This is a genomic window from Pseudoduganella guangdongensis (assembly GCF_009857475.1).
In the GTDB taxonomy this organism is placed as follows: Bacteria; Pseudomonadota; Gammaproteobacteria; order Burkholderiales; family Burkholderiaceae_D; genus Rugamonas; species Rugamonas guangdongensis.
In genome coordinates, this window is record NZ_WWCJ01000006.1 from 55,821 (window position 1) to 112,982 (window position 57,162).

Below are 57,162 nucleotides of genomic sequence, written 5' to 3' on the forward strand. Positions count from 1 at the left end.
CCGACCGCCACCGAGGTGCCCGTGCCCGCCAGTCCAAGGTTATACGCGCTGCCGCCGAACTGCGGGCTGGCCGGGTCGAAGCCCACTTCCACCCGCGAATTCCCGACCAGGAACTGGTTGGCCTGCACGCGCTGCGCGCGGGCCAGCTTGATCTCATTGCGGAAGTAGTACGGAACCGGCTTTTTGGCGTTGAGGCCGGGCGCGTTCACGATGCCGAACAAGTCGTAAGGATCGGCCAGCACGACCAGGGCCGTCACCAGGCCGACACCCGCCAGCATGGTCTGCGCCAGTGTGCGCAAGTAGCTGCGATGCGAAATAGTAGCCATGATCAGAACTGGAAGTAGAGGAATTCGCTAGGGCGCGCCAGCGCCAGCAAGCACAGGACGGCGAGCAGGCCGCTTGCCAGCGCGCTGCCTTGCGACGGCAACCAGGACAGACGCGCCGGCGCGGCGCTGCCATCGTGATCGAGGGCCGGCGCAAAGCGGTGCATGATCTGCTGCGTGTTCGGCATCAGGAAGGCCACCAGCGCCGCCAGCGTCACCCAGCCCCAGGTCTCCACGAACTGCGAGCCGCCGCCCAGCGACCAGGTCACGCCCAGCTGCTGCAGCGTGGCCTGCAAGCCGCCCAGGCGCACGCCGATCGCATCCGGCAGCGACACCCCGTTCTGGCCCAGCATACCGGCCACGATGCGCAGCGCCGACGGCAGGTCGGCCGCGCGGAAGAAGACCCAGGCAAAGACCACGGCGACAAAGGTCAGCGCCCACGCCGCCAGGCACCCGATCCGGCTGCCGCCCCGCCACCCCAGGCGCGCCCGCGCCGCCTGCCACAGGTGCGCCAGCACCAGGTACAGGCCATGCAAAGTGCCCCACACGACAAAGTTCCAGCTCGCCCCATGCCACAAGCCGCCCAGCACCATGGTCAGCATCAGGTTGATCTTGGCGCGCAGCTTGCCGCGCCGGTTGCCGCCCAGCGGGATGTACAGGTAATCGCGCAGGAAGCGCGACAACGTCATATGCCAGCGCCGCCAGAACTCCACGATGTTCAGCGCCTTATACGGCGAGTTGAAGTTCAGCGGCAGGTTCACGCCGAACATGCGCGACAAGCCGATCGCCATATCCGAGTAGCCGGAAAAGTCGAAATACAGCTGGAAGGTATAGGCCAGCACCCCGCCCCACGCCGCCAGCAAGGTCGGCTCGCCCGGCGCATTGAACAGCACATTGGCGTAGGGAGCGAGCGAATCGGCCAGCAGGATCTTCTTGGCCAGGCCGATGATGAAGATGGTCGCCCCCACCGAGAAATTCTCCGCGCGCGGCACCGCGTTCCGCGGATCGGCGAACTGCGGCATCATCTCCTTATGGTGCAGCACCGGCCCCGCCACCAGGTGCGGGAAGTAGGTCACGAACAGCAGGTAATGGACAAAGCGCCCCTCCTGCACAAAGCCGCGCGCCGTATCGACCAGGAAGGCGATCTGGGTAAAGGTAAAGAAGGAAATTCCGATCGGCAGCACCACCTGCAGCATGACGGACTGCTCGCCGGTCAGGCTGGTGTAGAAGAAATTAGCGTACTTGTAGTAGCCCAGCAGCAGCAGGTTGGCCGCAATCGCGCCGCCCAGCCACCAGTGGCGCGCCCGCCCCTGCGCAGCCCGGATCGCCTGCGCGCAGCCGTAGTTGGCCGTGATGGACGCCAGCAGCAGCGGCACATAGCGCAGGTCCCACCAGCCGTAGAAAAACAGCGACGCCAGCGCCAGCCAGGCGATGCCCCAGGCCGGCTCGCGCCGCGCCAGCCAGAAGTAGCCAAGCAGGGTGACTGGCAGGAACGCCAGCAGAAAACTGAAAGAGTTGAACAACATATTCAGGAGAAGCCGAGCGGGAAACGCCCGATTCTAACCCGATTATGTTGGAACAATGTTAACGATTTCGCACACTACCGCCGAGACCGGGGGCTGTTTTCAGTATTCGATGGCGACTTCCTGGGCGCCCAGGCCTTGTTCGAGGGCAAGCTTTAGCTCGTCGGAAGGGGCAACGCGCCAGTTGTCGCCCAGTTGCAGCACGCAGTCGATGCCTTGCGGCTGCACCCGCAGCGAGACCGGCAGGCCGTATTCGTCGCGGTGCGGGCCGAGCACTTCGGCCAGCTTGGCGGACGGCACGGCCTTGGGCAGCGCCATGCCGATCTGGCGTCCGAACTGGATGCGCGCGGCGGTGATGTTGTACACCTTTTCGGCGGAGATGCGCAGGCCGCCCGAGAAGCGGTCTTCAGACACCTTGCCGGTCACGCACAGGAATTCGTCTTCCTTGAACATATGCTTGTTCGGTTCGAAGACTTCGTTGTAGACGGTGACCTCCACCACGGCGGTCTTGTCGTCCAGCGTGACGATCAGCAGTTTGCCGCGCTGGGTCATCTGGGTGCGGATGCCGGACACCACGCCGCACATCATGCGCGGTTCGCGCGACGGTTCGAGCTCGGACAGCTTGGTGCGGGCGAAGCGGCGCGCTTCGACGGCATAGGAGTCGAACATATGGCCGGACAGGTAGTAGCCCAGCGCGATCTTCTCTTCCGCCAGCTTTTCGCGGTCGGTCCACGGCAGCGCGCTCACGTAGTCGGGCGGCGCCACCAGGTCGGAATCGTCGCCGCCGAACAGGCTGACCTGGTTGGCGGATTTGGCTTCCTGGTCGGCGTACTCCATGGCGAAGCTGACGGAGGCGAACAGCACCGCGCGGTCCACGCCAAATTCGTCGAACGCGCCGGCACGGATCAAGGCTTCGATGGTGCGACGGTTCATCTGCTTCTTGTCCACGCGCCGGCAGAAGTCGAACAGGCTGGTGAACGGGCCGCCTGCGGTGCGCGCGGCGATGATCGCTTCGATCGCATTCTGGCCGGCGCCTTTCACGCCGCCCAGGCCGTAGCGGATCCTGGTGGCTTTCTTGCCAGGCTCGCCGTCCGGGCGGAAGTGGTAGGCGGATTTATTAACGTCCGGCGGCAGGATGGTCAGGCCGCAGACGTCGATCGAGTCCTCCACCAGGATCTTCACCTTCTCCGTGTCGTCCATGGCCAGCGACATGTTGGCTGCCATGAACGCTGCGGTGTGGTGGTGCTTGAGATAGGCGGTGTGGTACGACAGCAGCGCATACGCGGCCGCGTGCGATTTATTGAAGCCGTAGCCCGCGAACTTCTCCATCAAGTCGAAGATCTCGTCGGCTTTTTCCACCGTCAGGCCGCCCTCTTGCGCGCCCTTGCGGAAGATCTCGCGGTGCTCCGCCATCTCCTCGGCTTTTTTCTTACCCATCGCACGGCGCAGCATGTCCGCGCCGCCCAGCGAGTAGCCGCCGATGATCTGCGCCATCTGCATAACCTGTTCCTGGTAAACCATGATGCCGTAGGTTTCGGACAGGATGCCCTCGGTGCGCGGATCGGGGTAGTCGAACTTTTCGCCGTGCTTACGTTTGCAGAAGTCCGGGATCAGGTCCATCGGGCCCGGACGGTACAGCGCCACCAGCGCGATAATGTCTTCGAAGCGGTCGGGACGCGCGTCTTTCAGCATGCCCTGCATGCCGCGCGATTCAAGCTGGAACACGGCGACGGTCTTCGCCTTGGTCAGCAGCTCGTAGGTCGGGCGGTCGTTCAGCGGCAGCTTGGCCAGGTCGAAGTCGCCCAGCGAGGGATCAAGGTCCTTGATGTAGTTGACCGCGCGGTCCAGGATGGTAAGCGTGGTCAGACCCAAGAAGTCGAACTTCACCAGGCCGATGGCCTCCACGTCGTCCTTGTCGAACTGCGACACCACGCCCGAATCGCCGGACTGGGTGTACAGCGGGCAGAAGTCGGTCAGCTTGCCGGGCGCGATCAGCACGCCGCCGGCGTGCATGCCGATGTTACGGGTGATGCCTTCCACCTGCTGCGCCAGGTCGAGCAGCTGGCGCACTTCCTCTTCGTTTTCCTGGCGCTCTTTCAGCAGCGGTTCTTCTTCAATCGCCTCCGCGATCGAGACCGGCTTGCCCGGCTTGAACGGGATCAGCTTGGACACGCCGTCGCAGAACATATAACCGAAGTCCATCACGCGGCCCACGTCGCGGATCGCGCCTTTCGCCGCCATGGTACCGAAGGTGGCGATCTGCGACACCGCCTCGCGCCCGTACAGGTCCTTTACGTGCTGGATCACCAGCTCGCGCTTCTCCTGGCAGAAGTCAATATCGAAGTCGGGCATCGATACGCGTTCAGGGTTCAGGAAACGCTCAAACAGCAGGTTGTATTTCAGCGGGTCCAGATCGGTAATCTTCAGCGCATACGCCACCAGCGAGCCCGCGCCGGAACCACGGCCCGGCCCAATCGGCACGCCGTTGTTCTTGCCCCACTGGATAAACTCCGCAACGATCAGGAAGTAGCCCGGGAACTTCATCTTGATGATGGTGTCGTTCTCGAACTTCAGGCGCGCCTCGTAGCGCGGGCGTTCCTTCTCGCGCTTCTCCGGATCGGGGAACAGCTGGATCAAACGCTCTTCCAGGCCCTTGGTGGTTTCCGCGACCAGGAACTCGTCGATGGTCATGCCCGGCGTCGGGAAGTTCGGCAGCTGCGGCTTGCCCAGCACCAGCGACAGGTTGCAGCGCTTGGCGATTTCCACCGAGTTTTGCAGCGCGGCCGGCAGGTCGTGGAACAGCTCCGCCATCTCGGCCTGCGTCAGGAAGCGCATTTGCTCGTTGAAGCGCTTGACGCGCTTGGCGTTGGCCAGCATCTCGCCTTCCGCGATACAGACGCGCGCCTCGTGCGCGATGTACTCTTCCTTCGACAGGAACTGCACCGGATGCGTCGCCACCACCGGCAGGCCAAGCTTGGCCGCCAGCGCCACCGACTGGCGCACCTGTACTTCCTGGTTGGCCTGGCCGGCGCGCTGGATCTCGACGTAGAAATGCCCGTTCGGGAAAATCTCGGCCCACTTGCGCGCATTGGCCTCGGCCAAATCCAGGTTGCCGTTCTCGATCGCCTGGCCGATGTCGCCGAAATGGGCGCCAGACAGGGCGATCAGGCAGTTGCGCGGGTCTTCGCCCGGCAGCAGCGGGTATTCCTTGTTCGGCAGGTCGCGCAGCCACTCGGTGCGGATCTCGGCGCGGCCCTTCCACTGGTTGTTCAGCCACGCTTCCGACAGCAGCTCGCACAGCTGCAGGTAGCCCATGCGGTTTTTCGCATACAGCATGATGCGGTGCGGCTTGTCGCGGTTTTCGTCGTTGGTGATCCAGGCGTCGACGCCGACGATTGGCTTGATGCCCTTGCCGCGCGCCGCCTTGTAGAAGCGCACCATGGCGAACATATTGGCCAGGTCGGTGATGGCGATCGCGCCCTGCCCGTCCTTGACCGCCTTCTTGATCATGTCGTCATAGCGCACCAGGCCGTCGACAATCGAATATTCCGTGTGTACGCGCAGGTGCACGAATTGCGGTCCCACGGGCGCTGCGGCTGGCGCGGCGTCTACTGGCTGGTCGATTGTTTCAATGCTCATGTGGCGGGCGGTCTTCTAGTCGGATATCCCGCTATTTTACCGCCTGAGCTCAGGCAACTGCTATTCGAATACCTTCCCACCGACAGCCCGCATCGCAGCGGCCATTTGGCGGTCAAAAGTTGCCAAAATTGCTCCCGTGCGCAAAGCCAAGTCCAGGTAGCTCGCATCGTAGACGGTGAGTCCGCACAAACGTGCTCGATGCAATACTTGCCGCCTTTGCAATACAGGTGAAACAGCCTCGATCCCCAGCGGCAAGGCATCCACCGCCTGTAAAAACTCTTCGGCCTGGGCCAGTGTCAACACTCCCCGCCGCTCAGCCACTAACAAACCGTTGGCAACCTCCAGATGCAAGAACGCCGGGGCCATAAGTTCGAAATCGGCCAAGTGATCGCGCAGGCGCGCTGCACAAGCCTTCTCAATGCTATCTTGTCGAGCAAATTGCCAAGCCAGGATCATGGAAGCATCCAGCACCAACTTCATGTCCGGCCTTCGCGAATCCAGTCCCGGATTTCGTCATCGCCAACCCCTTTGATCAATTCAATTTTGCGCAACGCATCGATAGTGGCTTGGATGTCCTGGCGCGCCTTGGCTTCGGACGGGATAAGGTCCGCTACCGGCTTACCGCGCACAGAAATGGTGAATCGCTGCCCCTCCCCAACCTCGCGCAGCAACTCGGAAAGACGGGCTTTTGCGTCGAAAGCGCCTACTTCACGGTACATTTTTGGCCTCCCAAACTAGTTCAATGCCTAGTTCAGTATAGGTCGGCTCACGACGTGATCAAGCCTGCGCCGCGCAGGAACAGGTCGAGGCCGGTTTCGAATGTGCGCTCGAAATGCTCGGGGGAAAAGTATTCGCCGGCGGCGGCCAGCTCGGGAAAGTCGCGCGCCAGCTCGGCATCACCCACCGGGTGCAGGGAGGACGGCCCCTTGGCATAGCCGGCGATTTCATCCAGCGCCGCCCCCACCAGGAAGTACGCCATGGCGCGGAAAGTGCGCGCCGCCGCCTCGCGCCCGAGTCCAGCCGCCAGCAGCGCCAGCAAAATCTCGTTCAGGAAACGCACACATACCGCCGAGTTAAGACGGTGCACCGACAGCACCGGCAAGAAATGCGGATGCCGCAAATTCATCGCCCGCCAGCCGCGCGCCAGTCCGCGCAGGCGCGCCACCGGCTCCAACGCGTGCGGCGGCACGGCGACACTCGCCACCAGGCGGTCGACCAGCGCATCCAGCAGGTGATCCTTGTTGGGGAAATGGTGGTAGATGCTCATCGCCTCGCAGCCCAGCTTCTCGCCGAGCTTGCGCATGCTGAAGGCGGCCAGCCCGATCTCACCGATCAGCTCCAGCGCGGCCAGTTCGATGCGCTCCGGGGTCAGCGCTGTGCGTTTTGTTGTGTTTCCACTCATGTGTTGATATTCTAACACCCACAACCTTACAGTGTAAGTCCATAGGAGACGTCCCCATGCTCATCCCTGAAACCTATCTGCCCACCCTCTGGGCGCTGGCTGCCGCCGGCGCCCTCGTACTGTTCCAGCTGATCGTGGCCGACGTTGCCGCCATCCGCGCCGGCCACCAAGCCGGCACACCCGTTCCGCCCGATTCCAGCAAATTCATCTTCCGCGCCGCGCGCGCCCACGCCAACACCAACGAAAGCATTGCCGCCTTCCTGCTGTTCGCCGTGGCCGGCATCATGTCCGGTGCCGCTGCCGGCTGGCTCAATGCCCTGGCCTGGGCCTATATCGCCTGCCGCGTGGCGCATATGCTCAGCTACTACGCCAACCGGAAATTGGCACGCTCCACGGCATTCGGCCTCAGCCTGGTGGCCTTGCTGGCCATGCTGGCGACCGTGCTGCAGGCTTGGATGAAGTAGACACAGATGGTTGCAAATTACGCGGGGAATCCGCAGATGCCGGTTTAGAATGGGCTACACATATCTTCGGAGATTGCCATGAAAATCATCGCTGCTGCCCTGCTGATGTCCGCCGCGCTCACCGCCCAGGCGAATGAGCCCGAGCAGCTGGCCAAGTCGAAAAGCTGCTTCGCCTGCCACGCCATGGCCAAGAAGCTGGTCGGCCCATCCTTCAAAGATGTCGCCGCCAAGTACAAGAGCGATAAGGGAGCCGAAGACAAGCTGGTGCTGAAGATCCTGCAAGGCGGGTCCGGCGTCTGGGGCGCGGTACCGATGCCGCCCAACCAGGTAACCGACGCCGAGGCTCACCAGCTGGTGCGATGGGTGCTGGCGCAGAAGTAAGCGCTAACGGAAGAACAACGCGTCCTGGTCTGCCTTCACGGCGGCCAGGCCGGCCAGCCCCCACCTCAGCGCCAGTTTCCCTCCACCGCCAGCGTTACCCCCGAGTGCAACTGGTAAGTACCCGCTTCCGCCAGTCTCAGCTCCACCGGCGAGCCGAGCGGGATAGGCGCCTTGAAACGCGCCGAAATCGCGCTCAGGCGGACACCCTCCGCCTGCTCCAGCACCGCGCACGCCCTTGCCACCGAATGCATGCCGTGGATTATCGGCGCGTTCATCCCCAGCAAGCGCGCCGACCATGGCCACAGGTGGATCGGATTCCAGTCCCCCGACACCGCCGCGTATTCGCGCCCGGCCGATGCCGAAAGTAACCACTCACCGATCCGCTGCCCCGCGCTGCCAGCCACCGCCCTGCTGCGCTGCGCAGCAGGCGCCTTCCGCTTGCCGCGTACCGCCAGGTAGCGGCTGCGGCACTCGAAAATCTCCCGCCCCTGCTGCGAACCGATCGTCAGCAACTCACAATAGCGCGCCCCGTTCTCCGCCGGAGGCTCCAGCACCACCCGCGTGGACAACTCCATTGGCTGCTTCAGGCCCGGCTGCTGCAGTTCGCGAATGTCGTTCTCCACATGCACCATGCCCGCCAGGCGGAACGGAAACTCCGGCCCCAGCATCGTCGCCAAATGCGCCCGCTGGGTCGGCAAGTAATAGAAGGTAATCGGCAGCGCATCCGGCGCAAAGCCAAGCAAGGCGTTGTAACGCTTGAGCGTATCGACATCGATTTGCTCGAGCGAAAAGGTAGAGGAAATTTCGACCGGCATTGTGCTCGATCTCGCCGACTTGAAGAGCGCGCGCAGCAAAGTCGCCGGCCCGGCAGGAGGAAGGGTTGGAAGAGTTGTCATGGCACCATTTTGCCTGATGCCATCTGGCAGCGCTCAATTGAAAAAGGACGCAACCATAGCGGTGATCAGAATACCAACAATTAACCTGAACCAAATCCGCATTTCCCGCCGCCATTCTTCAAATTTCTCATCATTCTCCTTGCGCCACGCCTCAAGCTTTGAATCCAACTTCCCGCTCAAGCTCTCCAGCTTCGAATCGTTCTCATTGCGCCAGGTTTCGAGCTTTGAATCATTCTGACCGCGCCAGGTTTCGAGCTTGGAATCGTTGTCCTTGCGCCAGGTTTCGAGCTTTCGATCATTCTCAGCCCGCCACACCTCCAGTCTGGCTTCAATACTCTTTCGAAACGCCTCGTTTGCCCGGAAATGCGCCTCGTTTTGGGCGGCGAGTTTTTCAGTCAACTCAGCCCTCACGACTGTGAGAATTTGCCCAGGCAGCGCATCGATGCGCTCGTTTTGCGCAGCAAAGCCATGCTCAACTGTCTGCCTGAGCAATTTAAGCTCAACCGAAAGGTCTTGCACACGCACCTCCAACTTGGTAATCCTCGACTCATGATCTGGAGGGCTTTGATCATCGTCATGGCTTGGAAGTTCCATAAGGCCTCACAAAAAGAGTGCGATCCCTATTGTTCCCCTACGGATAAAGCGCGTCTTGACCCAAGTCAATCAGCTCCTCTTAGGCATCCGCTCATATATGTCCGCCTGTAGACGAAGGACCGTCATTTCAGCCAAATGGTTGGAATGGTTCACATGCATGCGCAACACATGCAGAATTTCCCGCAACTGCTCCTCCAGGCGCATTAAACGCTGCTCATCAATCGAGTCCATGATCATTCCTCCACTGGTTAAGGGAATGATTAGAAAACGAAGAACCGGCAAAGTTCCGCCGAACTGCCCAATATTTGAGCAGAAGACCGAGAGCAGCTATAATGTCGGCTGTTTGGAATAAACCTCATACCAACCCCATGCAAGCATCCATCGAAAACGCGCCTGCTATGCCCGGCGCGGCACCAGCCGTTTACGTCAATATCGCGGCCTACAAGTTCATCACCATGGAGAACCTGGAAGACCTGCGCCCGCAGTACCAGGACATCTGCGCCCGCCTGGGCCTGAAAGGCACCATCCTGCTGACCCCGGAAGGCATCAATATGTTCCTGTCCGGCACCCGCGCCAATATCGACGAATACCTGGCCTGGGTGCGCAGCGACGCCCGCCTGGCCGATCTGGAAGTGAAGGAAAGCCTGTCGGCCGAGCAATCGCACCGCCGCATGCTGGTGCGCATCAAAAAAGAAATCATCACCATGCGCATGCCGCTGATCAAGCCTGAAGAAGGCCGCGCACCGCATGTGGAAGCCAAGACCCTGAAGCGTTGGCTGGACCAGGGACACGACGACAACGGCAAGCCGGTAGTCATGGTGGAAACCCGCAACGACTACGAAGTCGACGTCGGCACCTTCAACAACACCGTCGACTACCGCCTGAAGAAGTTCACCGAATTCCCTGAACTGATCGAAAAGCACAAAGCCGATTTCGACGGCAAGACCGTGGTCACCTTCTGCACCGGCGGCATCCGCTGCGAGAAAGCCGCGATCCACATGCAGAACATTGGCTACGACAATGTGTACCAGCTGGAAGGCGGCATCCTGAAGTACTTCGAAGAAGTCGGCGGCGCCCACTACACCGGCGACTGTTTCGTGTTCGACTACCGCACCGCGCTCAACCCGCAGCTGGAACCGACCGAAACCACCCAATGCTTCGCCTGCCGCGCCGTGGTCACCCCACGCCAGCAGATGGCGCCCGAGTACGTCGCCGGCAAGTCCTGCCCAGCCTGCTTCGGCAAGCACTAATCTTCGTCAAGGGGCCGGCCTACGGCCGAGCCCGTGTCAACCTTGGGGTCAGACCCTTTGGTTGCCAATTAATGCAGTGAGGAATGGTCGGCGGATGGCGTGACGGTCTCGCCCGTCAGCCAGGCGGGCCATTGCGGCAGCCGCCAGTTCGCGGCACGGTCGGCCTGGTAGAGGATGTGCAACCACTGGCGTAAGTTATCGCTGGCCAGCGGCAGGCTGAAGGACTTATCGGCGTCATTGCGGAAGGTCAGCAACACGCCAACCTCGGTCTGTCCGATATCGATGGAACTGGCCAGCAGTACCTCATCATCTTGCGCCGCCACCACGGGCGCCGATTCACCCAAGGCGCTACGCGCCGACTGCTGCGCAAACTCCTGCATGGTGTCGCGCAGCTCGGGGGCGGTGGAGGCGAATTGCCCGTCCAGCCGGTCCAGCAAATGCGGCAGCAAAAAACCCAGCAAGCGCCGCGTCACCCAGATCACCACCTGCTGTCCGTCCTGCCGCGCTCCGGCAATGCGAAGGCGATCCTCTTCCGGGCTGAAGACGGTGGTGACGCGTTCCAGGATGTGGGTCATGGCCGGGCTGCCTAAGCGTGATTACTCGGCTTTGGCCTTAGGCTTGCGCGGCGCGCGCGGCTTCTTTGGCTTCTCTTCGCTGGCGGCAGCGGCTTCGCCTGCTTTGCCTTTCACCGCGTCGATCAGCGCGGCCGAATAGGCATTGCGCGCGGTCTGGGTGAAGGCCATCTGCTGCTGCAGGCGCGCCAGTTCAGCATCCACGGCCTGGATGTTCAGGGCCTGCTGCTTGGCAGCGTCGGACAGTTTTGCGGAAGCGTAGGAAGTGCCATTGATAGTAATGTACTGCGGGAGACTCACGTTATTTCCTTTATATGGTTTATGCCGTAAATCGGCCAGAGGGCCATGATTGTAGCCCAAACGGACGGCATCACAAATGCGGGGCGTCCGCTATGCATGCCAAGCCACGGCTGATCCCAGCGCCATATCAGTCGAGCGTCCTTAGCTACTGCACAGGAGGAATGTCCGCTTTTCTTCCTGCCGGATCGCCGGGCCGCCCCGAAGTGGACATTCGGCGGCGTACGGCGTTCTGAGCAGGCAGTTCAAAGTAGCGGTACACAAAGTAGGCGGCGACCATCGTCGTTGCGACGAACAGCAGGAAAAACTTGTTGCTGTGGACCGGGATCGGGCGTTGCTGCCAGGCGCACCATATGGCGACGCCCAGCTGGATCGGGAAGTGCACCAGGTAACTGGAATAGGTCATATTCCCCGCCGCTTCGCCCCACACGTGCAATCGCTGCGGCAGATGCACCTCGCGTGCGGCCAGGAACAGCACAAACGGCAAGTAGCCCAGCAGGAATGCGGCAACAAACCAGTCATGCCGCGCCAGGCCAGTATATGCCAGCGCCGGTCCGGCCAGGACGATCGCAAACGCCAACCAGTTGGCCGCGCGCAGCCACTTCGTCCGCTCCAATGTTTGCGCCGCCGCCGCAGCCAGGCCGCCCACATAGAAGTAGGCCAGGCAATCGATGATCGGCGAAGGAATCTTCATCCACTTGGCGGCAACACATGCCAGCAGCACCGCAATATTCAGCAGCATCGATTTGCCGATAAAGCGCAGGCCGAGGAAGAACACCAGGTACACCAGCACTTCCACCGAAATCGACCAGATCGGGCCATTAAAGCTGTAGCCTTGCTGGAATCCCCAGTGGCTGGCCATGAACAGCTGCAGCAGCAAATGCTGCAGGTCGTTGTGCTGGTAGACGAAGTAGTAGCCCTGCTGGGCAAAGTAGACCATCTGCAGCACGCCAACCAGCACCAGCGTGGCAGCATGCAGTGGGTACAGCCGGGAAAAGCGCAGGATAAAGAACTTCTTCGCGCCGACCAGGCCGTCGGCCAGGGCGCTGCGGTACTTCCAGAAAAAGATGTAGCCGCTGATGCACCAGAACACCTGCACGCCGTAATTGCCGTAGTCGTAGAACAGGCTGAACAGCGAGTAGAACGGTTGCTGCTCGCGCACGAAACCGGTCGCTTTATCCGCCACGAAGAAGAAGTGCTGGTAATGCCAGAACAACACCGAGATGGCGGAGATAAAGCGAACGATTTCGAGGCCAAGCAGCTTGTTGGCCTGGCCTTGCGGCGCGCGGACTTCCTTACTCAAAGTAGGCGGCGAACATGCGTACGTCGTCGGCGGTCAGCGTGCCGGCGACGGCGCGCAGGCGCAGCGCGGCCAGCATGTAGGCGTAGCGTGCCTGCGCCAGGTCGCGCTGCACGGTGTACACCTGGCGTTGCGCAGTCAGCAGGTCCAGGTTGATGCGCACACCGCCTTTAATGCTCTGCTCGGTCGCCGTCACCAGCAACTTGGCCGAGTCCACGGCTTTCATCAGCGCGTCGATACGGGGACCGCTGCTGGCGACCTGGTTGTAGTTGCGGCGCAATTCCACCAGCAGTTTGTCCTGCGCCACTTCCAGGTCGGCGCGGGCTTTCTCGCGGTTGGCGGCTGCCTGGCGGGTCGCCGCATTGACGGCGCCGCCCGCGAACAGCGGCACGCTCACCTGCAGGCCAATGCTGCGAATGGTGTTCTGTTCCCCCAGGGTGGTCGTGGTTTCGGAACCGCTCTTGCCGTAGGTGCCCACCACGTCAACGCGCGGCGTGTGGCCGGAGCGTTGCTTGTTGATTTCCCACCGCGCCACTTCGATACCCTGCTCCAACGCACGCAGCTCATGGTTGTTTTCCATGGCAGTCTTGCGCCAGTCGTCGAAACTGCGCTGGCTTGGGGCGTCGATGCGGAAACCTGGACGCAGCGGGTCCACACTATCCACATCGGCGCCGATCACGCCGGCTAGGGTGTCTTTGGCCGACTGCACCGCATCCTGCGCTTCCAGCAGCTGGGCTTCCGACAAGTCCAGGCGCGACTGGGTTTCCAGTGCGTCGGTGCGGGTGCCCTCGCCTTTTTTGAAGAGCAGCTCGTTGACCTTCATTTGCTCACGCAGCACTTCCAGCTCGGCCTTCGCTAGGGCAAGCTGGTCTTGCTTGAACAGGACATCCAGATAAGCATTCGCCACACGCAGGATCACTTCCTGCGACTGGTTGTCGAAATTCGCTTCCGCCTGGGCGCTTTGCGCCACGCCCTGCTTATAGCGCGACAGCGCTTCCAGGTTGAAGATACTCTGGCGCGCTTGCACGGTATTGCTGCGAGCCGTGTAATCGCGCGGCGTATCCTTGCCCATGAACTCAATGGTGGTGCGGTTCCTGGTCGTATTCAAGTTGCCTGACAACGAAGGCAGCAGGCCTGCACGGCCCAGGATGCGATTTTCCTTGCCGCTTTCCGCCGTGTAGTAGGCAGCGCGGTAAGCCGGGTCGTTTTTCAGCGCCATCTCATACGCCTGCAGCAAGCCCAAAGCCGATGCGGACGCGGAGTACAGGAAAATGGCGGCACCCGCTGCCAGCGGCAGCAAGCGCAGTTTCGATGCAGGTCGTTTCACGCTTATTCCTCCGACAGCGCCATATGGGCACGGTCAATCAGCGGCTTCATCAGGTAGTTCATGAAGGTGCGTTCGCCCGTCTTCACAAACAGGTCAGCCGGCATACCCGAACGAATATCCAACTTCAGCGCGGCGATCATCTTTGCGCCTTCCGGGGTAACGCGGGCGCGCACTTTGTAGTACGGCATGCCACTTCGTTCATCAACCGCACGGTCTGCCGCCACAGTCACAACTTCGCCCGGGATATGCGGGGTCTGATTGGTGTTAAAGGCCGAGAAGATCAGCTCCACCGGCAGGCCTGGATGAACCTTGTCCACCAGGTTGACTGGCAATTGGCCTTCTACGATCAAGGCGTCGCTGGATGGAACGATTTCCATCAGGTGAGCGCCAGGCGCCACAATGCCACCTTGGGTAAAGACGCTGCTGCCTACCACGATGCCGTCAACCGGCGCCTTAATTTCGGCATTCTTCACCATCAAGGTTTGGGCGCGAATCCGGCCTTCCAGCGCCTCTGCTTCCTTACGTACGTCGGACAACTGGCTGCGTGCATCACGCTGGAATTCCTGCGTGCGCAGAGTGCGGCGCAGTTTCAGTTCAGCGATCTGGCGACGGGAGCGGGCAATGTTACCTACATCTTCCGAAATGGCGCCATTCACCTGAGCATAAGTGCGCTCCAGTTCCAGCAGGCGCGAACGCGGGATGTAACCTTCCTTGGCAAGATCACGGCTATTATCAAGTTGCTCTTTCAGATAGCCCAGCTGATCCCTCTTGCTTTGACGGGACTCGTCCAAGCCCTTAACCTGCGACTCCAGGCCTTCAATCGATTCACTGACAGCTGCCAGCTCGCTTTGCAAAGTCATCTGACGCGAGGTGAACAGCTGGTTGTGCAAACTGATCTGCTCCGCTACACGAGGGTCGTTCTTGTACGGTTCAAGCGCCTTAGGGAAAGGAACGCTTGATGCGCCGGACAGCTCCGCCATCAGGCGTGCTTCCACCACACGAGCAGTGAAATACTGGGTCAGCGAAATATTCAGTTCGGCGCCCACTTGCACGTCATTCATGCGGACGAGCACCTGGCCAGCCTTAACCTGGTCGCCATCGCGAACCAGGATTTCCTGCACGGTGCCGCCAGTCAAGTGCTGCACCGATTTGCGATTGCTTTCTTTGGCGACGAAACCAGACATCGGCACACCCTTGTCCAACGGCGCAAAGATCGCCCAGATCAGGAATGCCACAACGCCGCCCAAGACCACCATCCAGCCGACTTTGGCAAAGCTCGCCGCATCAGTCTTAACCTCTAGCGGCGTCACATCATGCGCGATCACTTCGGTCGGCGCGTCCTTCGGCTTGTTGATAATGTTCGCCATTACTTACTCCTGTTCCGCCGGCGCAGCGCCGGTATTGCCTTGCTGGGCCGCTTGCTGGGCCGCTACGGTCGCCGTAGCGGCGGCTTGTTCGGCAGCAGCCTGTTGCGCAGCTTGCTGTTGGGCCTGCTGTTGTTGGGCCTGTTGTTGCGCCTGTTGCTGCGCGATTGCCTGCTGGTGCATCGCAGCGGCCTTCTGGTTCTGCTCTTGCAAAGCCTGCAGAACTTGCTGCGTCGGGCCAAACATACCTACCGTCCCATCGCGCAACAAGAGCAATTTATTGGTCACCCCGATAGCGCTGGTGCGGTGAGTAATCAAAATGATGGTCTTACCTTGCGCGCGCAGGGAATGCACAGCTTGCACCAGCGCGGCTTCGCCCACATCGTCCAGGTTCGAATTTGGTTCATCCAGCACCAGCAAGGCTGGGTTGCCGTACATGGCACGTGCCAGACCCAGGCGCTGCTTCTGACCGCCGGACAAGCCAGCGCCACCATCACCCAGCGGCGTGTCGTAACCTTTAGGGAAGTGCAGGATCATGTCATGCACGCCAGCACGCTTGGCCGCCTCAACCACCTTCTCGGAATCGACTTCACCGAAGCGGGCGATGTTCTCAGCGACAGTGCCTGCGAACAGCTCAATATCTTGCGGCAAATAGCCAAGGTTTGGACCCAGTTCGGCTTTGTTCCAAGTATAGATATCAGCGCCATCCAGGCGCACCTTGCCCATCATCGCTGGCCATACGCCCACCAGCAGACGCGCCAGGGTGGACTTACCGGAACCGCTAGGGCCAATCACGCCCAGTACATCACCAGGATTCAGGCCAAAGCTCACGCCACGCAGCACGGGGTTAGGCATAGGGCCTGGCGGACCGGCGGTTACGCCTTCAACAGTCACCTGACCCAGCGGCTTCGGCAACTCCATACCAGCCGGGCGTACTGGATTTTTTTCGAGCAGACCAACCAGACGCTCGTACGCACTACGGGTGCTGCTCCAGCTCTTCCAGACACCAATCACCTGTTGCACTGGCGCCAGCGCGCGGCCAACCAGGATCGAGGCAGCAATCATCATCCCGGGGCTGATCTTGTTCTCCAGCACCAGCAACGCGCCAAAGCCCAGCACCAAAGAGCTCAGCGACATCTGCACGAACTTGGTCAGGGCACTGATAATACCCGCCTTCTCGCTAGCCTCGCCTTGTACATGCAGGAATTTGCTATGTAGTTTGAACCAACGGCCCATCAAGTTGGGCAGCATGCCCATCGATTCGATGACTTCTGCATTGCGAAGATTGTTCGTTGCCAGCGTGTTGGCGCTGATCGCCATGGTATTGGCTTCAGCCAGCGGCTTCTTGGTCACGCGCTCATTGACGATGGCCAGGATCACCAGCAGGGCCGTGCCGCACAGCGAGAACACACCCAGGGTCGGCTCAAAGACAAAAATAACGATCAGGTAAACCGGGAACCATGGCGCATCAAAGAAAGCGAACAGGCCCTGACCAGTCAGGAACTGGCGCACGGTAATCAGGTCGGTCAGCGACTGACCGGCATTCCCACCAGCGGCCTTCAGGTTTTGCTCAAAGGCGGCCGTATAAATACGCTTGTTCAACTCCATATCGAAGCGGGCGCCAACGCGCACCAAGACAAAGCTTCGCACCAGCTCAAGCAGGCCCATAAAGAGGAAACCGCCCAGCAGCATCAACGTCAGCATCAGCAGCGTCATCTCGCTGCGACTTGCCAGCACGCGGTCGTACACCTGCAGCATGTACAGGGATGGCAGCAACGCCATCAGGTTGATGATCGCGCTGAAGGTTCCAACGGTATAGAACGTGCGCTTGAAACCGAGCAGGACCTGCTCGATCTCGTTTCTGGCTTGAAGTAGTGTTTTCATCGATTTGATATACAAATTGCAACGGCGCCGACCCGGGGCGCAATTGCGCCAATGCCGAAGGAGCAGACATTATCGCTCAAGTCGCTCAAAATATGTGATGCAGATCACATATTTTTACGTTTAGTCCCGATATTCCCTTAAAACGACCGCATCCGCGCAGGGTACCAGCAAGACTATCCCCGCGCCGCCGAATTCCCCCAATAGTCGAACGCTAGCCACGAGGAGTTGCAGCTACAATCTATTGTCAAATTCCCAAACCAACATATGGAGACTGAAATGCCTGATTGGAGTTCTGGTTATGTTGCGGATATTGGTTACACCTATGGTGCATACACCGAGCTGAACCCATTACGGGTGAAGCTGGCTTTCCTGAATGCGGGCTTGGTCTTCCCTGAAAGTGGAACAGCGTGCGAACTGGGTTTTGGGCAGGGCCTGAGCACTAACATCCACGCGGCGGCATCGGTCACGGAGTGGAGCGGCACGGACTTCAATCCGGCACATGCCGGCGCGGCACAGGAATTGGCTTCAGCTTCGGGCGTAAATGCCAGGCTCTACGACCAAGCGTTCGCCGAGTTTTGTACGCGCGACGACCTGCCTGAGTTCGATTTCATTGGCCTGCATGGCATTTGGAGCTGGGTCTCTGACGAAGATCGAACAACAATCGTTGATTTCGTCCGTCGCAAGCTCAAGGTAGGCGGCGTCCTATACGTGAGCTATAACGTCCTTCAAGGGTGGGCTAGCATGGTCCCGGTCCGGGAAGTTATGACTGAGTTTTCGCAGGTGATGGCAGCAACCGGTCAGCACACCTTATCCAAGGTGGATGGCGCCGTCGCCTTCATGCAGAGCTTGATTGAGCAATCCCCCGCGTTTGCAGCGGCAAACCCCACGATCAAAAATCGCCTGGAGCAAATTAAGGGAGTGAACCGTAATTACGTCGCCCACGAATACTTCAACCGCAACTGGACTCCAATGCCCTTCTCCGCGATGGCCAAGTGGCTTGAGCCAGCAAAACTCGACTTCGCTTGTTCTGCTCATTACCTGGACCATCTGGACTTCGTTCACTTTAATGAAGAGCAAAGAAAGATCCTGAATGACATTGACAACCCTAGCTTCCGCCAAACTGTGCGGGACTTTATGATCAATCAGCAGTTCCGCAAAGACTATTGGGTGCGTGGCGCGCGCAAGCTTCGCCCAGTGCAAGCACAAGAGCTCATGCTGGCGCAACGAGTTGTTATGACTATGCGCGCAGAAGATGTAAAACTCGAACAGACTGTCTCAAGCAAAACGATTACGCTGAACCGCGAGGTATATCAGCCGATAGTCGACCTGATGGCTAACTATAAAGTCAGGACTGTTGGGCAGATTGTCGAGCATTGCAGTTCAAACACCAGCACTGCTTCACAGATCTGCCAAGCAGTGTTCATCCTGGCGAGCATAAACGTGCTTGAAGCGGCTCAGGACGAGCAGTCAGTTGAGAAGGCCAAGGCTCAGACAGAAAAATTGAACCGCCAAATTTGTACGATGGCAAGAGATTCCGCAGACATCGCCAACCTAGCATCACCGGTGACGGGAGGTCAAGTTACTGTCGACCGCTTCCAGCAGCTTTTCTTGTTGGGCCGTGCACAAGGTGGGAAGAACGCTAAAGACTGGGCTGCATTTGCCAATCGATGCTTGAAGGATAATAACCAGCGTGTCAACGTGGACGGCAAACCTGCGGAGAACGAGCAGCAACAACTGGCTGAACTGGAACGCGTCGCAGCAATATTCGAGCGCGACCGGCTGCCATTATTGGCCGCATTAATGGCAGTGTTCTAACGTCACGCTTCGAATACTACCGCCGAGCCTATCCTGGCTCACAGTCTTCAAGCAAAACAAATGCAGTAGTAACCGGAAAGTCAACTCCAACATTACCCAAATCCCTAATGAACAATAAAAAAGCCCGCCCCTTTGCAGGAGGCGGGCTTTTAAGTTCACCCCTCGATGTTCTGAGGGGGAGACTTTGATATTACAGGGACACGGTAGCGAAGGTGCTGTTCCACGAAGCGTTGGACAGATCAACGCCGGTCAGACGAACAACGATGTCTTCGCCGTTGACGAACGCGTCGTTCGAATCGGAACCGCTGTCGATAACGACATACGAGTTACCGTTCAGAACGAACCACACTGCATTGCCCAGACCGCTGTTGTCGATCTGTTCCATCGCCGCTTGCACGTAGTTGGAGAAGGTCGCGGTTTCTGGGTTCAGGCTAGCGGTCAGCTTAGCGAAGCTCTGAACGTCAGCTTTTGCAGCGCCTACGGTATCCCAGTATTGCAGTTGCAGCAGATCGCCTGCCTGGAAGTCGGTGATGGTCGAGTAGGTGTTAGCCTCTTTGGAACCAGTCACAGCCGACGATGCGGTAGCGATGAAGGTGTCGCTACCGGCACCGCCAGTCAGGGTCGCGCCATTGGAACCAACGGCCAGCTTGTCGTTACCTGCACCGCCTACCAGTACGTCTGCCTTAGCAGTCACACCAGTCGATGCGGTCAGAACGTCGTTTTTCGAACCGCCGGTGATGGTCATAGCAACTTGACCAGAAGCAGTTGCGGTCAGCACGCCAGTCGAAGCCGAAGCATCGATGGTTGCCAGCACATTGCTGCCGGTCAGGGCAGTCAGAGTCACGCCGGCGTTACCGGTAACAACCAGCTTGGTGGCCGCGTCAGCGGTCAGGGTCAGGCTGTTTGCGTGAGCGGTGGTGTTCAGGTCGGTCGAATCGATGTTGATGGTTTCAACACCGGCGACGGTCACAACGCCACCATTCACTGCTGCCAGGCTGGAGAACTTGATGTTTGCTACATCAGCTGCGCCGGTTGCCGCATCCTTAACACCGATGGTGAAGCCGGTGGTTGGAGCGGTGGTGATAACTACGGTACCGTTGCTAGCCAGGTTGTTCAGGGTCAGAGTGCCCGACGAACCAGTGGTGGTGACGTAGTTGGTGAAGCCCAGGTTTTCCAGGTTAATGGTCGTGCTAGCAACAGCATCGTTCAGCACCAGACGCTCGAAGCCGTCCAGCTTGCCAGCGAAGTTGGTGTTGCCGTCCAGTGCATCAGCGCTTGCCACGTCGATCGACAGGGAGTCAGTACCTGCGCCGCCCTTCAGGGTTGCGGTAGGAACGACAACGGTAGCACCAACCAGGGTCAGGGTGTCGTCGCCGGCGCCCAGATCGATGGTTTTGGTCACGGCAGTAGCGCCGTTGCTGATGGTGACGATATCGGTAGCTGCACCGCCGGTGTAGCTGGTGACGGTAGCATCAGCAACGGTGAAGGTAGCAGTACCAGCGGTCATGCCGGTGGTGGTGATTGCAGTAGCTGCAGTCAGGCCACCCGCTGCGGTGGTACCAGCAACTTTACCGGTGCCGCTTACGTTCACGGTGGTAGCGGAAGCCGACTTCAGGGTTGCAGTGCCGGTGCCAGACACATTGGCGTTCAGGGTGGTAGTGCCAGCAGCAACGTCAACGGTACCGGTCACGTTGACCAGTTTCAGGCCCAGGGTAGCAGCTGCGCTAGCGACAGCGAAACCAGCACCGTTGGACAGGGTGACATTGTTCAGAGCGGTGTTGGTACCACCAGTGATGCCACCGCTGGTCGCGCCGTAACCGTCAACAGAAACGGTGGTCAGAGCTGCACCGCCGGCGATGGAAACGTCACCAGCAACAACCACTGCTGCACCGCCAGTGAAGGTTGCGTCGTGAGCTTTACCATCGGTCAGTTGGGTGATGGTTGGAGCAGTACCGGTACCGCCGGCGGTCAGGGCGCCAACAACGGTATTCGCAGTGTAGGTGAACACAACGGTGTCGCCAACGGCTGCGCCAGTGGTCCAGCCGTTGATCGAGCCGGAGTAGGTTGCCTTGCCGTGGGCAGCGGCGGACTGGGTGTCACCGTCAGCAACAGTACCGATAGCGTCGGTTGGCTTCAGAGCAGCCGAAGCCAGGTTAGCAAATGCGCCTGCAACTTCAGCTGCGGTCATGTTAGCAACAGCGGTCAGGGTCAGGCCACCCAGGATCACGGTTTGACCGGCGGTCAGAGCAGCGAACTTAACGCTGTTGGTTTCGGTCACACCGCCGGTGGTCGCGGTCGCAGCATTGCCAGCGGAAGCGGCATCTTGCTTAACGGTTACGGTGGTGGTCTTGGTGCCAGCAGTGATGGCGATGTTGCCTTGGGTGATGGTCGACGGGGTATCGTCAGCAGCTGCATCGGCAGCGCTGCTGGTCGCCACTTGGGTCACGGCGATGGTGGTGCCGCCTTTTACGGAGATGTCGCCCAGGGTGTTGCCAGCTGCATCATCGTAAGCCGAACCAGTGGAGGTTACTTTGATCGCGCCGGTAGGAGCTGGGTTGGTGCCATCTTGACCAACATCGATAGCGGAGCCGGTTGCAACGTCAGAAGCAACAATGGTCACGTCGGTACCGCCGTCAACGACGATATCGCCGTTGCCAACTTTGGTATCGGTCACGGTGATGGTGCCAGCTGCAGCAGCGCCAGTGCCGTTTGCACCGATGATGATGTCTTGGTCAGCGGTCGCGTCGGTTACTTTGACGTTGGCGCCACCGTTAATGGTGATGCCTTCGGTCGCGCCACTTACGGTGACGTTGGTCGAGGTGGCAGCATCCAGAGTCACAGCTTTGGACTGGGACACGGTCAGGTTGGTCACACCCGAAATGCCAGCAGCAGTTGGCAGGTCCAGGGTTACGTCGTCTGCAGCACGAACGTTGACGTTTTCAACGCCGGTCATTTGCAGAGCGCCTGGGAAGGTGAAGCCAGCATCTTCAACCAGCAGGTTCAGGGTGTCGTTACCAGCGTTGCCTTTGATGACGTCCAGGCCGTTCAGGGTCTGGTTGCCAGCGGTGCTGCTCAGAACAGCGTTGATGATGTCGTTGCCAACGGAACCGTTCACGGTGTTAGCGTCGGCGGTCAGGTTGGTGGTAACAACTGGGATGCTGGTGATAACTACGGCATCAACAGCAGCAACAACGTCAGCTTGATAAGCAGTCACGTCGGTGGTTGCGGTCACGCCTTCCAGCAGGCCAACTGCTACGTCGATAGCGGCTTGGGTGGAGTAAGCGTTGATCTTTGCTGGGGTGTCCAGTGCTGCGGTGAAGTTGGTCGCAACTGCATTCTTCTTAGCAACCAGGGCTGCGTCGATCAGGCCTTGTGGTTCGGTGTTGTTCAGTGCACCTTCGGTGATTGCCATGGCAGCGTCAGCACGACGCAGGTTGCCGGAAGCCAGCGCATTGAACCAGAAGTCCCAGCCTGGGCCCAGTTCTGGGGTGCGGCCCAGCACGTTTTCGAACACGGCTACCAGGAACTTGGAGATGCCCAGGTTGCTGTTGTCGGTGCCGTACAGAGCGATGGCTTCTGGGGAGGTGTTGAAGCTGTTAACCAGTTTCGACAGCTCGGAGGTGCCGGCTTTGTCCGCTTGAACGACTTTGTTCAGTTCGGTGAAATCGGTCGGCGCTTTCAGTGCTTCCAGACGCTCGGTGTAGTTCTTCAGACCGAAGTAGTCGGCTGGACGACCGAAGTAGGAGATGTACAGCTGTTGTACAACTGATACGTAGTCTTGTGCTGCCATGATTGTAAATCCTTTAAAAAGTCTAAGAATGGTTTAAACCAGAGTTTCTGCGGCCCAGCTTGTCGAACAGCGCTGTCTGCAAACCAGGCCCTTTTTTGCAGAAGTCCGGAGTATATTGCCACAGCTGGGTATGCAGGATGTGACGGTCATCACACGAGTGACCATTTAGTGGCAAAAATTCCGTTTTTTTACAGAATGTTGCAAATATTCCTGCCTTGGCTCAGCAGTAACTACTACGGAACTGTGAATTTTGGTGAGAATCTTGCTCAATTTTGCGAAGAAAAAACGAAAAAAAACGCAGGCATTGTAGCCTGCGTTCTTTGTTTCACCTAATTCAGCTAATTAGTTCTTTTTCCATGTGGTAGCGCCAATCAGCGTAACCCCGGGGGTCTGCGAATTTCGGAAGACGTAACCCGCTTCTTCCACATTCGGGCCACTGATAAAGCCTTTGATCCGGGTGGCTGAAGCTGATGAGCTTTCCATTTGGCCGCGCAGGTCAATCGTGCCTTTGCCATTTACGTCGTAGCTGCGCTGGTCGGCGGTAACAACCAGGCCCGTATCAAACGTGCGGTTGACGAAGTTGATTGCCAATTTGCCGGATTCGACGTTGGCGCTCATTTCTTCGCCATTTGCGCGCAGCATGCTGGCTTCGCTATTCACCAGGCTGAAGGCTACCGTGCCCTCTTTTGGCATGACCAGGGTGGCGCCTTTCAGGCGTGCCACGGCATATTGCCCCTCGAATGCCACGACATCGGTCGTGTTCTGCCGAATCGCTTCCGGCATCACCGCCTGCCCGGCCACAGTCTGCCAGCGGCCCCAGAACACTTCCTGTGGTTTTGGCACTGGCGGATCAACAACTACAATCGGCGGCACAACAACCGGTGGTTTCGGGGTTGGGTCCGGCGTTGGGGTTGGCGTCGGGTCAACCGCTGGGCGCACATTGCTCAAGGCTTGCTCGATCTTTTGCGGGTCCAGGTTCACGGTGCCGGTGGTTACCGTGCTGGCGGTCGTCACCTTGCCAGCTGGTTCGTCCGGCCTTGGTTTTTCGGTCTGGTCTGGCGACAGCGACGGGTTGTTCAGCAGCTGAGGCGCAGCCTGGCCACGTTGCACTTGCAGCAACATGCCTGCCTGGCCGGCGAACAATTCGCGGCTGGCGCTCCCTTCGCATGGGCCTACCCCTTCGGCGGTACAGGCGCCGGCAAACGGTGCCATCACCACGCCGCCGGAGTGCACCACCACGCGCGAGGTCTGCTGGTCTGTATATACGACAAAGTCGGTACCGCGCACGCCAATGGCGGCGACCGGGGTGTTAAAGCGGAAATTCTGGCGGGCCAGTTTGACACCCTGGCCGGAAATGGCGCGCGCCACACCCTGGGTCAGTTCCAGCTTGACCTTGGTATTGGCGGGGTTGGCCGCATCCACCTTATAAGTAACAATGCGGGCCGTGCTGTTCGGGCGCAGCACCAGGAAGCCGGCGTCCACCGTCTTAATATAGATGGCACCGTCGGCGCCGGTACGGATCTCGTCGCCTTCGTTGACGGCTGCCTCCAGCTTGGCGGCCTGTTTGCCCACCTGTACCTGGCCCGTGACAAATACCACGCGCCCAGCCTCGCCGCCCCACGCGAGTGTTGTGGACACTAAAAGTCCGGTAGCGATAATGTATTTGCTCAGCATAAATTTCTCCAGTTATGCGCCATTGTCCGCCCTCCAGCTGAAAAGTCTGTGATAGCAATCACAAATTACAGATGTTACAGCTCGTTACATCCGTATGCCGCAGCCTCTCTCCTATGCAAGATTCCGGTTATACTGTTAAAGTTCGAACTATTACCTTATTAGCAACAAGTCTTTCGGCGGGCGAAATAACAACACAATGACGACATTGGCTCCCGAAAGCACGCGCCCTTCGATTGCACTCCTGCTCAAATTCCTGATTTCTGCCGCTGCACTTGCCCTGTGCGCCCTGCCCCAGTGGCTGCCGCAGCAGCATTGGTGGTTGCATGTGGGGGACGAGTGGCTGCGCGACCGTTTCATTGAGCTGCGGGCCACCCCGCAGCACGAAAGCCGCATCCTGGTGGTGGATATCGACGAGACCAGCTTGCACCAGCAACCCTGGCCTTGGCCACGCGAGCGCCTGGCGGAGCTGGTGGAAACTTTGCTCACCCTGGGTGCGCGCGGCGTGGCGCTGGATATTTTGCAGGGCGAGCCGGCCGATCCGGCGGGCGATGCGCGCATGGCCATGCTGGCGCAGCACGGCCCGGTGGTGCTGGCCCAGATGTTTGATTACCAGCCGCGCCCGGCGCCTTTGCGCCAGGGGCAATTGGGCGGCGGGCAGGCGGGCGTGGTTGCGGGCGCGCTGCCGGCGACTGGCTTTATTGCCAACCATGATGGTTTGGCACGAGCGCGCTACTTCGGCAATATCGGCGTGCTGCCGGACCCGGACGGCGTGCTGCGGCGGGTGCCTATGGCCACCGAGTACCAGGGCCGCACCTACCCTACCCTGTCGCGCGCGCTGCTGGATTGCTGTAGCGGCAAGCCGGCGGCGCCGCTGGCGGAGGGCCAGGTACGCGTGCCCTACCGCCGCGCGTGGGAGGCGTACGACGTGGCGAAGGCGGGTGATGTATTGGCCGGACGGCTGAGCGCGGCCGATGTGCAGGGCCGTTTGGTGTTGATTGGTTCGTCCTCCCTCAGCATTGGCGACCGGGTGGCAACGCCGCTGGCGGCGTCGACAGCCGGTTTGCTGGTGCATGCTGCCATGTTGGACGCGCAGCTGGATGCGCAAGCCGGGCTGGCGCCAAAGGCGTGGCCGGGGCGGCCGCTGGCCGTTGCGTTCACGCTGGTGGTGGTGGTGCTGGCGGCGTTCACGCTGCCGCGCTTGTCGGCTCTGTGGAATGCGGCGCTGCTGGGCGGCAGTTCCGTGGCCTGGGTCGGCATGGCGTATGTGATTGCGCCGCACGACCAATGGTTTGCGCCTGCCGCGCCCTTGCTGGCCAACTTGCTGCTGCTGGCACTGGCGGTGCCGCTGCATTGGCAGCTGGCGCAGAAGCGTTCGCGCCAGTTGCTGGGCACGCTGCGCCAGTATGTGGCGAAGGACGTAGTGGACGAGCTGCTGCGCAGCGAAATGAAAGATCCGCTGGCTCCGCGCCAGCTACAGGTAACGACTTTGATTGCGGATATGCAGGGTTATACAACACAGGTGGAAGCATTGTCCCTGGAGGAAGCGGCGAATCTGACGCGCGATTTCCTCGATTGCCTGACGCGCCCGGTGCTGCGGCACCAGGGCACGCTCGACAAATTCACTGGTGACGGCCTGGTGGCCTTCTGGGGCGCGCCACTGCCGAACGCGGACCACGCCGATCTGGCGCTGGATGCGGCGCGCGACATGCTGCGCGAAGTGGCCGAGTTCAGCCGCCAGCGCGCGGCGCGCGGCCTGCCGCCTTTGCGCGTGCGGATCGGCATCGAGAGCGGGCCGGCCATGGCGGGCGATTATGGTTCCAGCGAACGCAGCATCTATACCGCCGTGGGCGATAGTGTCAACACGGCAGCGCGCCTGGAACAAGCCGCACGCGACTATCCTTATGACCTGATCGTGGGCGAAGGCGCGGTGGCCCGCGCGCGCCGCCACCGTTTCCTGCCGCTGGGCGAGCGCCAGTTGCGCGGCAAGGAAAAGCCGCTGCAGGTCTACACGCTGGACGACAGGCTGGAGCAAGCATGATGCGCCTGCATTCGGCCCTGCCGTCCACCCTGCTGGCTGCCTTGCTGGCCGCGCAGCCTTGTGCGGCGGCGCTGGCCGATGAGGCGGCGCCGCAGCCAAGCGCGCCGCGCAATGAGGCATACCAGGCCGGCGTGCGCGCTGTCGACGCCGGCCGCCTGGAAGAGGCGATCGAACTGCTGCGCACGGCCGTGGCGGAAGACCCGAACAATGCCGGCGCCGTGCTGGAACTGGCCCTGGCGCATTGCGAGCTGGGCCATACGGAAGAGGCGCTGCGCCTGTTCGACGAAATCAACCGTGCCTACAACCCGCCGCCCGGCATTGTCGACGTGATCAACACCTACCGCGCCGCCGGCTGCCGTGCGCGCGACACGCGCCCGGCCTCGTGGGCGGTGGGCATTGCGCGCGGCCACGACAACAACGTGAACCAGGGCGTGCGCCAGCCGACGGTGCGCCTGGGCACGGGCGAGAACGAGGGGGAGTACCAGCTCGATCCGGAATTCCTGCCCAAGGCCGACAGCTACACCGCGCTGAACGGCTCCTACGTGCGGCCGCTGAATGCGCGCGGCACGCTGGGCATTGTGCAGGCCACGCTGCGGCGCCACGACCACCAGCATTCGCAGGACAGCGCCACCATGCTGGCCGGGATCGAGCATTCCTGGTACCTGGGCCGCTGGCGCGCGCGCGCTGCCGCCGTGCTGGGCGCCGGCACGCTGGATGGGCAGCTCTACCAGCGCCAGCAGCAGTTGCAGCTGCGCGCCGCGCCGCCGATCACCCTGGCGCAGAACTGGGACGTGGCGCTGGCCGCCAATGCCAGCCACGTCAGCTACACCACGCGCCAGGATTACGACAGCAGCACCTTTGAGCTGGGCGCCATTGCGACTTACCGCAGCAAGCGCGACCAGGTCCAGCTGACCCTGCATTCCGCGCGCGACAACGGCTCGGCAACCCGTCCGGGCGGCGACCGCCGCGGCTGGTTTGCCAACGCCCAGTGGTACACCATGCTGAAGACCGGCTGGTATGCCGAGGCGGGCCTGACCCACCAGCACTGGCAAGGCGAGCGCGCCTATTCGCCGGGGCTGATCGCGCAATCGCGGCGGCAGGATACGACCACCGGCCGCGCCGCCTTGCAATGGTATTTCCGCCCCAATGTCAGCCTGCAACTGGAAGCGCGCGCCGTGCGCAACCACGAGAACATCGCGCTGTTCCAATATAATAGCCGGGCGGTCCAGCTCAATTTGCGCTGGGATAATTTTTAAGCGGCCTGGCCGCGCAGGCGGAATATCATCATGGGTTGGGAAGTTGTGCTGTTCATTTTGGCAATTGCAGGCGTGACCGTCGGCTGCCTGTTGCCTGCCAATTGGCTGCCCTTGCTGCCGCATGACAAATGGCTGCATTTCGTGGCGTTTGCCGGCCTGACCGTGCTGGCGGCGCGCATTACCCCGGTGGGAGTGCCGCTGCTGTTCACGCTGGGCGCCCTGCTGCTGGCGGGCTGGCTGATCGAAGTCTTGCAAAAGCTGGTCCCCGGCCGCAATTTCTGCTGGCGCGATATGGCCGCCAATGCGGCCGGCATCGCGGTGGCTGCCGCCGGCATCGTGCTGGTGCGGGCTTTTTAAAATAACCATGGCAACTGCAAAGAATAAAACCCACGATCCTGAGCAAGACCTGGTCCCGGCCGCTGCGGCCGCGCAGGTGGCTGCCGCCCCGTCGGGCGAGGCCAATGCGGCGCAAGTCAATTTGCAAATCCATTTACGCAAGATTCCCCTGCTCGCCAACCTGAGCGAGGAGGAGATGACGCGCGTCAAGGCCGACCTGCGCGTGCGCGCTTTCAACAAGCGCGACGTGGTACTGCAAAAAGGCGCGCCGGGCGACAGCCTGCTGTTCCTGCTGAGCGGTTCGCTGCAGGTGGTGGACGTGACCGAGGATGGGCGCGCCATCGGCCTGCGCATGCTCAAGCCGGGCGACTTCTTTGGCGAGATCGCCGTCATCAACGGTTCGCTGCGTTCGGCCTCCGTGGTGGCGCTGAGCGGCGGCCTGCTGGCCCTGTTGCCGCGCAATACCGCGCTGCACCTGTTCGCGCACTCCCCTTCCGTGGCGAACCAGATGCTGCGCTTCCTGGCCGAAAAAGTGCAGCGCGATTCCGAATTCCGCGCCCTGCTCAGCATCCACAACACCTCGCGCCGCATTTACACCTTCATCGAGCTGCTGAAGCAGCAGAAAGAAGGCAACGTGCACGTGGTGGAAAACCTGCCGACCCACCAGGATATTGCCAATATGATCAACACCAGCCGCGAGACCGTGACCCGCACGCTGATGGCGCTGGCACAGCAGGGCATCATCGAAAAAGGCACGCACCGCCTGGTCATCGTCAAGCCGGAGGCGCTGCAAAAGTTGGCACAAGGTTAAGCGGCCAGCTTACGTTTAGACACAAACTGCGGAAAGGGCAAATAGTTGCCGGTGGTATAATTTCGCCTTTTGTTCAGGCACCCCTTTCCATGATTTCACGCACAATGCTGGGCGGAATCTGGCGCTATCGCAGCTTCATCGCCGGCAGCGTCAAACGTGAATTCCAGGCCAAATACCGCAATTCCCTGCTCGGGGCCGCGTGGGCCATCCTGCATCCGCTGGCCATGATCGTGGTGTACACCGTGATCTTTTCGCAAGTGATGGGCAACCGCCTGAAAGGCGTGGACAGCGCCTTCGCTTACAGCATCTACCTGTGCGCCGGCGTGCTGACCTGGGGCTTGTTCGCGGAGATCACCTCGCGCAGCCAGTCGGTCTTCCTGGACCATGCCAACCTATTGAAAAAGCTCCAATTCCCGCGCATTTGCCTGCCTATCGTGGTGGTGCTGAACGCGCTGGTGAATTTTGCGATCATCTTCGCGCTGTTCCTGGTGTTCCTGGTCCTGTCCGGCACCTTCCCGGGCTGGGTGGCGCTAGCCATGCTGCCGGTGCTGGCCGTGCATATCCTGTTTGCGGTGGGCCTGGGCATGATCCTGGGCGTGCTGAATGTGTTCTTCCGCGACGTTGGCCAGTTCTTCACCATCGCGCTGCAGTTCTGGTTCTGGTTCACGCCTATCGTGTACCCGTCCAGCGCCCTGCCGGAAGGCGTGCGCGCCTGGCTGGCATGGAACCCGCTGGCGGCGCTGACCGCCGCCTACCAGGGCATCTTTGTCGCGCACACGCTGCCGCACTGGGGCAGCCTGCTGCCGGCCGCGCTGCTGGCGTTGCTGTTCTGCGCGGTGGGCCTGCAACTGTTCCGCAAACGCGCGGGCGAAATGGTGGATGAACTGTAATGGGCAGCATAATCGTCAAGAACCTGGGCAAAGCCTATAAGACCTACCCCAACCAATGGGACCGGCTGGCCGAATGGCTGGTGCCGGGCAAACGCCAGCGCCACACCCTGAAGTGGGTGCTGCAGGACATCAGCTTCCAGCTGGCGCCGGGCGAGGCGGTCGGCATCATCGGCATCAACGGCGCCGGCAAGAGCACCTTGCTCAAGCTGATCACCGGCACCGCGCAGCCGAGCACCGGCAGCGTCGCCATCAGCGGCAACGTGGCCGCCCTGCTGGAGCTGGGCATGGGCTTCCATCCCGACTTCACCGGGCGCCAGAACGCATATATGGCGGGCCAGCTGCTGGGCCTGGGCGCCGATGAGATCACCGCCCTGATGCCGCAGATCGAGGCCTTTGCCGAAATTGGCGACTATATCGACCAGCCGGTGCGCGTGTATTCGTCGGGCATGCAGATGCGCCTGGCGTTCAGCGTGGCCACTGTGCGCCGGCCGGACGTGCTGATCGTGGACGAGGCGCTGTCGGTGGGCGATGCCTATTTCCAGCACAAGAGCTTCCAGCGCATCCGCGAATACCGCCAGCAGGGCACGACCCTGCTGATCGTCAGCCATGACCGCGCGGCCATGCAAGCCATTTGCGACCGCGCCATCCTGCTCGACCGCGGCCACCTGGCCAAACAGGGCACGCCGGAAGAAGTGATGGATTTCTACAATGCGCTGATCGCCGAGCGCGAAGGGTCGACCGTGCAGCAGGTGCTGACCGACGAGGGCCGGGTGCAGACCAGTTCCGGCACCGGCCACGCCACCGTGACCGAGATCGCGCTGGAGAACGAGGAAGGCGCGCCGCAGGAGGTGCTGAACGTGGGCGTGCCGGTCACGCTGCGCGTCAAGGTGCGCATCAACCAGGCGGTGCCGCGCCTGGTGCTGGGCTATATGATCAAGGACCGCCTGGGCCAGGCGATCTACGGCACCAATACGCACCATATGCAGCAGCCGCTGGAAAACCTGCAGGCCGGTGAGGAAGTCGAATACCGCTTCCGCTTCCCGCTCAACCTGGGTGCCGGCAGCTATTCCATCACGACCGCGCTGACCAGCAGCGAAACCCACCTGGCCGACAATTACGAATGGCGCGACCTGGCCTCGCTGTTCATCGTCATGAACATGAACCGGCGCGAGTTCGTCGGCAGCAGCTGGCTGGAACCGCACGTGGAGATTACCCGATGAGCCAACCTTTCTACCGCGCTTTCGAGGACCGCTATCGCGGCTCGCGCGAAACCATCAAGCAGCGCCTGCGCGCCTACCAGCCGTTCCTGGAGCCGCTTTTGGCCCTGGGCGAGGCGCAAGGCCGGCCGGCCGCGCTCGACCTGGGCTGCGGCCGCGGCGAGTGGCTGGAGCTCCTGGGCGAACAGGGCTTCGCCGCGCGCGGCATCGACCTGGACGAAGGCATGCTGGCGGCTTGCCGCGAGCGCGGCCTGCAGGTGCAGAACCAGGACGCCCTGGCCGCCCTGCGCGCCTGCCCGGACGCCAGCCTGGCGCTGGTGTCCTCCTTCCACCTGGTGGAGCACCTGCCGTTCGACCTGGTGCGCGAACTGGTGAGCGAGGCGCTGCGCGCGCTGCAGCCGGGCGGCCTGCTGGTGATGGAGACGCCCAACCCGGAGAACCTGACCGTGGGCGCCACCAGCTTCTACATGGACCCGACCCACCTGCATCCGCTGCCGCCAAGCCTGCTCTCCTTCGCGACCGAGCATGCCGGTTTCGCGCGCAGCAAGGTGGTGCGCCTGCAGGAGGAAGCGCGCCTGCACGACGCGGCAACCCCGCTGGCCCTGATCACCGTGCTGGAAGGCGTGAGCCCGGACTACGCCGTGGTAGCGCAGAAAAACGGTGCGGCCGGCCAGCTGACGCCGTTCGACGCCGCCTTCGACGCCGGCTACGGCATCGCACTGGGCCCGCTGGCGCAGCGCTATGAGGAGCAGCGCGCCGCCCAGCACGCCCAACTGCACCTGCTGGTACAAAGCCTGCAGCAGCAGAACAGCGCGTCCAACGAGACACTGGGCCGGCTGCAAGCGGCCCTGGCGGCGCAGGAGCACCGCACCGGCCAGCTGGAGCAGCGCATCCAGGGCGCCGAATCGCACGCGGCGGAAATGGGCCAGCGCGTGGTCGACCTGCTCAACAGCCGCTCCTGGCGCATCACCGAGCCGCTGCGCCGCGCCGGCGATATCGCGCGCCGCCTGCGCGCCGCCCAGCGCGAAGGCCGCATGCAGCAAGCCGTTAAAAACCGCGCACGGCGCGCGCTGCACCGCACCGGCGGCTACGTGCTGGGCAACCGGCGCCTGAAGGCCGTCGCGCTGCACGTACTGCGCTACATGCCGGGCCTGCGCGCCCGCCTGTTCAACCTCATGCTCACGCATGACGCCGCGCCGTCCCAGCCGCTGCTGGCCGACGGCGGCAACGGCCTGTCTCCGCGCGCCGCCCGCGTGCTGCGCGAACTGCAAGCGCTACAAGCTAGGAAACAATAAGATGCGCATCGTCATCGACCTGCAAGGTACCCAATCGGAAAGCCGCTTCCGCGGCATCGGCCGTTATTCGCTGGCACTGGCGCTGGGCGTGGCCCGCAACGCCGGCGAGCATGAAATCTGGCTGGTGATGAACGGCGCCCTGCCGGCCGCCATCGAGGAACTGCGCGCGCGCTTCGCCGGCCTGGTGCCGGCCGAGCGCATCCGCGTATTCGACATCCCGACCCATTGCGCCGAACGCTTCGAGGCCAACAGCCCGCGCGCGCGCGCCGGCGAACTGCTGCGCGAGCATTTCATCGAGCAGCTGCAGCCGGACGCGGTGCTGGTGACCAGCCTGTTCGAAGGCTATGTCGACGACAGCGTGGTGTCGGTGGGCCAATTGGCCGGCGCCGAACACACCGCCGTGGTGCTGTACGACCTGATCCCGTTCCTGAACCCGGCCGCCTACCTGGGGCACCCGACCCAGCGCGCCTACTACGAGCGCAAGATCGCCTCGCTGCGCCGCGCCGGCCTGCTGCTGGCCATTTCCGACTACTCGCGCCAGGAAGCCATCGACGCCCTGGGCCTGGATCCGGAACGCGTGGTGGCCATCTCCACCGCCGTGGACGACACCTTCCAGCCCGGCGCGCCCGACGCCGGGCAGCTGGCGGCGCTGCGCGCGCGCTTCGGCATCCAGCGCGAAGTGCTGATGTACGCGCCGGGCGGCTTTGACACGCGCAAGAATATCGACGGCCTGATCACCGCCTTCGGCCTGCTGCCGACGCCGCTGCGCGCGCGCTACCAGCTGCTGATCGCCAGCAAAATGTCGGACAGCGAAGGCGCTGCCATGCGCGCCCATGCGCGCTCCTGCGGCCTGGCCGAGCAGGATGTGATCTTCACCGGCTATGTCAGCGACGACGAGCTGGTCACGCTGTACCGCAGTGCCGCCCTGTTCATCTTCCCTTCCAAGCACGAGGGTTTCGGCCTGCCGGCGCTGGAGGCGATGGCCTGCGGCGCGGTGGTGATCGGCTCGGACGCCACCAGCGTGCCGGAGGTGATCGGCACGCCGGACGCCCTGTTCGACCCGCTGCAGCCGGCCGCCATCGCGGCCAAGATGGCGCAGGTGCTGGAAGACCCGCAGCTGCAGCAGCGCCTGCGCGCGCATGGCCGCGTGCAGCGCGAGAAATTCAGCTGGGACCATTCGGCGCGCAAAGCCATCGCCGGCCTGGAAGCGCAGCATGCGCGCAGGCTGGCCGCACAGGCCGCGCAGGAAGCGCAGCTGCTGCCGCCGGCCGGCGCGCGCAAGCCGCGCATGGCCTTCGTTTCGCCCATGCTGCCGGAGCGCACCGGCGTGGCCGACTACTCGACGCGCCTGCTGCCGGCCCTGCTGCCTTGGTACGAAATTGAGATCGTGGTGCAGCAGCCCTCCGTCAGCCTGCCGCCGGAGCTGGCGCACCTGCCGGTGCGCGACAGCGCCTGGCTGCGCGCCCATGCCGACGCCCTGGACCATATCGTCTACCAGTTCGGCAACAGCCCCTTCCACAGCTTCATGCTGGAGCTGCTGGCCGACCATCCGGGCGTGGTGGTGCTGCACGACTTCTACCTGAGCGGCATGATCTCGTACGAGCAGATGACCAACCGCATGCCGGACGTGTGGACGCGCGCCCTGCTGCATTCGCACGGCTACGCGGCGGTGCGCGACAGCGTGGGGCCGGACGGCTATGAAACCGGGCGCCGCCTCTATCCGTCCAACCTGGAAGTGCTGCGCAACGCCTCGCACGTGATCGTGCACTCGGACTATGCGCGCAGCCTGGCGCGGCAGTGGTACGGGCCGCAGGCGGGCCGCGACTGGAGCTACGCCCAGCTGCCGCGCGCCGTGCCGGCCGTGCACGACCGCGCCGCCGCGCGCAAGGCGCTTGGCATCGGGCCGGACGAATTCGTGGTGGCCAACTTCGGCTTCGTGGCGCCGACCAAGCGTTGCCAGGAGCTGCTGGAAGGCTGGATCGCCTCCACCCTGCACGGCGACCGCCAGTGCCGCCTGGTGTTCGTGGGCGAGAACCACGGCGGCGACTACGGCGCGCGCCTGACGGCCACCATCAAGGCTTCGGGCAGCGACCGCATCAAGATCACCGGCTGGACCTCGGACGAGGACTACCTTCTCTACCTGCAGGCGGCCGACGTCGGCGTGCAGCTGCGCGCCGAGTCGCGCGGCGAAACCTCGGGCACGGTGCTGGACTGCATGATCTACCGCCTGCCGACCGTGATCAACGCCAACGGCTCGATGGCCGAATTCCCGCACGACGCGGTGTGGATGCTGCCGGACAGCTTCAGCCACGCGGAGCTGGTGCAGGCACTCGACACCCTGCGCCACGACCCGGCACGGCGCGCCGCGCTGGGCGCCGCCGCCTTCGCGCTGATGGGCACGCGCAACAGCCCGGAACGCTGCGGCTGGTATTACAAGCAGGCGCTGGAGCGCGAGCTAGCGGCCCGCCCGGGCAGCCGCCGCGCGCTGCTGCAAGCCTTGCTGCAAGTGCCGGGCCTGGAACTGGGCCAGGCGCAGCTGGAACAGCTGGCGCGCTGCACGGCGCGCGCGCCCGATCCGCTGCAGCAGCGCCAGTTGCTGGTGGACGTGACCAATATCGCGCGCCACGACCTGCGCACCGGCATCGAACGCGTGGTGCGCCAGCAGTTGATCGAACTGTTGCAGCTGCCGCACGACAGCGGCTGGCGCGTGGAGGCGGTCTACCTGAGCGAGGACGGCGAGCCGCATTTCCGCTACGCGCGCCGCTATGTGTCCGAGCTGCTCGGCATCAGCCACGTGCTGCAAGGCGAAGACCCGCTGCTCGACCTGCAGGCCGGCGATGCCTACTACTGCGCCGACCTGGCGCCGCGCGCCACCGCCACGGCGGCACGTGCCGGCATCTTTGCCGGCTGGCGCGCGCGCGGCCTGTCGATCAATTTCCTGATCCACGACCTGCTGCCGGTGTTGCGTCCCGAATTCTTCCCGCCGCGCGCGGACGAGAACCACGCGGCCTGGCTGCGCTGCCTGGCCGCCGAAGCCGACCGCCTGATCTGCATTTCGCAGGCGGTGGCCGATGAACTGGCGGGCTGGCTGGCCTCGGAACAAGTGCCGTGCCGTCCCGGCCAGCAGTTGCAGGTGCTGCACCACGGCGCCGACCTGGGCACGCCGCCAGCAGCGCAGCAGGACAGCGAACTGCTGCGCCAGATCGCGGCCCGCCCCAGCTTCCTGATGGTGGGCACGATCGAGCCGCGCAAAGGCCACCTGCAGGCGCTGGACGCGTTCGAGCAGCTGTGGGCCGAGGGCGTGGAGGCCAACCTCGTCATCGTCGGCAACGAGGGCTGGAAGCCGCTGCAGGAACACGAGCGCCGCACCATCCCGCAAATCATGGCACGCCTGCAGGACCACCCGGAACTGGGCCGGCGCCTGCTGCGCCCGAGCGGCGTGGACGACGCCACCTTGCAGCAGATCTACCTGGCCAGCGCCTGCCTATTGGCGCCGAGCGAAGGCGAAGGCTTCGGCCTGCCGCTGATCGAAGCGGCCAGCTACGGCTTGCCAGTGATGGTGCGCGATATCCCGGTATTCCGCGAAGTGGCACAGCAGCACGCCGCCTACTTCAGCGGCATGCAGGGCGCGGATCTGGCGCAAGCGGTGCGCGGCTGGCTGGCGCAGCACGCGCAAGGCACGCAGCCCGCTTCCAGCGGCATGCCGTGGCAGACCTGGCGCGATAACGCGCAGGGCCTGCTGGCGCTGCTGCAGGCCGCGCCGCAGGGCCAGGCGCAGGCATGAGCGCTGACGGACAACGCCGGGCTGCGCCGGCGCCGGCCGATGCCGCGGCGGCGCCGGCCGCGCGGCCACGCCTGCGCCTGCGCCGCCTCTGGCGCAAGACTGCGCAGCTGGCCACCGTCGGCACGGTGCTCGGCCTGAGCACCCTGCCCCTGGCCTACACGGTGCTCGGGCAAGCGCCCGGCGTACCACTGGAAGAGCTGCGCCCGCTGGCGCCGCTGCCCACCCGCTGGGAAGGCCCATGGCACGCGATCGACCATAACTACGCCGCCTTCGAGCGCTGGTTCTCCGACAACGCTGGCCTGCGCACCATCATGGTCCGCAGCAAGAACGAACTCGATTACCAGTTGTTCGGCTCCTCGCGCCGCGTCTATTACGGCAGCGAGGGCGAGCTGTTCAACCGCAGCCAGACCGACATCGAGCTGCCGCACACCGAAGAAAAGATGGCCGACCCGCAGCGCCGCGCCGCCATGCTGGCCGCGCTGGACGCCTATGCGAAAAAGCTGCAGGAGCAAGGCGTCACGCTGGTACTGCTGGCGCCCATCAGCAAGCACTACACCACCGGCGAGCGCCTGCCCTATTTCGCGCCGCGCCTGCCGGCGCAATCGAACTTCATGGCCTTCTACGACGGCTTGCGACGCACGCCCTCGCTCAACTTCATCGACGTGGACGCGATCCAGCGCAGCGCGCCGGCCGGCTCGCCGCCGCCCTACCTGCGCCAGGACTTCCACTGGACCGACGTTACCGCCATGGACGTTGCCGCCGCCGTCACCAACCGCATCGCCGAGCTGGAAGGCTCGCCGCTGCGCTGGCGCCACGCGCGCGAATACCGCTACGTGCCGTTCCAGGGCGTGGAAGCGCGCTTCGCCGGCCGCCTGAACACCGAAGAACGCGTGCTGGAGCCGGAGCTGGTGCAAAGCTGGACCACCCGCCACACGCGCCACTTGCGCGACGCCCAGGCCAGCGGCCTGGAATTTGAAACCGGCACGCTGGACGACCCGGCGCTGCTGCCGTCCACCTGCCTGTGGGGCAACAGCTTCAGCGACGGCATGCTGCGCGCCGGCATGCCGGAACACTACCGCTACTTCCGCAAGATCAGCCGCCACCTGACCCTGCCCGCGCTGCCAGCGCTGGCGCGCGGCCATTGCAAATACCTGGTGGCGCAGGCGCTCGACATCCAGGCCGGCGTCTGGCAGATGCGCTGATCCCCAACGATTCGGATTTCCCGGCATGGTCTTTTCCTCTCCCGCCTTCCTGTTCCTGTTCCTGCCAGCCTTTTTTGCGCTGTACTGCCTGCTGCCGCGCGCCCTGCGCAACGGCTTCGTGCTGCTGGCCAGCATCGGCTTCTACGTGCTGGGCGCCGGCGCCCTGACCGTGGTGGCGCTGGCCATGCTGCTGGCGAACTGGGGCCTGGCCTTCATCCTCGGCAACTGGCGCACGACGGCCCCGGCCCGCGCACGCGTCCTGCTTGGCCTGGCCATCGCCGCCAACCTGCTGCCGCTGGTGTTCTACAAATACCTGGGCTTCCTGGCGCAAGTGACGGGCGACCTGCTGCACCTGGACCTGGCCGGCACGGTGGCGCGGCTCGGCATCGTGCTGCCGCTGGGGATCTCGTTCTACGTGTTCCACTTCCTGTCCTACCTGCTGGACGTGCACGCCGGGCGCATCGTGCCGGAACGCCGCCTGCACAAATTCGCCATCTACATCTTCCTGTTTCCGCACCTGATCGCCGGGCCGGTGGTGCGCTACGCCGAAGTGCGCGAGCAGCTGGAGCTGCGCCACCGCAAGCTGCTGCAAAGCGATATGTTCTGGGGCGTGGTGATCTTCGTGCTCGGCCTGGCCAAGAAGGTGCTGGTGGCCGACCCGCTGGGCGCCGTCTCCGACCAGCTGCACGCGCCCGGCGTGCCGCTCACCACCTACGCTGCCTGGCTGGGCGCCATCTGCTACTCGTTCCAGATCTACTTCGATTTTTCCGGCTACACCGACATGGCGATCGGCATGGCGCGCATGATGGGCTTCCGCTTCCCGCGCAACTTCAACCGCCCGTACGCCGCCGACTCCATCACCGAGTTCTGGCAGCGCTGGCATATGACCTTGTCGCGCTTCTTCCGCGACTACCTGTACATCCCGCTGGGCGGCAACCGCGGTTCGGCGCTACGCACCTACCGCAACCTGGTGGTAGTGTTCGTGCTGTGCGCGCTGTGGCACGGCGCCGCCTACACCTTCCTGGCCTGGGGCATCGGCCACGGCCTGCTGCTGGTGGCCGAGCGCGCCGGCTGGCTGAAGATGTCCAGCTGGCGCCTGGGCAGCCTGCCGCTGTTCCTGGTGGCCACCCTGCTGTGGGTGCCATTCCGCGCCAGCAGCATGGACGAGGCCAACCGCTTCTGGCGCGCCATGGCCGGCCTGGGCGAAGCGCCCCTGTGGCAGCAGGCCAACGCCGCCCTGACCGAGCCGAAAGTGCTGTTCCTGCTGCTGGTGGCCGGCGCCATGTGCCTGCTGGGCGATAATGCCTTCGACCGCCTGCGCTGGCGCGTGCTGCGCCGCCCGCTCTGGCTGGGCAGCGCAAGCGCCGGCCTGTACGTGTTAGCCTGCCTGTCGGTAGTCGAACGCGGCTTTAATCCCTTTATCTATTTCCAGTTCTAAGTATGAACCAGCCGAACCAACTGACCATCCCAGCCGCACCGCGTGTGGCGGTGGTGCTGCCGTGCTATAAGGTCACGCGCCATATCCTGGGCGTGATCGCCTCCATCGGACCGGAGGTCAGTGCCATCTTCGCGGTGGACGACTGCTGCCCGGACGGCTCGGGCAAGCTGGTGCAGGCGCAATGCCAGGACCCGCGCGTGACGGTGGTGTTCCACAGCGAGAACCAGGGCGTGGGCGGGGCCGTGATGAGCGGCTACCGCGCCGCCATCGAGGCCGGCTGCGACATCATCGTCAAGGTGGACGGGGACGGCCAGATGGACCCGGCCCTGCTGCCCGACTTCATCGCGCCCATCGTGTCCGGCGAAGCCGACTACACCAAGGGCAACCGCTTCTTCGACCTGGAGCAGATCGGCCAGATGCCGCCCATGCGCCTGTTCGGCAACGCCATGCTGTCGCTGCTGACCAAGCTGTCGTCCGGCTACTGGAACCTGTTCGACCCGACCAACGGCTACACCGCGATCCACGCCGACGCCGCGCGCCACCTGCCCTTCCACAAGATCAGCAAGCGCTATTTCTTCGAGACCGACATGCTGTTCCGCCTGAACACCCTGCACGCGGTGGTGGTGGACGTGCCGATGGACGCCAGCTATGGCGACGAAGTGAGCAACCTGAAGATCTCGAAAATCGTCACCGAATTCGCCTTCAAGCACCTGCGCAACTTCGGCAAGCGCGTGTTCTACAACTACTACCTGCGCAATATGTCGCTGGCCTCGATCCAGGCGCCACTCGGCTTGCTGCTCTTCCTGTTCGGCAGCATCTACGGCGGCTGGCACTGGTACCACTCGGCCAGCATGGGCCAGGCCACCCCGGCCGGCACCGTCATGCTGTCGGCCCTGCCGATCCTGATGGGCATGCAGCTGCTGCTGGCCTTCCTGGCGCAGGACATCGCCTCGGTGCCGCGCCGCCCGATCCACAAGAACCAGCGCGCGCGCCGCCGCGAGGTGCGCCATGCGTGAGCTGATGCAACGCCAGCGCCAGCTGGCCACCTACCTGGCAGGCGGCGTGCTGAGCGCCGCCATTGACATCGGCCTGATGCAAGGCGCGCTGTGGATGGACGTGCCCTTGGTGGCTGCCGTCTCGGCCGGCTTCCTGGCCGGCCTGCTGTTCAACTTCCTGTTCCACGCCCACATCACCTTCCAGCAAACCCCGAGCGGCGCCGCGCTGGCGCGCTACCTGACGGTAGTGGCCTTTAACTACCTGCTCACGCTGGCCTGCGTCGCGCTATCGGTGCAGCTGGCCGGCATGGCCCTGCCGGGCAAGCTGGTCTCGCTGGTGCTGGTGGCCGGCATCGGCTTCACCCTGGGCAAACGATGGGTGTTCAATTGAAGCGCCTGCACGCGGCCCTGCCGCGCCTCTCCCTGCCCCGCTTCTCGCTGACCGCCAGCGCCTGGAGCGTATTGGCCCTGGCCCTGGTGTACATGGTGCTGCGCAACGGTGGCGTCTATCCCAACATCATGGGCGACGAATGGACCTATAGCAGCGCCGCGCGCCTGGAGTCCCTGCGCGACGCCATCATCCCCAACTACCTGTATTACAGCGTGTACGGCCTGACCAGCCAGTGCGGCGCCGGCGCGCTGGATTGCGCGCGCCTGCTCAACGTGCTGTTCTACCTGGGCGCCGCCCCCTTCCTCTACATGCTGGCGCGCCTGGTGGTGCCGCGCTCCGTGGCCTGCGCCGTGGCCCTGCTGGCCGTGCTGCGCCCCGCCAACGCCTATACCGCCTTCTACATGCCCGAAGCCATGTACTACTGCGGCTTCTGGCTGTTCACCTGGTGCTGCTTCCGCTTCCAGCAACGGCCCGACTGGCGCCGCCTGCTGGCCAGCGCCACGGTGCTGGCCCTGCTGGCACTGGTCAAAGTGCACGCGCTGTTCCTGCTGCCGCCGTGGATGGTGTTTATCGCCTACGTGGCGTGGGATGGCGCGCGCAGCGCCGGCGTGCCGGCAGCCGGCCGCGCGCGCCACTGGCTGGCGCAAGCGGCCCTGTGGCTGGCCGGCGCCCTGGCGCTGGCGGCCTGCGTGCGCTTTGCCCTGGGCTACCTGTTCGGCGGCAAAACCGGCCTGCACCTGCTGGGCGTCATGTACAGCAACCAGGCCGGCATCCCGCGCACCCTGCTCGACATGCTGCCCGACATCATCCTCAGCCTGAAAGGCCACCTGGCCGGCCTGCTGTTGATGTTCGCCCTGCCGCTTGCCATCGTGCCGCTGACGCTCAGCCGCGCGCTGCGCGGGCCGGAACACGCCGCCTTGCGCGCCATGGCGGTGTACACCGTGCTGTCCTTCGGCGCCCTGCTGGCGGTGACCACGGTGTTCTCCGCCAAGGTGGCCGGCCCCGGCGTCGCGATCGAGAGCATTGCGCGCCTGCACATGCGCTATTACGACTTCCTGGTGCCGCTGCTGTTCCTGCTGGTGGCAGCGCACGCGGCAGCCTGGCGCCACGAGCCGGGCCGCGTCGCGCGCCTGCTGTGCGCCCTGCCAGCCGGCGCCGCCGCCCTGTGGGCCCTGCTGCGCTGTCTGCCCACGTTCACGCCCAACCACATCGACAGCCCCGAACTGTTCGGCATGCTGCTGAACCCACTGCATGGCCAGCTGCTGACGGCACTGGGACTGGCCTGCCTGGCCGTGTGGGTGGTACGCCGCCGCACCGGCGCGCGCCTGTTCATCTTCGCCTACCTGCCGCTGTTCGCCATCCTCTCCGGCAGCGCCGTCAACACCGAAGTGCGCAAGCAACAGCACGCCGACCTGTTTATCCGCGCCGGCATGTTCGCGCGCGACTACCTGCACCGCGAGGAAACCAATCGCCTGACCCTGATCGGCAAGAGCGCGGGCGAATTGTTCAAAACCCGCTTCATGATCGACAACCCCGCCGTCAAGCTGCTGGTACTGCCGCCCGACAGCGAACTGCCGCTGGCGGAGCTGGGCAAGCCAGGCGACTTCGTCATGCTGATTGGCCGCTACCGCGCGCCGCAAGGGCTGGAAGTGCTGCTCAAGCGGCGCGATTTTGACATGCTGCGCATCCCCGACCCGGAGCAGGATGGACGCGTGCAATTCGGCCGCCCCGAATACGAATGGGGCCTGGCCCACACGCAGGGCCTATCCGGCCATGAGCCGTGGGGCCGCTGGTCCGAAGGCAAGGAAGTGACGCTGGAGTTCCAGGAACTGCCATCCGGGCCATTCACCCTGCAGCTCGACGCCGCCGCCTTCGGCCCGAATGTCGGCAAAGCCTTCACCGTGCGCCTGGGTGAACAGGAACGCCAGCTCGTGCTGCCCGCCGAGCACGCTGTGCTGGAACTGAAGTTCGACGCCGCCGGCGCCGCCCGCAAGCTGGTGATCAGCGTGCCACAGCCATCCTCCCCGCGCGAACAAGGCATGGGCGAGGACGGCCGCATGCTCGGCATCGCCCTGTACAGCATGCACGTGCTGCCGGCCAAGCCCTGAGCCGCCATGCTGTCCACATTGCGCGCGCTCGCCGACCGCTACCGCCAGGTAGTGGCCTTTATCTTTGTCGGGGGGATTGCCACGGTGCTGCACTCGGGCACCGTGGTGGTACTGGTGGAAGCCGCGCTCACCACGCCGGTGCCCGCGCATATCGCCGGCTTCTTCCTGGCGAATGTGTTTTCCTATTTCGCCAACAGCAAGCTGACGTTCAAGCAGTCGCCAAGCTGGCAGCGCTACCGCAAATTCCTCGCGGTCTCGCTAGTGAGCCTGGGGCTCACCATCAGCCTGTCCGCCCTGGCCGAAGCCATGGGCTGGCATTACCTGGTGGGACTGGCGATGGTGCTGGCCTCCGGCCCCGCACTCAGCTTCGTCCTGCACAAGACGGTTACTTTCCGTCGCCCGCCGCCGCTGGCGTAATGAACTCCAGCGCGCACAGCGTGTAATCGTTCGGGCTGGTGCCGATCATCGCCGCATACCGGCGGCAGCTGCCCGGCACCGCCTGCAAACCATAGGGCTGCAAACGCGGCTGCGCGGCCGCCAGGTCCGGCACCGGGCCCGGCCCCATCATCAGGTAGCGCTGCGGACGCGCACGCAGCGTCTGCAAGGCGCGCTCCACATAGCCCGGCGATTCCGGGAAACCGTTGGACAGCGACAGGAACACCACTTCTTTCGGGAAGAACGGCACCAGCCAGCCCTGCGGCGGATCAGACTTGATCGCCACCACCGCCGTTGCAGCCGGTGCATCCAGCTGCGGCAGATCCACCGCGAACGGCTCCCAGGCGCGGCCGGCACGCCCCCAGTCCCCGCACGAGAACAAGGACAAGCCGCCAAGCAGCACGCAAGCCAGCGCAAGGCGACGTCCGCGCTCGCCCGGCACCAGGGCCGTCAGCAAGAGCCAGCACAGCAAAGGCGCCAGCAACTCCTGCGGCACCAGGTAGCGGTAAATGCTGAACAGGTTCAGCCACAACAGGTACGCCACGCCGGCAAAGGCCAGCAAGAACGCCGTGCCCCGCTGCGCGGCCAGCGGCCCCGGTTGGCGGCGCAGCAGCGCGCGCAGCGCCAGCGCCAGCACCGCAGCGCCCAGTACATAAATCACAGGCCACAGCAGATGACGGAACGGCAGCTCGCTGATGCGGCGCGGATCCATCATGCAAATGAAAGGCCACAGCACACGCTCCAGCACAGTCTTGGGCAGCCAGCCCGTATCGCCGATGCCGACCGGCGGCGCCAACGCGCTGCCGAAGATATTATTAAATTGCGGGAAGAGCGGATTGCCGAACGCCTGCCACAAGCGCCAATACCAGTGGCCCGCCGCCAGCGCGATCCCCGCCAGCACCGCCCAGCCATACAACCAGGCCGCGCGCACGCGCAGCCACGGCCGGCCCGGCAGCACCAGCAGTGCCAGGCACAGCGCCAGCGCATAGGTCGCATTGGTCAGCTTCAAGCCCGCGCCTATGCCGAGCAACAGGCCCGCGCCCAGCAGATTGCGCCCGGGCGGCACACGCCACACCGCGCGCGCCCGATCCTGCGCCCCGCGCACCACCAGCAGCAAGCCGCCCAGTACGAACAGCGCCGAAGTATTGTCGCCCATGGTGCTGCCGAACTGCGACAGGAACGCCGGGCCAAGGCAACCCAGCGCCGCCAACAGCAGCGACAGGCCCCACGCCGGCGCACCGTTACGGCGCGGCAGCAGCGCCACGGCCAAGCAGGCCAGCAGCACGAAGTTCAAGCCCTGCAGCAGGCCCATCGCCAGGCTGGTGAGCGGCGCCGGCAAGTGCATCACCAGGCCGTAATACAGCAGGTCCATGGTCGGGTTGAAATAACCCTGCCACTGGCCCGCGCCCAGGTCCAGGCCCACCTTTCCGTTCAAGAGCGAGAAAGGGCCGTACAAATGGTAATTGTGCAGGTCCCAGTTATTGTCCTGGCCCATGCGGATCGAAAAAAAGCCCGCAACCAGCACGCCCAAAAGCAAGGCACGGCGCCAGCCTGCGCGATCCAACCTTCGCAGCGCGATCATCGCTTAACGGCGCGGGGCCGGCACGGCCAGGTAAGCAAAGCGCTTCTGCTCAATGCGGCCCTTGGTCACCGTATCCAGGATCAAACCGCAGGACAGCAGCACCACGCCCAGCAGCACCAGGCCGGTGCACAGCACGGCGGTCGGCAAGCGCGGCACCAGGCCCGTCTCCAGGAAGGTCGACAGCAAAGGCACCGCCAGCACCAGCGCCGCCACCAGGCTCGCCAGCGCGCCGGCGCCGAAGAACTGCAAGGGACGCTCGTTCTTGTACAACTTAATGATCATCCACAGGATGCGAATGCCATCGCGATAGGTATTCAGCTTGCTGAACGAACCCTCGGGACGCGACTTGTACACGGTAGGCACCTCCGCCACCGGCATGCGCAGCTCCAGCGCATGCACGGTCAGCTCGGTTTCCGTCTCAAATCCCGCCGCGTGCGCCGCGAAAGACTTGGCGTAACGGCGCGAGAAAACGCGATAACCGGACAGCATATCGGTAAAGGTATTGCCGAATACGGTCGCCACGCAGCCCGTCAGCAGGCGGTTGCCGAAACGGTGGCCGAAGCGATACGCCTCGCGCTCCTCCGTCACGCGCGTACCCACCACCATATCCAGGCCCTCATCCAGCAGCTTCGCCGCCAGTTGCGGCGCCACGCTCGCATCGTAGGTGTCATCGCCGTCGACCATGATGTAGATATCGGCATCGATATCGGCAAACATGCGGCGGATCACATTGCCCTTGCCCTGATGGTTCACACGGCGCACGATAGCGCCGGCCTGCAGCGCCACTTCGACCGTGCGGTCCTTGGAGTTGTTATCAAAGACGTAGACCTTAGCCTGCGGCAGGCAAGCGTTAAAGTCACGGACGATATTAGCGACGGTCAGTTCTTCGTTATAGCAAGGAAGCAGGATCGCGATGGTTTGGTCGGCAAGCTGGGACACAGAATATGAAAGGCAAGTTAGCAAATGGGCAGGATTCTACCATCAGCGCTTGCTGAAAATGCAGACCATGATATCGCTCGGGAAAAGGCGCGCCAGCGGCAGCACGCCGGCGCGTATCAGGACATACTGCAGCGCCGCCGACACGCGATTGACCTGGCCCACCATGGTCAAGCGCTGCCACAGGCCATCCGCGCTGACCACCTGCAGCTCGCTCTGGTGGCGCAAGGAAAAGCCCTCGCCCTGCACCAGCTGCGCCAGGTTATCCGGCGTGAAGTAATGCACATGCGGCGAAGGCATGCCGACCTGCCACAGGCGGTCGAAAGGACCGCGCAGGCCAAGGCGCGCCATCAGTTTCGAGAGACGATAGAACAGGCCCTGGCTGCTGGGGAGGTTCAGCACCAGGGTGCCGCCCGGCGGCAAACGCGCATGGCAATCGCGCAGCGCAGCGCGGATGTCGGGGATATGCTCGATGACATCGTTAAAGACGATGACATCAAAACGCTCCCCCGCGTCCAGCACCTGCGGGAAAAAGCCCACGCGCACGGGCAGGCCGCGCGCCAAGCTATGCTGCGCCACGCCTTCATCGGGCTCGATGCCGCAGGCCTCGAACTGCTCCGCCGCCGCCTCCAGGAACCAGCCGTGGGCGCTGCCGACATCCAGCAACATACGCGCCCCGGGCGCCGCATGCTCGCGCGCCAGGGCGACGATCTTGCGGAAGTTCTGCTGCCGCAGCGCCCGCAGCGCCAGCTCGCGCGCATTCTCATCGACCACGTCGTGGACGGCCGCATCATTGATGGCGATGGCCAGCGACGCGCTCTCATAAGCGCAACGGCGGCAAGTACGATGCCAGGCCGACAGCCCAGCGCTGAGAGGAAAGTTGCATACTGTACAAGTCATCGACCGACAATAGCATAGTTCAGTAATTAAAAGCTCACAAATAGTCACAGCAAAAACCGGTACAAACCGGTTCCAGGTCTGTCATTCGGACAGCTAGACCAGTTCTTTGATCTACCTCAATACGCAAAATGAGTCTTTTTTCGGTATTGAAATAGATCAAACATTGTGCGTGCGTGTCCGAATGACAGACCTGGCACCGGTTTTTGGTTTTCGATTCCAGAAAGAAAAAAAGCCCGCTGGGGGCGGGCGTTGGGCTTCTGGCTGGGGGCTTAGCCCTTCGGCAGGCCGCCGAGCAGGGCGGCGATTTTCTGCTTGGGCTTGGCCGGAGTGGCGGCGCTGGCGGTGGCCGGGGTGGCGTTGCTGCGGGTCGGTTCGTAGGGCTTGAGGAACCATGGGTCGACTTTTTCGCGGCGCGGGCCGGCGCTGCCGGACGGGCGGGCGCTGCTGCGCTCGAAGGCTGGGCGCTCGCCGGCGCTGCGGTCGGCGGCGGTGCGGTCGCGGCGGCGTTCGCCGTGCCGTTCGTCGCTGCGGAAGCCGCCGGGGACGAAGCCTTCCAGGGTGCCGCGCGGGACGGTCTGCTTGATCAGCTTTTCAATGTCGGCCAGCAGGCGTTCGTCTTTGTCGGAGTAGATCGAGATCGCGTCGCCGGAGGCGCCGGCACGGCCGGTGCGGCCAATGCGGTGCACGTAGTCTTCGGCGTTGTATGGCAGGTCGAAGTTGATCACGCAGGGCAGGTCGGAAATGTCCAGCCCGCGCGCGGCGACGTCGGTGGCGACCAGCACGTCGATCTCGCCTTTCTTGAACGAGTCCAGCGCTTGCATGCGTTCCTGCTGGGTCTTGTCGCCGTGGATGGCGGCGGCTTTCATGCCTTCCGTCACCAGGCCGCGCGCCAGACGGGAGGCGCCGATCTTGGTGTTGGAGAACACGATCACCTGCTTCATCTCGCGCTGGCGCAAAATATGGGCGACGGCGTCGCGCTTGTGGTCTTCGTTGACCTTGTACACCACCTGGCTCACTTTTTCGGCGGTGGCGTTGGAGCGCGCCACTTCAATCGTGATCGGGTCGGTCAGGAAGCTGGAGGCCAGCTTCTTGATCTCGGGCGAGAAGGTGGCCGAGAACATCAGGTTCTGGCGCTTCTTCGGCAGCAGATTGATGATGCGCTGCAGGTCGGGCAGGAAGCCCATGTCGAGCATGCGGTCGGCTTCGTCCATGACCAGCATCTGCACCTGGCCCAGCGAAATATTCTTTTGCTCGACGTGGTCGAGCAGGCGGCCCGGGGTGGCGATGACAATCTCCACGCCGCTGCGCAGGGCGGCGGTCTGGGGCTTCATGTCCATGCCGCCGAACACGACGGTCGAGCGCAGCGGGGTGTGCTTGCAGTAGGCGGCCACGTTCTCGGCCACCTGCACCGCCAGTTCGCGGGTCGGCGCCAGCACCAGGGCGCGCACCGGGTGGCGCGCCGGGCTCATCGACGCGCTCGCGTGCGCCAGCAGCAGCTGGATGATCGGCAGCGAGAAACTGGCCGTCTTGCCGGTGCCGGTCTGGGCGGCGCCCATCACGTCGCGGCCCTGCAGCAGGATCGGGATCGCCTTCGCCTGGATCGGCGTTGGGTGCACATAACCCTGGTCAGTCAGGGCGCGCAGGATTTCCGGCGCCAGGCCGAAATCGGCGAAACGTACTTGCTCAGGTGTGTTCTCAATGTCAGACATACAATTCTTTATTTAACGGCGCAGCCAACCTCGCATGATACCCGATATCGGCTGGAAAGCGCTTGGAATGGGGTTTGGCGGGAATAAATTATTGCCGAGCTGGAAGCTATAATGTAACTAAATGAATGCTACCAACGCCCGCGGCTGGCACTTAGGCCGCATTCTTTGCGCGCTGCTCCTGCTGGCAGCCGGCCTGCTGGCGGCCGCGCCCGCCCCTGCGGCCGGCGAGGCGGCCCCGCCTTCCCTGCGCTTCCGCAAGCTCGGCCCGCTCGGCAATGAAGAACCCTCCATGTTGTCGCTGTTACAAGACCGGCGCGGCTTTATGTGGATCGGCACCCAGTCCAACGGGCTGTATCGCTACGATGGCTACCGGGCCGCCAAGTACCGCAGCAAGGCGGGCGAGCCGCGCAGCCTGCCGCACGACCGGGTGGCGGCGCTGTATGAAGATAGCCAGGGCCGCCTGTGGGCCGGCACGCAGGATGGGCTGGCGCGCTTCAATCCGGACAGCAACGATTTCACCACCTTCGTGCCGCCCAAGGCGCCGCACAACGGGCGCATCATCAAGGCCATTGTGTCCGACGGCAAAAGCGGCATGTGGCTGGCGACCTGGGGCGGCCTGCAGCATTTCGAGCCGGCCAGCGGCAAATTCACCCTGCACGTGCACGACCCGGCGCGCCCGGCCAGCCTGGCGGGCAACGACCTGAACGCGCTGGCGGTCGATGCCAAAGGCGGCGTGTGGGCGGCCACCTGGCCGGGCGGGCTGGATTACCTGGCGCCGGGCGCGCAGGACTTCGAGCACCGCCGGGTGGACAAGGGCAGCGACCCGAACGCGCGCGCGAATATCGTGCGCGCCCTGCACCTGGACCGCCAGGGCATGCTGTGGATCGGCACCGAGAGCGGGGTGCTGCGCTGGGATAGCAGCACGCCCTGGGACAGCCGCCAGCAGATGCCGGCGCCGGACAGCCGCGTCACCAGCTTCTACCGCGACAGCGAGAACACGCTGTGGGCCACCACCTTGTCGGCCGGCCTGCTGCGCTGGAACGCGGCCGCCGCGCGTTTCGACCGCTACAGCCACAATAGCGACGATCCGCATTCGCTGCCGGGCGACAACCTGCGCGCCATGGTGCAGGACCGCGGCGGCATGCTGTGGCTGGCCTCGTACACCGACGGCATCGCTCTGGTCAACCTGAGCAGCGCCGGCTTCACGCGCCACCTGCCCTACCGCCTGGACGGCAGCCAGGGCCGCGTCAACAACGCGCTGCTGAGCCTGGCACGGGGGCCGCACGGCACGCTGTGGGTGGGCGGCAGCCTGGGCATCGGCCAGTTCGACCCGGCGCGCGGCGCCGTACTGCGCCAGTACCAGGCCGACGGCCGGCCCGGCGCGCTCAGCAACAACATCATCTACAGCCTGTGGCAGGAGGACGGCGGGCCGCTCTGGGTCGGCACGGCCAACGGCCTGAACCGGCTGGACCCGGCCAGCGGCAAGTTCCGCCACATCCGCTTCGGCAACACGGCCAGCGATTTCATCAACTCCATTGCGCCCGGCAGGGGTGGCGTGCTGTGGCTCGGCACCGGCAATAGCGTGGTGCGCTACGACAAGCTGCGCCAGCGCTCCACCCTGTTCTTGCACGACCCGCACGATGCCCACAGCCGCAGCGTGGGCGGCACCAGCGTGGTGCTGGAGGACCGCAAGGGCCGGGTGTGGATGGGCTCGGAATTCAACGGCGGCGGGCTCGACCTGCTGGACCCGGCCAGCGGCAAGTTCCGCCACTTCCGCGCCGGCGGTCCCGAGGGCATGCTCGACGATAACGTCAGCGCCCTGCATGAGGACGCCAGCGGCGTGCTGTGGGTGGGCAGCGCGCGCGGCCTGATGCAGCTGGAAGAGCTGGCCGACGGCAGCCTGCGCCTGCGCTCGCACGCCGCCGCCGTGCAGCACCAGAAGACGCTCGCGATCCAGAGCGACGCCCGAGGCAAGGTCTGGGTCAGCACCCTGGCCGGCCTGTTCCGCCTGAATCCGGCCAACGGCTCGGCCCAGCTGTTCACCGTGGCCGACGGCATGACGGACGGCTACACCAGCAATGCCTCGGCCCCCGGCGCGCACGGCCAGCTCTACTTTGGCGGCGTGCACGGCATGACCGGGGTGCAGCCGGAGCAGGTGCGCAGCGCCTCGGTGCCGCCGCAGGTGGCGCTGACCGACATCAAGCTGTTCAACCACTCGCTGAGCGAAGGCCGCTTCCGCGACCAGGCCCGGCTGGAAGGGCCGCTGACCGCGCCCAGCGGCCTGGTGCTGTCCTCGCAAGCGACCGCCTTCACGATTGAATTTGCCGCCCTGCACTTCACCGCGCCGGCGCAGAACCGCTACGCCTACCAGCTGGAAGGCTTCGACCCCGACTGGCAGGAAACCGACGCCGAGCGGCGCGTGGCCACCTACACCAACCTCGATCCGGGCAGCTACGTGTTCCGCGTGCGCGCCGCCAACCACCACGGCATCTGGAGCCCCGACGCCGCCACCTTGCAGGTGACGATCACGCCGCCGTTCTGGCAAACCACCTGGTTCCGCCTGGCCGCCGCCGCCGTGGTGCTGGGCGCGCTGTGGAGCCTGTACCACTGGCGCATCCGCCGCCTGACGCGCCAGCGCGCCGAGCTGGAGCAGCTGGTCACGGCCCGCACCGCCCAGCTGGAAGAATCCAATCGCAAGCTCGAAGCGCTCAGCATGACCGACGGCCTGACCGGCGTCAGCAACCGGCGCGGCTTCGACCTGGCGCTGCAGGCGGAATGGCGGCGCGCGGCGCGCACCGGCCAGCCTCTGGCGCTGTCTATGCTCGATGTCGACTACTTCAAGAAATACAACGACCGCTACGGCCACCTGGCCGGCGACGCCACCCTGCGCGCCGTGGCCGGGCTGATCACCGAGCACGGCCGGCGCAGCTCCGACCTGGTGGCGCGCTACGGCGGCGAAGAGTTCGCCCTGCTGTCGGTCGCCAGCGCCGGCGCCGACGCCATTGGCGTAGCGCAAGTGATCTGCCAGGAACTGGCGCGGCTGCAACTGCCGCACGAGGCCTCGCCCTTCGGCCATGTCACGATTTCGATCGGCGTCGCCGTCCTCATCCCCACCGAGCACAGCCGCCCGGAGCAACTGGTGCGCCTGGCGGACGAAGCCCTGTACCGCGCCAAGCAACGCGGCCGCAACCAGGCCCTGCTGGCCATCGACGAATAATGAACACCGAACAGCCCGACCCCAAGCCCCAGCCACCGGCAGCGCCCGGCCCCGACGACTGCTGCCACAGCGGCTGCACCTGGTGCGTGCTCGACCTCTACTACGACGACCTCGAACGTTACCGCACCGCCCTCGCCGCCTGGGAGGCAAGGCAAAATCGGGGTCAGGTCTGACAATCGGACAAATGGTGCCCAAGGGCACCATTTGTCCGATTGTCAGACCTGACCCCGAACTGCTAGCATCTGGCCATGGAACCGCATTCTCAATCCTGGCTGGGGCAGCTGGGCCCGGGCCTGGTGGCGGGGGCGGCGGATGATGATCCCAGCGGCATCGCGACCTATTCGCAGGCGGGCGCGCAGTTCGGCTTCGGCATGCTGTGGCTGCTGCTCTTCACGTATCCGCTCATGGTGGGCATCCAGGAAACCAGCGCGCGTATCGGGCGCACCAGCGGGCGCGGGCTGGCGGCCAATATCCGCTTGTATTTCCCGCCCTGGCTCTTGTATGGGGTGGTGTCCCTGCTGCTCTTTGCCAACACCCTGAATATCGCGGCGGACCTGGCGGCCATGGGCGATGCCTTGCGCCTGGTGGCGGGCGGCCAGGCGCAGTGGTACGCCCTGGGCTTCGGCGTGCTGTCGCTGCTGCTGCAATTGTTCATCCCCTACCAGCGCTATGCGCACTTGCTGAAGTGGCTGACCCTGGCGCTGCTGGCCTATGCGGCCACGGTGCTGGTGATCGAGGTGCCGTGGCGCGAGGTGGCGCTGCGCACCGTCTCGCCGCAACTGAGCTGGGATAACTTGAACAAGGCTTACCTGACCACCATGGTGGCGGTGTTCGGCACCACCATCAGCCCTTACCTGTTCTTCTGGCAGGCCTCGCAGGAGGTGGAGGAGCTGCGTGCCGACCCGGATGCGGAGCCCTTGAAGCGGGCGCCGCGCCAGGTGCGCCCGCAACTGCGCCGCATCAAGCTCGATACCGCCGTCGGCATGGGCTTTTCCAACGCGGTGGCCTGGTCGATCATGCTGACCACGGCGGTCACCTTGCACGCGCACGGCATCTTTGCGGTGGAGTCGTCGGCGCAGGCGGCGGCTGCGCTGCGGCCGATCGCGGGGGAGCTGGCGTTTGCGTTGTTCGGGCTGGGCATCATCGGCACCGGACTGCTGGCGATTCCGGTGCTGGCCGGTTCCGCCGCCTACGCCATGGCGGGGGCGTTCAACTGGCGCAGCAGCCTGGAATTGCAACCGCGGGCGGCGCGCAAGTTCTACGGGATTCTCGCGGCGGCGACGCTGGCGGGCGTGGGCATCGGCTTCCTGCCGCTCGATCCGATGCGGGCGCTGTACTGGAGCGCGGTGGTCAACGGCGTGGTGGCGGTGCCGGTGATGGTGGTGACCATGCTGCTCGCCACCCGGCGCGGGGTGATGGGGGCGGTGCCTTTGTCGCGCCGCCTGCGGCTGCTGGGCTGGACCTGCACCCTGGTGATGGCGCTGGCGGTGCTGGCCATGTTCGCCAGCATGGTAAGCTAGCGCGCATGGACAAACGACACTTCCTGCTGGCCCTTGCCGCCTTCATTTCCCTGCCGGCCCTGGCCGATCCCGAGCCGCGCCCTTTTCCCGCCAACGCCAAACGCGGCAAGATGACGGCGGGCTATGCGCCGGACATTTACATCGACGGCAAACTGCGCCAGCTGTCGCCGGCGGCGCGCATCGTGAGCGAGGAAAACATGACGCTGACGCCTGCCTCGTTGCGCGATAAGGATGTGGTCGTCAACTATACGGAAGACATGAACGGTTTCATCGACCGCATCTGGATCCTGACGCGCGAAGAAACGCGCCAGCGCGCTCCGGGCGCGCGTTGACCAATGCCGCGCCGCGCCCTCCTCTTGATGCTGTGCGGCGCCCTGGCCGGGGCGCCGGCCGCTGCCAGCACCGTCGTCAAGGCCTATAACAGCTACGGCGGCGCGCCTTACGTGGAGGGCAAGCGCGGCCTGGCGCCGGACCTGATCGCCTATGTCAACCGCAAGCTGGAGGGCCGCTACCGCCTGCAGCTGGTGAACCTGACGCGGCGCGACCTGAACCAGCTTATGGAGGCGCCATCCGGCTTTGTCGGCGTGGCGCTGTTCCTGGCGCCGATCTTCATCGGCGACGTGCCGCAAAAGCGCTTTCATTGGAGCCCGCCCTTCCTCGACGACAGCAACGCCATCATCTCGCGCCTGGAGAACCCGGTGCGCTACGACGGCCCGGCGTCGCTGGTGGGACTGCGCTTCGCGGGCATCTACGGCAACCGCTACACGGGCATCGACGAATACGTGGGCAAGGGTATCCCGCGCAGCAATGCTTACGATGCGATGAGCAACCTGCGCCGCCTGGCGCGCGGCGAGGCCGATTTCACCGTGATGCCGCTCAGCTCTTTCCGCTACCTGCGGCGCCAGATGGACCGCGAGAAGCTGCCGGTGGGGCAGCTGCATGTGGGCGATAAGCCGTTCAACCAGTTCGGGCGCCACTTCGTGCTGGCGCCCGGCAATAGCGAGCTGGCGCAGGAGCTGGACCGCATCGCGGCGGCCATGCCCTGCGACCGCGAGTGGCGCCGCATCGCACAGCACTATCACTTTCCCTTGGCGAACGGCTGCCGCTAGCGCAGGCTGTCCAGGAAGCTTTGCACGGCGCTGGTATACGCCGGGTCGGCGCCCAGCTGCAGGTTGATCTCGCGGTGGCTCTTGTCTTGTTCCAGCACTTCGGCGCGCACGCTGCTGGCCTGTGCGCGGCGCGCGAAGTCGTGCGCCTGGCGGCAGGCGCGGTCGCGCTGCGTGGAGCACACCAGCAGCAGCGGTTGCGCGCCGGGGCGCAGCGCGTGCAGCGGCGAGACCTTGCGCCAGAAGGCGGGGTCGCTGCCAAAGGCTTCGTCGTACAGGCGCATATGGCGTTGCTGCATGATGTCCGGCACGTCCAGTGCGCCGCTATCGAGGGATACCGTGCCGAGCCAGCTGCTGCCTGGGGCCAGCGTGGGGTCGGTCGCCAGCAGGGCCACCAGGTGGGCGCCGGCCGAATGCCCCATCAGCACAAAGCGGCGCGGGTCCGCGCCCCATTCGCGCGCCCGGGCCTGGGCGCTGGACAGCGCCAGCGCCACGTCTTGCGCCTGCTGCCAGGGATCGGCGTCGGGCAGCATGCGGTAATTGATCGAGATGAAGACGTAGTCGCGCGCGGTGAAATACGGCGCCTTGTTCTGCACCACGGCCGATTCGGCCTTGCCGCCGGTGCGCCAGCCGCCGCCATGCACCATGAAGATGACGGGGGCCGCGCTCGCGCCTTGCGCTGGAAGGTAGACGTCGAAGCGCTGGCGCGGGTCGCTGCCGTAGGGGATGTCGCGCTGTACCGCCGCCTCGCTGGCGGCGCGCGCCGCGCGGCGTTCCAGCAGCTTGTCGCGCAGGGGGCCGGCGTGGGAAAGGATGGTGGCGGCGGCCAGCACAATGGCCACGGCGCCGCGCAGGATTCGCTGCATGCTGCCTCCTTGTAGCGAGGCAGCGCGCTGCCTCAGATGTAGTAGATTGCTGCTGCGAGGCCGATGATAAGGCCAAACTTGGTGATTTTGTATACCGTCTTGTTCCATGCCTTGAACGCGCGGCGGTATTTGCCGGCGTAGAAGGACACGCGGAACAGTTTCGACACCAGGCCGACCTGGTCGCCCTGCTCGTTGGGCGAGGCGGCGGCGGTCATCATGGTGCGGCCGAGGAAGCGGTTGATCGCCTGCGCCCAGCGGTAGCGCATCGGGCGTTCCACGTCGCAGAACAGGATGATGCGGTCGCTCTCGCTGCCGTTGATGGCCCAGTGGATGTAGGTTTCGTCGAAGATCACGCCCTGGCCGTCGCGCCAGGAGTGGCGCTCGCCGTCGACGTCGATAAAGCAGCGGTCATCGTTCGGCGTGGCCAGGCCCAGGTGGTAGCGCAGGGAGCCGGCGAACGGGTCGCGGTGCGGATTGAGCTTGCCGCCCGGCGGCAGCTCGGCAAACATGGCGGCCTTCACCGATGGGATGCCGGCCAGCAGCGCGTAGGTTTGCGGGCACAGTTCCTGGGCCGATGGGTGGCTGGCGTTGTACCACTTCAGGTAAAAACGCTTCCAGCCGTTCTTGAAGAAGGAGTTGAAGCCGGCGTCGTCGTTCTTTTCGGAGGCCTTGATCTTTTGCAGGCGCAGCAGGTTCTCGGCTTCGGCGCGGATCACCTGCCAGTTGTCCTGCAGCGGCTGCAGTTCCTTGAAGGTGTCAACCGGCAGGTAGGGCGTGGACGGCACGCGCGAGAACCAGTGCATGAAGATGTTGATCGGGGCCATGAACGACGAGTGGTCGAACAGCTGGCGCCCGAACGGCAGGCGTACCTTGCCACGGAAGTGGATGTGCAAGACGGACAATATGTAGAAACCGACAACAGCCCATTTCATCGCAAAACCTCAATCTAGAACCAAACCGGGCATTTTACCCTAGGCCGCAGTACGCCACAGGGCGAGCGCCTCCCGTGCCAGCAGCTCGGGGCGCTCCTCGGGCCAGAACAACTTGCTGCCGGCGATGCGGCGCACGCCTTGGCTGTTGCCGAAGGCTTGCTCCAGGTAGTCGGCGCCGCGCGGCAGGAAGATTTCGTCAGCCATGCCCCACAGCACGCGCACCGGCGCCTTGCTGGCCCGCAGGGCGGGCTGGATGCCTTGCAGGACGTTGCGTTCCAGCGCGGTAATGTAGCCGTGCAGGCGCTCGGGGTGCTCGACCAGGGGGCGCAGGTAGGTTTCGAACACTGCGTCGGCCAAGGCGGCTGGCTGGGCATAGCACAAGCCGCCCAGGCCTTGCTGGGAGCGCGCCTTGTCTTTGTCGGCCAGCCAGGGTTCGAGCCATTCTTGGGCGAAGCGGCCTTGCTTGGCCAGGTCGATCACCGGCAGCATGGCGGGCGGCGGGCAGTCGATTTCGGTGTCGCAGTTGGCCAGCAGCAGGCTGCGTACGCGCTCCGGGTAGCGCACCAGGAAGAGTTGCGCGACGGCGCCGCCGCTGTCGCTGGCAATAATGTCAACTTTGTCTACGCCGAGCTGGTCCAGCAGTGCGGCCAGCATGGCGGCCTGGCTGTCGGGATCAAGCTTGGCGCCTGGCGCCGGCTCGCTGTGGCCCAGGCCGAGGAAATCGGGCGCGATGCAGCGGCGCTGCGGGGCCAGGCGCGCCACCGCGCCGCGCCATTGGAAGCTGTTCAAAGGCAGGCCATGCAGGAACAGGGCGGCTTGCGGGCCGCGGCCGCGCTCCACCACGGCGATGCGGCCAAAGCGGGTGGGCACCAGGCGGCGCGCCGCGCGCCAGACCCGCGCATCGCGCACCGCCGCCGCGCGCGCCTCGGCCTCCGCCCGCGTCAGCCCAGGTGTCGCGTGGGCGATGTGCGCGACAGCCGCGCCGGCGGTCAGGGTGGCGGAAGTCAGGGCGAATTTCAGGAAGTCACGGCGCATCATGGCAAATCTCCTTGAAGATAGTTGTTCGATGGAGGGCATGATGGGCGCCCCGTCAGCGTAAATCCATTACCTCCGAGGTCATGGAAGCACCGCGCAAAAACTTGCTACTATCGCCACATGAACGCACACGCCCCCATCGCCCACGTCGGCGCCCTGCTGCGAGAATGGCGCTCCGCCCGCCGCCTGAGCCAGATGGACCTGGCGCTCGATGCCGGCGTCTCGACCCGCCATTTGAGCTTTATCGAAACCGGCAAGGCCCAGCCCAGCCGCGACATCCTGGCGCGCATTGCCGACACGCTGGAGATGACCCTGCGCGAGCGCAACGCCCTGCTGGTGGCCGCCGGCTACGCCCCGCGCTACACCGAATCGGCCCTGGCCAATCCGGACCTGGCGCCGATGCGGCGCGCGATCGAGGCCATGCTGAAGCAGCAGGAGCCCTACCCCGCCTTCCTGATGAACCGCCACTGGGATATCGTCATGGCCAACGAGGCCGCCGTGCGCATGAACCGCTGGCTGCTGGGGGGACGCGACAGCCCGCACCGCAATATGCTGCACCACGCGTTCGACCCGCAGGACGTGCGCGGCACGCTGGTGAACTGGGAGGAAGTCGGCAGCCACCTGCTGGCCCACCTGCACAAGCTGGTGGCCACCACGCCCAATGACGA

The 57,162-nt window shown here is 64.0% G+C and carries 48 protein-coding genes (2 of these 48 running past the window's edge); 24 read left to right on the plus strand and 24 right to left on the minus strand.

All coding sequences use genetic code 11. The annotated features are described in order from the left end of the window. The 6 genes from GTP41_RS09595 to GTP41_RS09620 all read right to left on the minus strand — a co-directional run. Nucleotides 1-326 carry the start of a hypothetical protein gene (locus tag GTP41_RS09595; RefSeq protein WP_161025361.1) on the minus strand. It extends 892 nt beyond the left edge of the window, so 326 of the gene's 1,218 nt are visible here — the first part of the coding sequence; it begins with the start codon at nucleotides 324-326; its stop codon lies beyond the left edge, outside the window. Nucleotides 327-328: 2 nt separating this feature from the next. Continuing rightward, a complete protein-coding gene (locus tag GTP41_RS09600) occupies nucleotides 329-1,849 on the minus strand; it encodes an MBOAT family O-acyltransferase (RefSeq protein ID WP_161025362.1) in 1,521 nt (506 codons plus the stop codon). Between the two features lie 99 nt (nucleotides 1,850-1,948). Beyond that, entirely contained in the window at nucleotides 1,949-5,485 is a 3,537-nt protein-coding gene (gene dnaE / locus GTP41_RS09605; protein ID WP_161025363.1) for a DNA polymerase III subunit alpha, read from the minus strand. A gap of 60 nt (nucleotides 5,486-5,545) precedes the next feature. Continuing rightward, nucleotides 5,546-5,965, minus strand: coding sequence for a type II toxin-antitoxin system VapC family toxin (locus tag GTP41_RS09610; RefSeq protein ID WP_161025364.1), 420 nt, complete (start codon nucleotides 5,963-5,965; stop codon nucleotides 5,546-5,548). Continuing rightward, nucleotides 5,962-6,204, minus strand: a complete 243-nt coding sequence (locus GTP41_RS09615) for a type II toxin-antitoxin system Phd/YefM family antitoxin (RefSeq protein WP_161025365.1) — start codon at nucleotides 6,202-6,204, stop codon at nucleotides 5,962-5,964. Before GTP41_RS09615 ends, GTP41_RS09610 begins: the two co-directional genes overlap by 4 nt. 47 nt (nucleotides 6,205-6,251) lie before the next feature. Further along, nucleotides 6,252-6,887 (minus strand): TetR/AcrR family transcriptional regulator, encoded by a 636-nt coding sequence (locus GTP41_RS09620; protein WP_161025366.1) that lies wholly within the window; start codon nucleotides 6,885-6,887, stop codon nucleotides 6,252-6,254. A 56-nt stretch (nucleotides 6,888-6,943) separates the two neighbouring features. Here GTP41_RS09620 and GTP41_RS09625 point away from each other — a divergent pair, with 56 nt between their 5' ends. Continuing rightward, the gene (locus tag GTP41_RS09625; RefSeq protein ID WP_161025367.1) at nucleotides 6,944-7,351 is read left to right on the plus strand and encodes an MAPEG family protein; all 408 of its coding nucleotides are present in this window, start codon (nucleotides 6,944-6,946) and stop codon (nucleotides 7,349-7,351) included. Between the two features lie 78 nt (nucleotides 7,352-7,429). Next, nucleotides 7,430-7,732: a c-type cytochrome gene (locus tag GTP41_RS09630; protein ID WP_161025368.1), complete on the plus strand. Its 303-nt coding sequence runs from the start codon at nucleotides 7,430-7,432 to the stop codon at nucleotides 7,730-7,732. Between the two features lie 65 nt (nucleotides 7,733-7,797). Here the strand turns inward: GTP41_RS09630 and GTP41_RS09635 are convergent, their stop codons facing one another. The 3 genes from GTP41_RS09635 to GTP41_RS09645 all read right to left on the minus strand — a co-directional run bounded on the left by GTP41_RS09635 (nucleotide 7,798) and on the right by GTP41_RS09645 (nucleotide 9,453). Next, the gene (locus tag GTP41_RS09635) at nucleotides 7,798-8,547 is read right to left on the minus strand and encodes a MaoC/PaaZ C-terminal domain-containing protein (protein ID WP_161025369.1); all 750 of its coding nucleotides are present in this window, start codon (nucleotides 8,545-8,547) and stop codon (nucleotides 7,798-7,800) included. Between the two features lie 114 nt (nucleotides 8,548-8,661). Continuing rightward, entirely contained in the window at nucleotides 8,662-9,222 is a 561-nt protein-coding gene (locus tag GTP41_RS09640; protein WP_161025370.1) for a hypothetical protein, read from the minus strand. Nucleotides 9,223-9,291: 69 nt separating this feature from the next. Beyond that, nucleotides 9,292-9,453 (minus strand): hypothetical protein, encoded by a 162-nt coding sequence (locus GTP41_RS09645; RefSeq protein WP_161025371.1) that lies wholly within the window; start codon nucleotides 9,451-9,453, stop codon nucleotides 9,292-9,294. Nucleotides 9,454-9,590: 137 nt separating this feature from the next. On the opposite strand from GTP41_RS09645, the gene GTP41_RS09650 reads away from it, so the two are divergent. Then, nucleotides 9,591-10,472 carry a sulfurtransferase gene (locus GTP41_RS09650; protein WP_161025372.1) on the plus strand — a complete coding sequence of 294 codons (882 nt, stop codon included), beginning with the start codon at nucleotides 9,591-9,593 and terminating at the stop codon, nucleotides 10,470-10,472. 68 nt (nucleotides 10,473-10,540) lie between these two features. Here GTP41_RS09650 and GTP41_RS09655 read toward each other — a convergent pair whose 3' ends face one another. From GTP41_RS09655 to GTP41_RS09675, 6 genes are all read right to left on the minus strand, one after another. Next, entirely contained in the window at nucleotides 10,541-11,047 is a 507-nt protein-coding gene (locus GTP41_RS09655) for a hypothetical protein (RefSeq protein WP_161025373.1), read from the minus strand. 21 nt (nucleotides 11,048-11,068) lie between these two features. After that, the gene (locus GTP41_RS27120) at nucleotides 11,069-11,344 is read right to left on the minus strand and encodes a DUF6447 family protein (RefSeq protein ID WP_202419684.1); all 276 of its coding nucleotides are present in this window, start codon (nucleotides 11,342-11,344) and stop codon (nucleotides 11,069-11,071) included. Between the two features lie 145 nt (nucleotides 11,345-11,489). Next, nucleotides 11,490-12,644, minus strand: coding sequence for an acyltransferase family protein (locus tag GTP41_RS09660; protein ID WP_161025374.1), 1,155 nt, complete (start codon nucleotides 12,642-12,644; stop codon nucleotides 11,490-11,492). Next, nucleotides 12,637-13,968 (minus strand): TolC family outer membrane protein, encoded by a 1,332-nt coding sequence (locus tag GTP41_RS09665; RefSeq protein ID WP_371867320.1) that lies wholly within the window; start codon nucleotides 13,966-13,968, stop codon nucleotides 12,637-12,639. The genes GTP41_RS09660 and GTP41_RS09665 overlap by 8 nt, the downstream gene beginning before the upstream one ends. 2 nt (nucleotides 13,969-13,970) lie before the next feature. Then, the gene (locus tag GTP41_RS09670) at nucleotides 13,971-15,335 is read right to left on the minus strand and encodes an HlyD family type I secretion periplasmic adaptor subunit (RefSeq protein ID WP_161025375.1); all 1,365 of its coding nucleotides are present in this window, start codon (nucleotides 15,333-15,335) and stop codon (nucleotides 13,971-13,973) included. A 3-nt stretch (nucleotides 15,336-15,338) separates the two neighbouring features. Further along, nucleotides 15,339-17,216, minus strand: a complete 1,878-nt coding sequence (locus tag GTP41_RS09675; protein ID WP_161025376.1) for a type I secretion system permease/ATPase — start codon at nucleotides 17,214-17,216, stop codon at nucleotides 15,339-15,341. 276 nt (nucleotides 17,217-17,492) lie between these two features. Between GTP41_RS09675 and GTP41_RS09680 the strand changes: the two genes are divergently transcribed. Further along, nucleotides 17,493-19,031 (plus strand): class I SAM-dependent methyltransferase, encoded by a 1,539-nt coding sequence (locus tag GTP41_RS09680; protein ID WP_161025377.1) that lies wholly within the window; start codon nucleotides 17,493-17,495, stop codon nucleotides 19,029-19,031. A gap of 190 nt (nucleotides 19,032-19,221) precedes the next feature. Here the strand turns inward: GTP41_RS09680 and GTP41_RS09685 are convergent, their stop codons facing one another. Together GTP41_RS09685 and GTP41_RS09690 are read right to left on the minus strand one after the other, a co-directional pair. Then, nucleotides 19,222-22,821, minus strand: a complete 3,600-nt coding sequence (locus GTP41_RS09685; protein WP_161025378.1) for a DUF4214 domain-containing protein — start codon at nucleotides 22,819-22,821, stop codon at nucleotides 19,222-19,224. Between the two features lie 342 nt (nucleotides 22,822-23,163). Further along, on the minus strand, nucleotides 23,164-24,495 hold the full coding sequence (locus tag GTP41_RS09690) for a FecR family protein (protein ID WP_161025379.1): 1,332 nt from the start codon (nucleotides 24,493-24,495) through the stop codon (nucleotides 23,164-23,166). 196 nt (nucleotides 24,496-24,691) lie between these two features. Between GTP41_RS09690 and GTP41_RS09695 the strand changes: the two genes are divergently transcribed. From GTP41_RS09695 to GTP41_RS09760, 14 genes are all read left to right on the plus strand, one after another. Beyond that, nucleotides 24,692-26,533 (plus strand): CHASE2 domain-containing protein, encoded by a 1,842-nt coding sequence (locus GTP41_RS09695; protein ID WP_161025380.1) that lies wholly within the window; start codon nucleotides 24,692-24,694, stop codon nucleotides 26,531-26,533. Then, nucleotides 26,530-27,789, plus strand: coding sequence for a tetratricopeptide repeat protein (locus GTP41_RS09700; protein WP_161025381.1), 1,260 nt, complete (start codon nucleotides 26,530-26,532; stop codon nucleotides 27,787-27,789). Before GTP41_RS09695 ends, GTP41_RS09700 begins: the two co-directional genes overlap by 4 nt. A gap of 30 nt (nucleotides 27,790-27,819) precedes the next feature. Continuing rightward, nucleotides 27,820-28,146: a VanZ family protein gene (locus tag GTP41_RS09705; RefSeq protein WP_161025382.1), complete on the plus strand. Its 327-nt coding sequence runs from the start codon at nucleotides 27,820-27,822 to the stop codon at nucleotides 28,144-28,146. A gap of 7 nt (nucleotides 28,147-28,153) precedes the next feature. After that, a complete protein-coding gene (locus GTP41_RS09710) occupies nucleotides 28,154-28,936 on the plus strand; it encodes a Crp/Fnr family transcriptional regulator (RefSeq protein WP_161025383.1) in 783 nt (260 codons plus the stop codon). 89 nt (nucleotides 28,937-29,025) lie between these two features. Beyond that, a complete protein-coding gene (locus GTP41_RS09715) occupies nucleotides 29,026-29,826 on the plus strand; it encodes an ABC transporter permease (protein ID WP_161025384.1) in 801 nt (266 codons plus the stop codon). Further along, nucleotides 29,826-31,046 (plus strand): ABC transporter ATP-binding protein, encoded by a 1,221-nt coding sequence (locus GTP41_RS09720; RefSeq protein ID WP_161025385.1) that lies wholly within the window; start codon nucleotides 29,826-29,828, stop codon nucleotides 31,044-31,046. The genes GTP41_RS09715 and GTP41_RS09720 overlap by 1 nt, the downstream gene beginning before the upstream one ends. Next, on the plus strand, nucleotides 31,043-32,338 hold the full coding sequence (locus GTP41_RS09725) for a class I SAM-dependent methyltransferase (protein WP_161025386.1): 1,296 nt from the start codon (nucleotides 31,043-31,045) through the stop codon (nucleotides 32,336-32,338). Before GTP41_RS09720 ends, GTP41_RS09725 begins: the two co-directional genes overlap by 4 nt. A gap of 1 nt (nucleotide 32,339) precedes the next feature. Continuing rightward, nucleotides 32,340-36,122: a glycosyltransferase gene (locus GTP41_RS09730; RefSeq protein ID WP_161025387.1), complete on the plus strand. Its 3,783-nt coding sequence runs from the start codon at nucleotides 32,340-32,342 to the stop codon at nucleotides 36,120-36,122. Further along, nucleotides 36,119-37,324 carry an alginate O-acetyltransferase AlgX-related protein gene (locus GTP41_RS09735; protein ID WP_161025388.1) on the plus strand — a complete coding sequence of 402 codons (1,206 nt, stop codon included), beginning with the start codon at nucleotides 36,119-36,121 and terminating at the stop codon, nucleotides 37,322-37,324. The genes GTP41_RS09730 and GTP41_RS09735 overlap by 4 nt, the downstream gene beginning before the upstream one ends. Before the next feature lie 25 nt (nucleotides 37,325-37,349). Beyond that, nucleotides 37,350-38,762: an MBOAT family O-acyltransferase gene (locus GTP41_RS09740; RefSeq protein ID WP_161025389.1), complete on the plus strand. Its 1,413-nt coding sequence runs from the start codon at nucleotides 37,350-37,352 to the stop codon at nucleotides 38,760-38,762. A gap of 2 nt (nucleotides 38,763-38,764) precedes the next feature. Further along, nucleotides 38,765-39,778 carry a glycosyltransferase family 2 protein gene (locus GTP41_RS09745; RefSeq protein ID WP_161025390.1) on the plus strand — a complete coding sequence of 338 codons (1,014 nt, stop codon included), beginning with the start codon at nucleotides 38,765-38,767 and terminating at the stop codon, nucleotides 39,776-39,778. Then, nucleotides 39,771-40,148: a GtrA family protein gene (locus tag GTP41_RS09750; protein ID WP_161025391.1), complete on the plus strand. Its 378-nt coding sequence runs from the start codon at nucleotides 39,771-39,773 to the stop codon at nucleotides 40,146-40,148. Before GTP41_RS09745 ends, GTP41_RS09750 begins: the two co-directional genes overlap by 8 nt. Then, a complete protein-coding gene (locus tag GTP41_RS09755) occupies nucleotides 40,145-42,256 on the plus strand; it encodes an ArnT family glycosyltransferase (RefSeq protein WP_161025392.1) in 2,112 nt (703 codons plus the stop codon). The genes GTP41_RS09750 and GTP41_RS09755 overlap by 4 nt, the downstream gene beginning before the upstream one ends. 6 nt (nucleotides 42,257-42,262) lie before the next feature. Then, a complete protein-coding gene (locus GTP41_RS09760) occupies nucleotides 42,263-42,673 on the plus strand; it encodes a GtrA family protein (RefSeq protein ID WP_161025393.1) in 411 nt (136 codons plus the stop codon). On the opposite strand, the gene GTP41_RS09765 is transcribed toward GTP41_RS09760, so the two are convergent. The 4 genes from GTP41_RS09765 to GTP41_RS09780 form a co-directional block, all read right to left on the minus strand. After that, nucleotides 42,642-44,273: a glycosyltransferase 87 family protein gene (locus GTP41_RS09765; protein WP_161025394.1), complete on the minus strand. Its 1,632-nt coding sequence runs from the start codon at nucleotides 44,271-44,273 to the stop codon at nucleotides 42,642-42,644. The genes GTP41_RS09760 and GTP41_RS09765 overlap by 32 nt on opposite strands. A gap of 3 nt (nucleotides 44,274-44,276) precedes the next feature. Beyond that, nucleotides 44,277-45,212, minus strand: coding sequence for a glycosyltransferase family 2 protein (locus GTP41_RS09770; protein WP_161025395.1), 936 nt, complete (start codon nucleotides 45,210-45,212; stop codon nucleotides 44,277-44,279). A gap of 42 nt (nucleotides 45,213-45,254) precedes the next feature. After that, entirely contained in the window at nucleotides 45,255-46,109 is an 855-nt protein-coding gene (locus GTP41_RS09775; protein ID WP_161025396.1) for a class I SAM-dependent methyltransferase, read from the minus strand. Nucleotides 46,110-46,378: 269 nt separating this feature from the next. Beyond that, a complete protein-coding gene (locus GTP41_RS09780; protein WP_161025397.1) occupies nucleotides 46,379-47,818 on the minus strand; it encodes a DEAD/DEAH box helicase in 1,440 nt (479 codons plus the stop codon). A gap of 121 nt (nucleotides 47,819-47,939) precedes the next feature. Between GTP41_RS09780 and GTP41_RS09785 the strand changes: the two genes are divergently transcribed. The 5 genes from GTP41_RS09785 (at nucleotide 47,940) to GTP41_RS09805 (ending at nucleotide 53,664) form a co-directional block, all read left to right on the plus strand. Next, nucleotides 47,940-51,035: a diguanylate cyclase gene (locus GTP41_RS09785; protein ID WP_161025398.1), complete on the plus strand. Its 3,096-nt coding sequence runs from the start codon at nucleotides 47,940-47,942 to the stop codon at nucleotides 51,033-51,035. Continuing rightward, nucleotides 51,035-51,208 (plus strand): oxidoreductase-like domain-containing protein, encoded by a 174-nt coding sequence (locus GTP41_RS09790; RefSeq protein WP_161025399.1) that lies wholly within the window; start codon nucleotides 51,035-51,037, stop codon nucleotides 51,206-51,208. The genes GTP41_RS09785 and GTP41_RS09790 overlap by 1 nt, the downstream gene beginning before the upstream one ends. Nucleotides 51,209-51,283: 75 nt before the next feature. After that, on the plus strand, nucleotides 51,284-52,555 hold the full coding sequence (locus GTP41_RS09795) for an NRAMP family divalent metal transporter (protein ID WP_161025400.1): 1,272 nt from the start codon (nucleotides 51,284-51,286) through the stop codon (nucleotides 52,553-52,555). Nucleotides 52,556-52,560: 5 nt separating this feature from the next. Further along, nucleotides 52,561-52,887 (plus strand): hypothetical protein, encoded by a 327-nt coding sequence (locus tag GTP41_RS09800; protein ID WP_161025401.1) that lies wholly within the window; start codon nucleotides 52,561-52,563, stop codon nucleotides 52,885-52,887. 3 nt (nucleotides 52,888-52,890) lie between these two features. After that, the gene (locus tag GTP41_RS09805) at nucleotides 52,891-53,664 is read left to right on the plus strand and encodes a substrate-binding periplasmic protein (protein WP_161025402.1); all 774 of its coding nucleotides are present in this window, start codon (nucleotides 52,891-52,893) and stop codon (nucleotides 53,662-53,664) included. Here GTP41_RS09805 and GTP41_RS09810 read toward each other — a convergent pair. The 3 genes from GTP41_RS09810 to GTP41_RS09820 are packed head-to-tail and all read right to left on the minus strand — an operon-like array spanning nucleotide 53,661 to nucleotide 56,497. Further along, a complete protein-coding gene (locus GTP41_RS09810; protein WP_161025403.1) occupies nucleotides 53,661-54,527 on the minus strand; it encodes an alpha/beta hydrolase in 867 nt (288 codons plus the stop codon). The genes GTP41_RS09805 and GTP41_RS09810 overlap by 4 nt on opposite strands. Before the next feature lie 32 nt (nucleotides 54,528-54,559). Further along, entirely contained in the window at nucleotides 54,560-55,459 is a 900-nt protein-coding gene (lpxO, locus tag GTP41_RS09815; RefSeq protein ID WP_161025404.1) for a lipid A hydroxylase LpxO, read from the minus strand. Between the two features lie 39 nt (nucleotides 55,460-55,498). Next, the gene (locus GTP41_RS09820; RefSeq protein ID WP_161025405.1) at nucleotides 55,499-56,497 is read right to left on the minus strand and encodes an alpha/beta fold hydrolase; all 999 of its coding nucleotides are present in this window, start codon (nucleotides 56,495-56,497) and stop codon (nucleotides 55,499-55,501) included. A gap of 117 nt (nucleotides 56,498-56,614) precedes the next feature. Here GTP41_RS09820 and GTP41_RS09825 point away from each other — a divergent pair, with 117 nt between their 5' ends. Beyond that, nucleotides 56,615-57,162, plus strand: the 5' portion of a protein-coding gene (locus tag GTP41_RS09825; RefSeq protein ID WP_161025406.1) for a helix-turn-helix domain-containing protein. Its footprint extends 265 nt past the window's final position; the window shows 548 of its 813 coding nt (coding positions 1-548); it begins with the start codon at nucleotides 56,615-56,617; the stop codon falls past the right edge of the window.

What these genes read in the sequence shown, in the direction of transcription:
- GTP41_RS09680 (WP_161025377.1), top strand. Translation starts at nt 17,493, where the DNA reads ATGCCTGATTGGAGTTCTGGTTATGTTGCGGATATTGGTTACACCTAT.
- GTP41_RS09790 (WP_161025399.1), top strand. Translation starts at nt 51,035, where the DNA reads ATGAACACCGAACAGCCCGACCCCAAGCCCCAGCCACCGGCAGCGCCC.
- GTP41_RS09650 (WP_161025372.1), top strand. Translation starts at nt 9,591, where the DNA reads ATGCAAGCATCCATCGAAAACGCGCCTGCTATGCCCGGCGCGGCACCA.
- lpxO (WP_161025404.1), bottom strand. Translation starts at nt 55,459, where the DNA reads ATGAAATGGGCTGTTGTCGGTTTCTACATATTGTCCGTCTTGCACATC.
- GTP41_RS09620 (WP_161025366.1), bottom strand. Translation starts at nt 6,887, where the DNA reads ATGAGTGGAAACACAACAAAACGCACAGCGCTGACCCCGGAGCGCATC.
- GTP41_RS09615 (WP_161025365.1), bottom strand. Translation starts at nt 6,204, where the DNA reads ATGTACCGTGAAGTAGGCGCTTTCGACGCAAAAGCCCGTCTTTCCGAG.
- GTP41_RS09720 (WP_161025385.1), top strand. Translation starts at nt 29,826, where the DNA reads ATGGGCAGCATAATCGTCAAGAACCTGGGCAAAGCCTATAAGACCTAC.
- GTP41_RS09695 (WP_161025380.1), top strand. Translation starts at nt 24,692, where the DNA reads ATGACGACATTGGCTCCCGAAAGCACGCGCCCTTCGATTGCACTCCTG.
- GTP41_RS09645 (WP_161025371.1), bottom strand. Translation starts at nt 9,453, where the DNA reads ATGGACTCGATTGATGAGCAGCGTTTAATGCGCCTGGAGGAGCAGTTG.
- GTP41_RS09750 (WP_161025391.1), top strand. Translation starts at nt 39,771, where the DNA reads ATGCGTGAGCTGATGCAACGCCAGCGCCAGCTGGCCACCTACCTGGCA.
- GTP41_RS09805 (WP_161025402.1), top strand. Translation starts at nt 52,891, where the DNA reads ATGCCGCGCCGCGCCCTCCTCTTGATGCTGTGCGGCGCCCTGGCCGGG.
- GTP41_RS09600 (WP_161025362.1), bottom strand. Translation starts at nt 1,849, where the DNA reads ATGTTGTTCAACTCTTTCAGTTTTCTGCTGGCGTTCCTGCCAGTCACC.
- GTP41_RS09735 (WP_161025388.1), top strand. Translation starts at nt 36,119, where the DNA reads ATGAGCGCTGACGGACAACGCCGGGCTGCGCCGGCGCCGGCCGATGCC.
- GTP41_RS09700 (WP_161025381.1), top strand. Translation starts at nt 26,530, where the DNA reads ATGATGCGCCTGCATTCGGCCCTGCCGTCCACCCTGCTGGCTGCCTTG.
- GTP41_RS09630 (WP_161025368.1), top strand. Translation starts at nt 7,430, where the DNA reads ATGAAAATCATCGCTGCTGCCCTGCTGATGTCCGCCGCGCTCACCGCC.
- GTP41_RS09685 (WP_161025378.1), bottom strand. Translation starts at nt 22,821, where the DNA reads ATGGCAGCACAAGACTACGTATCAGTTGTACAACAGCTGTACATCTCC.
- dnaE (WP_161025363.1), bottom strand. Translation starts at nt 5,485, where the DNA reads ATGAGCATTGAAACAATCGACCAGCCAGTAGACGCCGCGCCAGCCGCA.
- GTP41_RS09820 (WP_161025405.1), bottom strand. Translation starts at nt 56,497, where the DNA reads ATGATGCGCCGTGACTTCCTGAAATTCGCCCTGACTTCCGCCACCCTG.
- GTP41_RS09710 (WP_161025383.1), top strand. Translation starts at nt 28,154, where the DNA reads ATGGCAACTGCAAAGAATAAAACCCACGATCCTGAGCAAGACCTGGTC.
- GTP41_RS09625 (WP_161025367.1), top strand. Translation starts at nt 6,944, where the DNA reads ATGCTCATCCCTGAAACCTATCTGCCCACCCTCTGGGCGCTGGCTGCC.
- GTP41_RS09610 (WP_161025364.1), bottom strand. Translation starts at nt 5,965, where the DNA reads ATGAAGTTGGTGCTGGATGCTTCCATGATCCTGGCTTGGCAATTTGCT.
- GTP41_RS09775 (WP_161025396.1), bottom strand. Translation starts at nt 46,109, where the DNA reads ATGACTTGTACAGTATGCAACTTTCCTCTCAGCGCTGGGCTGTCGGCC.
- GTP41_RS09690 (WP_161025379.1), bottom strand. Translation starts at nt 24,495, where the DNA reads ATGCTGAGCAAATACATTATCGCTACCGGACTTTTAGTGTCCACAACA.
- GTP41_RS09785 (WP_161025398.1), top strand. Translation starts at nt 47,940, where the DNA reads ATGAATGCTACCAACGCCCGCGGCTGGCACTTAGGCCGCATTCTTTGC.
- GTP41_RS09670 (WP_161025375.1), bottom strand. Translation starts at nt 15,335, where the DNA reads ATGGCGAACATTATCAACAAGCCGAAGGACGCGCCGACCGAAGTGATC.
- GTP41_RS09765 (WP_161025394.1), bottom strand. Translation starts at nt 44,273, where the DNA reads ATGATCGCGCTGCGAAGGTTGGATCGCGCAGGCTGGCGCCGTGCCTTG.
- GTP41_RS09780 (WP_161025397.1), bottom strand. Translation starts at nt 47,818, where the DNA reads ATGTCTGACATTGAGAACACACCTGAGCAAGTACGTTTCGCCGATTTC.
- GTP41_RS09745 (WP_161025390.1), top strand. Translation starts at nt 38,765, where the DNA reads ATGAACCAGCCGAACCAACTGACCATCCCAGCCGCACCGCGTGTGGCG.
- GTP41_RS09655 (WP_161025373.1), bottom strand. Translation starts at nt 11,047, where the DNA reads ATGACCCACATCCTGGAACGCGTCACCACCGTCTTCAGCCCGGAAGAG.
- GTP41_RS09635 (WP_161025369.1), bottom strand. Translation starts at nt 8,547, where the DNA reads ATGCCGGTCGAAATTTCCTCTACCTTTTCGCTCGAGCAAATCGATGTC.
- GTP41_RS09795 (WP_161025400.1), top strand. Translation starts at nt 51,284, where the DNA reads ATGGAACCGCATTCTCAATCCTGGCTGGGGCAGCTGGGCCCGGGCCTG.
- GTP41_RS09740 (WP_161025389.1), top strand. Translation starts at nt 37,350, where the DNA reads ATGGTCTTTTCCTCTCCCGCCTTCCTGTTCCTGTTCCTGCCAGCCTTT.
- GTP41_RS09725 (WP_161025386.1), top strand. Translation starts at nt 31,043, where the DNA reads ATGAGCCAACCTTTCTACCGCGCTTTCGAGGACCGCTATCGCGGCTCG.
- GTP41_RS09705 (WP_161025382.1), top strand. Translation starts at nt 27,820, where the DNA reads ATGGGTTGGGAAGTTGTGCTGTTCATTTTGGCAATTGCAGGCGTGACC.
- GTP41_RS09760 (WP_161025393.1), top strand. Translation starts at nt 42,263, where the DNA reads ATGCTGTCCACATTGCGCGCGCTCGCCGACCGCTACCGCCAGGTAGTG.
- GTP41_RS09675 (WP_161025376.1), bottom strand. Translation starts at nt 17,216, where the DNA reads ATGAAAACACTACTTCAAGCCAGAAACGAGATCGAGCAGGTCCTGCTC.
- GTP41_RS09715 (WP_161025384.1), top strand. Translation starts at nt 29,026, where the DNA reads ATGATTTCACGCACAATGCTGGGCGGAATCTGGCGCTATCGCAGCTTC.
- GTP41_RS09640 (WP_161025370.1), bottom strand. Translation starts at nt 9,222, where the DNA reads ATGGAACTTCCAAGCCATGACGATGATCAAAGCCCTCCAGATCATGAG.
- GTP41_RS09810 (WP_161025403.1), bottom strand. Translation starts at nt 54,527, where the DNA reads ATGCAGCGAATCCTGCGCGGCGCCGTGGCCATTGTGCTGGCCGCCGCC.
- GTP41_RS09800 (WP_161025401.1), top strand. Translation starts at nt 52,561, where the DNA reads ATGGACAAACGACACTTCCTGCTGGCCCTTGCCGCCTTCATTTCCCTG.
- GTP41_RS09730 (WP_161025387.1), top strand. Translation starts at nt 32,340, where the DNA reads ATGCGCATCGTCATCGACCTGCAAGGTACCCAATCGGAAAGCCGCTTC.